Origin of the sequence: Halegenticoccus soli (genome assembly GCF_002844195.1) — an archaeon.
Taxonomy (GTDB): domain Archaea; phylum Halobacteriota; class Halobacteria; order Halobacteriales; family Haloferacaceae; genus Halegenticoccus; species Halegenticoccus soli.
The window spans coordinates 55620-110276 of the sequence record NZ_PEND01000008.1 but is presented as its reverse complement, the minus strand read 5'-3'; the positions used below and the strand labels follow the sequence as shown (position 1 = coordinate 110276).

Sequence of the window (54657 nt, the reverse complement as noted above, 5' to 3'; positions counted from 1 at the left end):
AAATCGAACTCGTTCCAGACGGCAACACCGGTGAGTCCAACAAGTCCAAGAGCTGCAACTCCTGCCACTGTCGCAGCCCCCACACCAGCCAGTGCTAATTTTGGAGTTCGATTATTCACCCGCGGGTATAATCCGACCAGACCAGCTGCAACCGATACGACGGCCAGAGCAATCAGCACAAGTCCCGACACCCACGACAAGTCAGTGAGCGGTTCGAGGCCGACTGGAACGACGAGGCTGGCGAGAATCAGCACACTAGTCACTAGAAATGCCGATGCATTCCGCTGTTCGAGTAGTGCCAACGCTTGATTGGTATAGTCGTCATCAAATCAACGGTACTGTCGAAAGAGCAAGCAGACTGTGCCGAATCTGCTGGGTGGATTTATCTTGACGGTTACTCGGGTGCTCTTCTCACCAGTTCAGCCGCGAGTTCTGTCGCTCCAGCGAGCGGCATAGCGACGGTGGTTGCCGGGACACGCTTCGCCCATCGTTCATACGCTGCGAAATTAGGAAATGCTTTGACGTATGGACAGATCGAGGCGTATCCTTGTTCCAGGGTTGGGCTATCGTCTGATGATGGTTCTACGGTTTTCTCGATACCGAACGAGAAAATAGCTTCTTCTGGTGCAACTGTAAGTTCACTGCTCCCGATTGCGTGGGCCTCGATAGTGTCTCCAGCTGGGCTTACAGTGTGAATATCGACCGGTTGATCCGATAGGGCTGCTAGTATCACCGCGTCGTAGAAGCACGCGAAATAGTATTGGTCACCGTCTACTATCCCCCAGTGTTCCGTCTGTTCGCTGGATAGACACAGTTCCTCGACACTAATTGATCCACCGACGTGTTGACGTACTTCACAGGCCCACTCGCCCAACGTTTCAATTGAATCCGATCCGAGGAACCGGCCGAGAGCCACTCGCATGCCCCGGGGAAGTTCCGTGTCGAGAACGGATTCTTCTCTAATCCACTGACCCGCAGACGTTTCGATTTCGGAAGCCAGTTCATCAACGTTACCACAACATGGACATGGCTCGTCTGTCATGGCTGGAGTCAGCACCCGGCCGTCAATTGATGTGCCCCCCCACTAGTTGGGAGCGTTTATCCATGGTCATGAGCGGCCAAAACACTCCGTCGGGACAGTAGAGACCGCCAGTATAAGGGGCCCCAGTGTGGTGGGGATCACGAATTCGGACGAATACGACAAGTTACGGATGGTATGTCCGAAATCACGCCCGATAAATTAAGTACGCGACTCCAGGCTGCCGACGAGATACTCTTCGTTCTCGATATTCGGAACGAGGACGAGTTCGAAGACTGGCACATTCCCGGAAGCGAAAATGTTCCCGTCTACGATGAACTGAAGGAGAACCCAGCGAACGCTGACCGTGCTCTGTCGGACGTGCCGGACGAGAACGAGATAGTCACAGTCTGCGCGGCTGGCGTCATCTCTCGAAAAGCGACGGAGCGTCTCCAGACGTTGGGCTACGATGCGAAAACGCTCGTTGACGGGATGAACGGATGGAGCCGTGTCCACCGGAGTGCCCCGATCAAGACAGGATTCCAGGGGACGCTCGTGCAAGTCACCCGTCCCGGGAAAGGATGTCTCTCCCACGTCCTCGTCTCGGATGGGGAAGCTGCTGTCTTCGACCCGTCACAGTATCTTTCCGAGTATGAGGAAATCATCGACGAGTACGACGCCGAACTCGTCGGCGTCTTCGATACACATGCCCACGCTGACCACGTGTCTGGGGCGGCGGAACTCGCCGACTGTCACGGCATTCCCTACCACCTTCATTCGAAGGATGCGCTCGCTATAGATGCAATACCTGTTGCGGATGGACAGACCATCTCTGTCGGTCGGCTCGACATCGAGGTCATCCACACCCCTGGTCACAGCGAAGGAAGCGTCTCGTTCGATATCGACGGTGCAGCGCTGCTCACGGGTGATACACTCTTCCACGAGAGCGTGGGACGGGTCGAACTCGGCGTCGAATCCGGAATCGAAGACACCGACGTCGAACAGAACGCGGAGACGCTCTACGAGAGCCTCCAGCGGTTGCTCGACCGGCCGGACGACACCGTTGTGCTGCCAGCACACGACCCTGGCTCACCAGAACCGCCAGTTACCGCGACGCTCGGTGAACTCAGAGAGCGGAACGCCGATCTGGGACGTGACCGCGAGGAATTCGTCCAGAAACTCGCGTCAGATCTCCCAGACCACCCGCCGAACTTCGAGCGCGTCAAGCGAGTAAACGTGGGGCAGGAATCCGTTCCCACCGACGAATTGGCTGACCTGGAATTAGGACCGAATAACTGCGCTGCTGAGTGACCTATGAGCGAACCCACGGACCTCAAACGAGGGATCCGCGAACACCTCGGGCAGTTCTCACTGCACGTCCTCTTAGTGTTCGCCACCGGGTTGACTATCGGGTCCGAACGCACCGTCGTCCCCGTTCTGGGAGAAGAAGTGCTCGGCGTCGAGTCGTTCCTCGTTATCGGGTCGTTCGTCGTCTCGTTCGGATTCGTCAAGTCGCTGCTCAACCTCTACGCCGGCAAGTGGGGCGAGGAGTACGGCCGCAAGCCAGTGCTCATCCTCGGGTGGGCAACCGCACTACCGCTTCCGATTATCCTCATCTTCGCTCCCAGTTGGGGATGGATCACTCTCGGGAACATTCTGCTGGGAATCAACCAAGCCTTGACCTGGAGTATGGCGATCAACGCCAAGATCGACCTCGCAGGCCCCGACCAGCGTGGGCTCGCAGTCGGCATCGACGAAGCATTCGGCTACACCGGCGTCGCCGTTGGCGCATGGGTTACGGGTCTCATCGCTGGCCAGACTCAGAGTTACCGGCCCGAACCGTTCTACTTCCTTGCAGCGGTCGTCCTGCTGGCGTTCCTCATCTCGATCTTCCTCATCAAGGAGACCGTCCAGTACGCCCAAGCCGAAAGCGATGGTGATCACTACGATGCCGATCTTCCCTTCACTGAGGTTCTGAAGCGAGCGACCTATGGCGACAGGACGCTGTTCGCCGCAGCGCAGGCCGGCCACGTCGAGAACTTCGTGGACACGTTATTCTGGATCGCAGTACCGTTGTACCTCACGAGCCAGGGACTCGACATCACAGCAGTCGGTATCGTCGTCGGCGTGCATACTGCGATGTACTTCCTCCAGATTGTGACCGGCGGCCTTGCTGATCAGATCGGTCGTCGTCCTCCAGTACTCGTGGGGATGTTCCTCGCGGGAGGCGGTGTGCTCGGAATGGTTTTCGTCGAAGGATACTTCTCGTGGACGATTGTAGCAGCCACTTCAGGGCTGGGCATGGCATTACTGTACCCGAACCTGATGACCGTTCCTAGCGATGCGGCGCATCCGACATGGCGGTCGGCAGGTATGGGCGTTTACCGGATGTGGCGTGACGCCGGCTACGCCGTCGGCGCAATCCTGATTGGGCTCACGATGGAGATCGTCCACACCGAGGCCGCCTTCTATCTCACATCAATCCTGATGTTCACTTCCGGTACAATCGTTTACGCATGGATGGAAGAGACGCATCCCGACTTCGGCACACACGAACCACCGGTCCCAACCCCAAAATCACCGACTCGGACAGTGCTCGAAGACTGACTCCACTCCGATTTCGAACACGCTTGTCGATACAAAACGTACGACAGTAGAAAAGCCATCCCCACACGATGGGGATAACAGTTCTCCTAATCCAGTTCGTCTCGGTCTCATATGGTGAACTCAAACAGGGAAACCAGATTCGCTGACCGAACTGACCTGCCGTCAGACCTGGCCGAAGCCTTCCGTCGCGCTGGCAGCCTCGACGAGCGACCTGAATCCCTCGAAGCGGGACACAGTGCCGTTACGGATCGGCTGAACGAGGCCGGAGTAACAATCACGCCCGAAGACATGTATCAGCCCGAGCCGACGCGACACGCGGTACACATCGATGGCACAGTCAAGTACGTCCCCTGCGTGATGGACGCGCTGATCGTGGCGTTGCTCCACGAAGACGACACAGTCGAAATCTACTCGGAATCTCCCGAAGCCGGTGTGACAATTCGCTTCCGCGTCACCGAAGACGGCGTCACCGTGGTCCCGACGAGTGCCGTCATTTCGTTCGGACTCGGTATCAAGGAATCGACGAACCCTGACTTTGATTCGGTCAAGGACACGCTCAATGCTCCAGATGCACCGATTCCAACCACTTGTGCGGTGACCAACGCCTTCCCGGACTCCGCGTCGTTCGAACGATGGGCGGCAGAAATTTCGGAGGCAGCCCTGGTGGAGCTTTCCGTCGAGAAGGCGTTCTCCCTTTCAAAGCAAGCAGCTCGTACCCACGTGGGAAAGTGAAGAGGTAGACTCTCCTTCACTGGGCCCTGCTTCGACAGCTAACTACTAGCCGAGTCGTCACTGTCGTACGGCAGCTTACGTAGTAACGGCATAACATTGGCCGGCGGTACCGGTGCAGTTACGCTATCTGTTTCCGTTGCCCACTGTTCGTAGGTCACCTCGCTCTCGAAGGCATTGGTGTACTGGCAGACTCCACTCTTGATTTCGGTCTTGTCGTCTTGCACGGACCACGCAGCGAGTGACCCCGCAGCCTCGATAGCGTCTGGATCCAGGTTCGCTCCGAAACAGACCAGCACCTCCTCGGGCGATACCGTTACGCCGTCGTCGTCCACCGCGAACGTCACAGGAGTCCCCGACACTGGATCAACTGACCGGACAGTCACCTCATCCTGTTCGACTATCACTGCCGCCTCCAGAGCGTCCAGAGCACAGTGCGTGTACCGGACGCAGCCGTTCACGTGGACTTCGTGGCAAGTCGGAGTCTCACTGTACAAATCATCAAGTCCTATCGTGAGGTCGTTTGCTTGGTACTGGTCGAGAACTACCGACCACCACTCCTCCAACGTCGTTGGGAGAGCGTCGATACCAGTCGCGGCAGCTGCATGCTTAGCGAAGTCAGTCGGGAGTTTCGTTCGTCTCGCAGAGTGCTCTGATTCGGAATCCATCGCACATCGGGATACAGTATTCCTTTCGAATTGTCTATCCCCCACCTTACTGGGGAGGTTTAACTTGAATTGGTTTAGTTGTCGGCAGAGACTGTATCACGGGTTGTCATCCTACTTCTCCCCTCGATCCGCTCGGACTGTGGACTGAGTATTCCCCGTAGGTCGGGGAGAATCGTTGTGGCACTTTCTGATTACCCTCGAATGAGGGCTATGATTCTGCCATTACTTCTGTTCTCGCAGGTCGATACACCCTCCCCATCCGTAGTCACCGCGTTCACTGTGCGCGTCCCAAAGCCACGAGTCGGTACAGTACGGTGTGAGGACGACTACGTACGCGGCGTCTTCATATTAGATGTAGATTCCCGAAATGTAGTCAGAGTCACGTTCGAGTCGGGAATACCATGGGAGGACCGACAGCGTCTGCGCTACCATCTCATACTCGTCGTCGGTCACGTCGACGTTCGCCGTGCCGTATTGCTGGGCCTGCTGAAGCCCAGTTTGTATTGGCTCGATGTCGCCGATCCGTTCGTCGGTCGCGTCGGTGACCTTAGCCTGAGGTGGCACCTCGGCGGACAGTACTTCCAACAATCCACCATTCACCCCCGGATTGCTGAGACAACCGGAGAGGGCAGAGAGGGATGCGCCTCCAGCGATAACGAGGAACCGTCGCCGATTCATATTGTTGTCTATTGCTAAACTGGTTACGTAGTTTCTTTGTACCGAACTTTCGGTAGGCCGTCTATTTCTACCACCGGCCAATAGCACACCTTACTCCACAAAAACTGATGCCGGAGAACTCGCTGCTCCGCTCCCTCAGTATCGGGCTCCATTACGTTCGGTCACATCTCCGGTACTACCGAAGGTCTATCTCCCAGTCACCTGAGAGGATTTATGGTGACGCCGCGGATCTCACAACGTTGAGTCAAAACAGACTGTGACTCTAGGCCGGGGTGTCCTTGATTACGAACACGTCTGAAACGTTCCACGCCCGGTAAAACAGCCGCTCGTAAGCGACTACTGGCTGCGATCCCACGTTCTCGGTGGCCCAGTGCCGGACGCGATCACCGGTCGCGGCGTCCAGCAGGTAAATTCCAGTGTTCGCCCCCGTGGCGAGCACCCGGTCACCGACTACGACCGGCGCGCTCTTACTGACGCCTGTCTCGTACGTCCACAGGCGCTCACCGGTCGTCGCGTCGAGCGCTATCGTCTGGGTGCCGTTGCCTGCTCCCACCACGATTCGGTCATTGGCGAGTGCCGGCGGCTGGAAGACGCCAGGTTCGACGCTCTCCTGCCACCGAACGTGCCCATCAGTCGCGGCGAGCGCCGTCACCGTCCCGGTCTTCGAAACCGCATACACTGTGTTCTCGGTGACGACAGGCGTGGTGTACACCTGTCCGGGTTCGGTGGTTCGCCACCAGCGGTCGCCATCAATCGTGAAGGCGGCGACTTCGCCGCTCCCGTTGCTTGCCGCACCGACGTAGACGCGATCATCCACGGCGACACCCTGGACAACGTGCTCAGTACTCGCGTGCCAGCGTTCGCTCCCGGTTTCAGCATCGAGCGCGGCCACGCCTCCCGTCGCAACGTAGAGTCGATCGTCAACGGCAACAGGCGAGGCAGACACGTCACCGGGTGCGCCACCCTCCGCTCGCCATACCACGGATCCGTCAGTTGGATCGAGTGCGAGCGTTTCATTGAGTGTCGTTACGTAGACAACCCCGCAGGCGAGGACGGGACTGGTAGCGACGCTATCTTCGGGATCGATCTCCCAGAGGCGCTCTTCCGTCTCGATGTCACGGGCCTCAATCCGGACGTCACCCGCGATGTAGGCGACCCCATCGCCGATAGCGGGCGGGGCCTCGGTACTCCCACCTCCGTTTCGGCTCGTGCCGGTCTGGGAGAATCGATGCGCATCAGCAGTTGCCGGCGGGAGCCCCCGAGACGGTACATAGCTCCTGTGAGCGGCGTCGTATCCGTACATCGGCCAGGATGACTCCGTCGGAGAACACTCAACCGGTGGGGACGATCTGCTCTGTGCGAAGACACCTGTACACCCAGAAAGCGTGATTGCTCCGCAGGCCGCGAGGAACGCACGGCGTGTCGGCGGGGATGACGTGTCGGAGGGCATTCTAGATAAATAGTCGTGGACGATTATGTATGGGTTTTGTGAACCTACTCAGTAGTCCGTTCACAGAAGCAACCGATACCTGCTTGCTCTGTGCCGAACTTTCGGTAGGCCGTCTATTTTTAGCACCGGCCAACCGCATACCTTACTCCACCAAGACCGATAATGGAGGAATCGTTGCTCCCCTCCCTCAGTATCGGGATCCATTCTGTTCGGTCATACCTCCGGTACCACCAAAGGTCCATCTCCCAGTTATCTGGGGAGGTTTATGGTGACGCCGAGTATCCCATAACGCTGAGTCGAAACGGACTCTGTTGAACCCTTCTGAAATCATAACAAACAGTGACACTAGCTGGCTATGACTTGCCTGAAGGAGCCCAGTTCTGATCCCCAGTGGGTCCTCCATCGGGACGAACGGTTTTGGGGTGATCCAGAAGCCTTGAACTCGACCGATGGGCCCGTAACGTAGACCGTCCTAAGTACGCGTGCTTCCCGTTCAACGGTGGTTTTCACGGCAGTATCGGCAGCATCTACCCTCTGCCAATAGTTGACGTTCGCGCTAGCCACGATGGTTGGCTGTGTCATCCGTGATATGACCACCGCCGGGGCCACTGACATTCATTTCGTCTTATTCAGCTTCGGCCCACTACAGTGATCACTGCGACAGTCTGCTGGCGATAGACTGCAATGCAATAATGGTTATCCTCAGTTTGGAGATGGCTGCTCTACACTGGATTAATGAGACGAATCACCCGGCTCGGCAGAGAATCAGCAGGCTTGAGCTGATTTGCTGTGTTCTTCGTCGTTCGGTTTATGATGGGAGGTGGAACGTACTTGATCTCTATTCGGTATCGAGGAATCGGGATAACAAGTTCCGTTCCGCACGTTGTAGATGCTCTGCGACCGTTGACGGATCGATGTCCAGTGTAGCAGCGACGTCTTCTGTTGACGTCTCTCGGGGGACTTCGTAAAATCCCATATTGTAGGCGGTTTGAATCACCTCCTGCTGTCTATCAGTGAGTCTGTCCAGCGGTCGCTCTGTCCCATTGTACGAGGTGATTCTCCGAAGACGAGGGGACATCCCCGATGACCGGTATTCGTCAAGTGTCCCGCTAATTGCATCGTGGGGACCGACAATAGAGAGGGTTGCTCCTTGATCCGTCATCTCTGGGTTACAGGTGCCGACTAAGTCGTCAGCATGATCCGAGATAGTCTCCGAAAGATTCGGTGCAGTGAATGAGAGGATGTACTGCTGTGAATCGTCCGACGATGTCACCCGTTCCCACCAGTTCACGTAGTCCATTGCTTGGAGTCGGTCCTCATCGAGCCTGGATTCGACTTCGATGCGGATGACTGCTCCCGTCGGTTGGCACTCAAGTTCTTCGAAGTCTCTGAGGCCGGCCGACCGGCAGAGGGCAACGAGATCCTGTATTCCCAACGCGGCGAGTTCATCGTCGCTCACGGACAAAACAGCCTCACGCATACTTGGCTGGTAGGGAGGCTTGCGAGTAAATCATTGTGCCCAGTGTATTGGGGGTGGACGGCTAGTCTAAATGGAAAATCCGAGGGTAATGAGCTACTCGGGCGACCACTTACAAGCGTTACCGTAGCTCAGTTCGTTCTCGTCGATATACGCCGACAGACAGGCGTAGTTACAGAAATATGTCGGCGAACCACAGTCAGCGGTACAGTCACGGACACAGATTGGATCGTGGTCGAAAACGCGGGAACTGCAATACGCACAAACTTCGTCGGCGTCAGGGGTCTCTACTCTCGTGGCCATACACACTATTCCTGGCTGATGAACGAAAACGTTGTCCTCCGTCTACTTCTGGGATGCACCAAGATAGAGTCTGTCTCTGTCTTCAACAACCCGATCCTATCAAGAAGATCCCAGCATAGGGAACACGCTATTTATCCCGTATTATCTCATAGGATGGCCTAGAGTTCTGAAGGAAACCTGGACCAGTTGGACGCCGTCTATTCAAGTAGTACGGCTAGTCCATCCACCAGGGCTTCTACATCTGCTCTAGCGAGTTCGACCTCGGTGTCTACCATGGATCCGTCCGATTCCATTACAACTGTTCCACCCTCTGACTCAACGCTCTTGGTTGTCTCACCGGCTTGTTGAACGTGCAGCCGGACATCCTCCGTGTCAACCTCCATGGACACTTGCCCGTCGACGAGGCGAGAGCGAACGCGTGTCGGTTCGACAGTCGTGACCGTTTTTCGCATCGTCGTCACCCCATACGGTCCAGTGCGTTACGCCGATCTTCGACAGGCGTCTGGTCGTATTTCATCGTCGTCTCTGGACTGTGGTGTCGGAGCTGGGTCTGTGCGGCCGCGAGGTCCTCCTCACGGGTCATATAGGTACCCGTCGAGTGCCTGATCGCGTACCAACTCATCTGCCGGTTCTCGGTCGAGATGTCTGCAAGCTCGCAGAGCCGGTGCAGGACGTATCGCAACGACGCAGTCTGGTACGGATTTGCCTGTCGCGTCAGCCACAGCCTGTCCGTGTCCTCGTACTTCTCGTAGGCCGCACGCTGATTCAACCAGCGTTCGAGGATGTCCACGGTCCGTTGCTGCATGCCGACGATCCAGTTCCCCACGTTCTTCGAACTCTGTTCCTTCGGGATGCGCAGCACCCCGTTTTCGAGATCGACTCAGCTTGTCACTGCACGCTCAACTTCAATTGGACGCAGGTCAGCGTCGAGACTCACCCACACGAGACTCGGGATCTTCCAGCCGTTCGCCTTCTCCCAGTCTTCCGGTGAGACCTTCGACTTCGGTTTCTCGAATCGCTGGGCCAGGTACGCCTTCCAGCGGTCTCGCTCCGATGGTGAGAGGTTCGCGTACGCAGGAACGGTCCCGTATTCGAGCGCTGCCTCTCGAATAGCGGTCCGTTCTTCGCGCGTCAGGTAGTCTCGCGGAGCGGTGGTCTTGTCGCGTGTGGCGAACGAGATCTGCGGCTTCCATTCGTCGAGTCCGTGCTGGTGTTCGCGCCACTTGAACAGCATTCGGGCCGCCTTCCGGCCGTTCGCTTTATGCGCGTTGCTCTTCTCCTGGCGGGCGAGGTGTTGCAGCCAGGCGTCCCCGTGCTCGTGCGATGTTGGCCGTATAGCCACCGTACTCCTCCCACACCCACCGGTAGAACGCGTCCATCCGATGGCTGCGGTTCTTGACCGTCATGTACGCGTATCCCTCTGCGCGCTCGGGTTCTTTGCCGAACGTGAGCAGCCACTCCAGGCACTGCTCGCGCTGGGAGCGGTAGTCGATGAGCTGGCGTTGATTGAGGACCGCTTCTGATGGTTCGGGGACGACCGAGATCCCTTCGAGGGGGTTCGTTGCCTCTTCGGCGTTTTTCATCGCCTGACCCCCGCTGGACGGCCCGGTTGCTTGCCCCGGGTGTTTCACGATCGCGAGACGGCGGTTGATTTTTCCGTTCGAGTCCACTTGCCGGCGTTTTTCGGCTAATCGCCAGATGGCGGCGACTTCGACCGGCCTTCTGAGTCGGATAGCCCGTGAACATTTGTTTATTGCATCTCCGTTTGCGGGCGATAACTACCAGCAGGAGAAGGGGTAGGAGTGCTCCGGCGGGGATTTGAACCCCGGTCATTGCCTCGAGAGGGCAATATGATTGGCCGGACTACACTACCGGAGCGGGCTTGCTGCACCCCAAGCTATCCCCGAACCACGTAAAACAGTTCCGTTTTGGATCGTGATCTGGGAGAAATTCGCACGCGGGCGGTCGAAAACCGCCGATCAGATCGACGGAGACGGAGCCGAAGACGCGGACGCCGCTCGTCGGTACCGACCTCCGTAAAATCGCGGCGGACGCGGCCTGCCCCTACGCAGGCCGAACGAGGGATCCCCCATGACCAGGATCCGTCGTCCCCGCCGTCACGTAGGCGCTCGTCCTACCTTACTATCCACCGCCTAAGGCGCGAAAACCGATTCGGAGGCGAAATTCGCGATCGACGCGTTACTGATCCTCCGGCTCGACGACCGTCGGTTCGCCGTCGGTCGAGTGGCGGATCTCGACCGCGTGGCGGGTGTGCCGCGCGTGCGTCCTGGCCCACCGGCGCGCGGCGTCTCCCGACAGTCGCTCTACCTCCTCGGGGCAGCGCAGACAGTCCGCCCGCCACGTCGTCACGTCGTCGGGATAGTGCCCCGTGTGGCGCTTGTGGTCGAGCGCGAACTGTTCGAGCGCCTGGTTTCCGACCCCCAGTTCGTCGAGTTCGTAGGAGACGTCCCACTCCCGCCCGCACGTCGTACACGAGACGATCGGCGTATCGTCGATCTCGCCGTTCGGGGGCGGAAACGGATCGGAATCGGTTTCGTCGTCGGGATGCTCGGACACGTGTTCCGATTGCAGGTCTACGCTTTTCAACGTGGCTCTGTCGCGCTCGAACGCGGCGCGGACGGGAAGGGAAGCGGTCCGTTCGCCGTCGAACGGTCGCTCCGCGTCGAAGACCTACTCGTCGTCGAACGGCGATCCGGCCGCCTCGGGTTCGTGTCCGCGCAGGCTGATCACGTTCTCGCGGCCGACGCGGAGCTTCGAGATGAGCCCCTCCTCCTCCATGTCGGAGAGGAGCATGCTCACCTTCGATTTGGACCACCCGGTCTCCTCGACGATCTTCACCTGCTTCATCCGGCCGCCCCGGTCGCGGAGCAGCGAGATCACCCGGTCCTCGTCGGAGAGCAGTTCCGTGTCGGGGACCGCCGGTTCGGTCGCCGACGGCGCGGAGCCGCCGTCGTCCGGCGGGTACCGCGGCTCGTCGCCGACCGCCGCCGCGCCGTCGCCCGAGTTCTTCCCGTACCAGAACGCCGCGGCGACGCCGCCGAGCACGATCACGAGGACGCCGACGAGCCACATCCCCGCGCCCGAATCGGACGGCTGCTCCTCCATGAGTCCGTCCGTCCGCGTCTCCGTCGCCGTCGGCTGCGCGCTCACCCCGGACTCGTTGGGGACGAACACGACGCGCGGGCGGTTGTCCGTGAACTCCATCTCGCCCTTCCACGTCACCGAGTCGCTGTCGCGGAGCGACGTGGTGTTCGACTGCGTCGCGTTGGGCTCGACCGATTCGAACACGAGCTCCGGTCCGGGTCGGACGACGAGCGACTGGCGCGGGCTGATGTACAGCCCGCCTTCGAACACGTCGCCCATGACGACGCTCTCGTTTTCGCGTTCGGCGAAGTTCGTCCACGTGAACGACATCTCGACGACGCCGATCTCGTTTCCGAGGCTGCTTTCGGTGTACGCCCGCCGGGAGAAGTTCGTCGCCTCCATCTCCCGTCCGGTCACGTTTCCGCCGTCGCGGACGAGCTTCTGCGCGTCGGTCCGGAAACCCGAGTACAGCTCGGTCTCCCCGTTGTTGAACTCCTCTGCGAACGCCTCGAAGTCCGCTCTGTCGCTTTCGTTGGAGAGCGTTCGTTCGTAGTGGAACGTCCACCTCGCAGACTGGTTCTCGTAGACGACGAGGACGACCCGATCACGATCGAACGACTCCTGCGCGTAGTTCGGATTCGCGTCCTGATGGACGTGACTATCGGCGGGCGCGCCGACCCCCGCGACGGCGGGCGAGACGGCGCACAGCGCCGTGAGGAGCAAAACCACAGCGAACGCGCCCGGTTTTTCCATCGACCTGATAAACTTCGGGCGGAGCAAAAGAGTTTTTGACACGGCTTCGGATGCGAACAGTCACCGAGTCGCACTCGGTGCGCCGGCGTGGACGGCGGTTCGGTCGGTCATACGACGCGCTTTCCGTCGCTGAAGACGTGGGCGGGATCGCGCCACGCCGCGGCGTCCTCGCTCGGGTCGGCTTCGAGCACGACGAGGTCGGCCCGGTACCCCTCCGCCACCCTTCCGACGTCGGTCAGCCCGAGCAGCGAGGCCGCGTTGACCGTCGCCGCTTCGAGCGCGGCCTTCGGCGTCAGCCCGTACTCGACGAGCAGTTCGAGCTCGCGCGGGATCTCGTCGAAGAAGTTGAACGGCGTTCCCGCGTCGGTTCCCATGGCGATTCGGACGCCCGCGTCCAGCGCGTGCTCGAAGGCGCGCTCGTAGTGTTCGATCGCCGCCTCCGTCTTCTCGACGGCTTCCGCGGGGATCCCCGCCTCGGTCCCGTGATCCGCGATCCCGCGGAGCGCGCTCGCGGTCGGCACCCAGTACGTGCCGCGGGCGGCCATCAGTTCGGCGGCCTCGCGGTCCATGTACGTCCCGTGCTCGACGCTCGTGATCCCCGCGCGGACGGCGTTCTTGATGCCGACGACCCCGTGGGCGTGGGCGGCGGTCGGGACGCCCTTCGCGTTCGCCGCCTCGACCAGCGCGTCGAGTTCGTCGGGCGTGAGCTCCGGCGCGCCGGTGAGCGCGCCCTCCGTGAGCACGCCGCCCGTCGCCATGCACTTGACGGCGTCCGCGCCGCGCTTCAACTGCTCGCGGGCGGCCTTGAGCACCTCGTCCGGTCCGTCGGCCTCGCGCCCCCACGGGTGGCCGTGACCGCCGGTCATGGTGATGTTCTGTCCGACGGCGAGCACTCGGGGACCCTCGATGACGCCCTCGGCAACCGCCCGGCGGGCGTCGAGCGCGAGCGAGTCGCGGGCGCCGAGGTCGCGCAGCGTCGTCACCCCGGCGCGGAGCGCCTTCCGGAGGTTCGCCGCCGCGCGGTACGCCGCGGTCGCCTCGCTCTCGCCGTGGACGGTGCCCGTGTCCGGTCGTCCGTCCATCATCAGGTGAACGTGCGTGTCGATCAGGCCGGGGGCGACGAACCGCCCGGAAACGTCGATCACCTCGCCGCCGTCGGCGTCGACGTCGCCGACCGCGACGATCTCGCCCCCCTCGACGGCCACGTCCGCCTCGCGGGTTCCGTCCGCGTCGACGACACGTCCGCCGCGTAATACGTTCATGCGGCTTGGTAGATGTGACCGCTCCTAAAGCCGAGGGTTCCGGCGAAGCGGACGGCGGCGGTCGGACGGACGCGCGGCGGTCGACGGCCGACCGCGCAATGACCGGACGACGCCTCCCCGTCTTCATCTCCGTCCGCTGACGCCTACGCGTCCCCGTCCGCCGGCACGGTGCCCAGGATCCGAACTTCGTCGCCGACGGACACCGACTTGCCCCACTCGGACGCGGGGACGACGGTGTTGACCATGAGCCGGAAGTAGTGATCGAACCAGTCGCCCCCGCTCCAGTCGGGGAGCGTCTCGCGGCGCTTCTCGGCGAACGTCCCCGCGAACCCCTCGTACTCCTCGCCCGTCTCGGGATCGCGCGTCGGGACGACGCAGCGCTGGCACGGGTTCACGCCCTCGAAGCGCACGCCGGAGCGACGACCGTCCGAACCGTCGGTTTCGCCGGCATCGGGTCGACTCGCCCCTCCTATCTCGCCGGCGACGGACCGGCTCGCCCCTCCTATCTCGAATGCGACGCGGCTCCCGCGGTCGGCGAACAGCCGATCCTCCCAGAAGGGCGGGACCCCGCCGATCTCGAGGTTCGCGCGGAGCCGCCGCCGCATGCTCTCCTCGTCGATCCCCGGGAACCACGAGGCCGCCTCGCGGATCGTCGCCGTGCTGATGACCGTCGGCCCCGACGCCTCCGCGTCGTCCGGGAAGCCGCCGGCCGGGTCGCGCCGCAGCTCGATCGGCTCCCCGAAGTACTCCGAGAGCCACTCCGTCAGCGCCCCGCGGTCGCCTCGGAGTGAAAACGTTCGCTCCCCGCGATCGGGCGCGCGGAGCGTCACGGTCCCGGCCGCCGGGTCGACCGCCGACCGGAGCCGATGGACGGCCCGGTTCCGCTTGCCGTTGACGTAGTTCCCTTCGGCGTCGAACAGCGCGTACTCCCGGTCGCCGGCGATCCCGCCGTTCTCGACGATCCGCGCCGACTCCACCTCGCGCGGATCCAGCGACTTCACCGGAAACGTGGTGACCCGCCGGAGCGTCGGCGTCGGATCGTCCGCGTCTGACACGGTTCGCTCCGTCGCTACTCCCCGCCCCGCTCGGCGTCGAACCCGGCGTCGTCGGAGGCGGCGTCGCGTTCCTCGGCGAGCAGTGGTTCGATCTCCTCCGTCGGGAGCGTCCGGTACCCCTCGTCGGCGGTGACGGTGATCACGCTCAGCCCCGCGGCGTCGAGCTCCTCCTCGTCGGCCGCGAGCGCCCGGATCGCGAGCCGGAGCCCCGAATCGAGGTCCATGTCGTCGACGTATTCGGCTTCGAGCAGCTCCTGGATCGACTCCCGGTCGGCACCGATGGCGACGGCCCTCCACTCCTGCGACGTCCCCGAGGGGTCCGTGGCGAACAGGTGCGCCCCAGCGTCGTCGACGCCGCCGAGCAGGAGCGACGCGCCGTACGGGCGCGTGCCGCCGGCCTGCGTGTTCTCCTGGATGTGGTCCGTGACGGCCGTCGTCAGCGTCTCGACGCCGATCGGTTCGCCGTAGCGCAGGCGGTTGATCTGCGACTGGCGGCGGGCGAAGTCGACGAGCTGGCGGGCGTCGGCGACGTGGCCCGCGCTGGCCGCGCCGACGTGGTCGTCGACCTTGTGGAGCTTCTCGACGCTCTCCGCCACCATCAGCGACGAGCCGACCCGGCGGCGGGCCGCGAGCACGACGCCCTCGGACGTTCTGATTCCGACGCCGGGAGCGCCGCGTTTCACGGCCTCGCGCGCGTACTCGACCTGATAGATCCGACCGTCGGGCGAGTAGAGCGAGGTCCCCCGGTCGTACGCCTGCTGATTCGGACGGTTCATCGACCGCTTCCCCCTTCGCCGGCGAACGGCGCGGCGACGCTGTCAGTCATCACCGGCCGGTACGACCCCGCGCCGGAAAAAGGCACCTCACCCAGCGAGCGGTTCGGGAAGCGGAAGGCGGAAACGGTCAGTCCCGCGTCCCCGCGACCTCCACGACCTCGGCGTCCGGGGCGTTCCGCTTCACGCTCTCGATGCCCTGTTTCGCCTTCTGGCGCGTCGCGTATCCCTCCCCGCCGTCCGCGATGATGTTGCCGTTGTCGTGGCGGAGCCGCCAGCGGTACTCGCCTCGCCCGTCCTCGTACACCTCGAACGTCGCCTTGCTCATAGTATATGAGTAGACAGTAACTGTAAAAACAGTGTTGGAAGCGTAACTAACCGAACCCCGGCGGGCTCGTCCGGCGTCCCGCCAGACAGCGTCATATAGCTGCGGCGCCCCTAGACTACCGTCATGAGTACGAAAGAGGAACTGCCCGAGAAAGAACTCACGGCGGACGAAGAGCACTTCCGCTCGGCCGACGCGCAGTCCCGGTTCGATTTCAAGAAGGAGCAGAAGGCCGCGTTCCAGGCCGAGAAGGGCCTCACCGAGGAGACGATCCGCGTCATCTCGGCGGACAAGGGCGAGCCGGAGTGGATGCTGAAGCGCCGCCTCCGCGCGCTGCGGATGTTCGACGCGATGCCCATGCCCTCCGGCTGGCCGGGGCAGCCTGACCTGTCGGAGGTCGACGTGAACGAGATCGTCCCGTACATCCGGCCCGACGTGGAGACCCGCGGCGGCGTCCGCGACTGGAACGAGCTCCCGGAGGAGATCCGCGACACGTTCGACAAGCTGGGGATTCCGGAGGCCGAGCGCAACGCCCTCTCGGGCGTCGGCGCCCAGTACGAGTCCGAGATCGTCTACCAGAACATGCAGGAACAGTGGGAAGAGCAGGGCGTGATCTTCTGCAACATGGACGAGGCCGTCCAGGAGCACCCCGACATCGTCAAGGAGTACTTCATGACGAAGTGCGTGCCGCCGTCGGACAACAAGTTCGCGGCGCTGCACGGCGCTATCTGGTCCGGCGGCTCCTTCGTCTACGTGCCGGAGGGGATCACCGTCGAGATGCCGGTGCAGGCGTACTTCCGGATGAATTCGGAGGGGATGGGCCAGTTCGAACACACGCTCATCGTCGCCGAGAAGGGCAGCGAAGTCCACTACATCGAGGGTTGCTCCGCGCCCAAGTACGGCGTGTTCAACCTGCACTCCGGTGCCGTCGAAGTGTTCGTGGGCGAGGACGCGCACGTGCAGTACTCGACGGTGCAGAACTGGTCGAAGAACACCTACAACCTCAACACCAAGCGCGCCATCGTCGAGAAGGGCGGCCGCATGGAGTGGATCTCCGGCTCCATGGGCTCGAAGTCCACTATGCTGTACCCCGCGACGATCCTGAACGGACGGGGCGCGAGCGACAACCACATCACCATCGCGTTCGCCACCGCGGATCAGAACATCGACACTGGCGCAAAGGTGTACCACAACGCCCCCGAAACCAAGTCCACGATCGTCTCGAAGTCGATCTCGAAGGACGGTGGCCGCACCAACTACCGCGGGCTGGTCCGCATCGCCCACGGCGCGAAGGACGCCGCCTGCTCCGTCGAGTGCGACGCGCTGATGTTCGACAACGAGAGCCAGAGCGACACGATGCCGCACATCGAGATCCACGAGAGCGACGTCGACGTCGCCCACGAGGCGACGGTGGGGAAGATCGGCGACGAGGACGTGTTCTACCTCCAGTCGCGCGGCCTCGGCGACGACGACGCAAAGCAGCTCATCGTCTCGGGGTTCATCGAACCGATCACGAACGAGCTGCCGATCGAGTACGCGGTCGAACTCAACCGCCTGGTCGAACTCGAAATGGAGGGCAGCCTCGGGTAAGCAGCCGGACGAACGATCCTCTTTCGCCTCCTCTTCCGTCTTTTCGGGCCGACGCCCCTATCCGCGCTCGATCCCTCCGTTCTCACGCGCAATGGTCAACGCCTTCTGGCTCGATCGGGATCTGCGGCGGGCGGCCGAGTGGCTGGTCGACCGGCACGTCCTGAGCAGCGTCTTCGAGGGGTCGATGGTGCTGACGACCGCCGCGCGGCTGAACGGGTATCCCGATCCGGAGGACGACCTGTACTTCACCCACGCGGGCCATCCGCTCACCCGGTGGGCCGCCGCCTCGCGCGAGAACTGGCGGCGCGTGTACGACTACGTCGACCGCGCCCACGACGAGTGGCGCTACCGCTGGGACCACGACGACGACCGGGTCCACGGTTCGTGGGCCACGGTGGGGACGCTGGACGACGACCTCCTCTCAGACCTCGCGTGGCCGGAGACGGGGCGGTCTGATCCCCCGCAGGTGACCGGCGGCTGGAAGGCCGACGACTACGTCGACGCCTACCGGCTCTACTACGCGAACGAGAAGCGCCACCTGTTCGGCTGGGCCAAGGACCGAACCGAGCCGCCGTGGATCGACGAGTACACGGTGCCGGAGGGACCCGACGCCCACCGGTTCTGAGAACCCGAGAGTCCCGCCGACTGACGACGGCGGCACAGCGCCCCGTCAGGCGACCTTCCGACGCCGGTACTCGACGAACGCCAGCTCCCCGCGCTCGTCGCGGCTCACCTCCTCCCACCCGCTTTCGTCCCACTCGGGGAACCGCGTGTCGCCCTCGAATTCTCGGTCGATCTCGGTGAGGACGAGGCGGTCGGCCCGCGGGAGGAACTGCTCGTACACGGTCGCCCCGCCGATCACGAAGACGGTGCCGTCCCCGCCGGCGGCTTCGCGGGCGGCGTCGACGGCTTCGTCGACCGACGCCGCGAGAACGGCCCCGTCCGGCAGCTCCGGGTCGCGCGTGCTCAGAACGACGTTCGTTCGATTGGGGAGCGGGCCGCCGAGCCGGGCCGCGATGCTCTCGTACGTCCGCCGGCCCGCGATCACCGGGTGGCCGGTCGTCGTCTCCTTGAAGTGCTCGAGGTCCTCGGGGTAGTGCCACGGCACGTCGCCGTCGGCCCCGATGACGCCGTTCGCCGCGACGGCGGCGATCAGCGCGATCTCGATCCCGGCGTCCGTCTCCGTCTCCATCTCGGTCTCCGTCTCCGTCTCCGTCTCCATCCCCGCTTCCGTTCTGTTCCCCCTTCGTCTCCGTTTCCTCCCGCCTGACTGCGTTACGGTGCGAGGCGGTTCTTCCGGTTCCGCATGTGCTCGTTGTAGTGGGCGAACGTGATCGGACACCACTCCTCGGCGAGGCCGAGGACGCTTTCGGTCAGCTCCCTGATCTCCCACTGCGCGTCCGCGGCCGCGCGCATGTCGGCCACGTGCATCAGCATCCGCACGTTCATCGACATCACGATGTTGACCTCGGTGCCGATCGGAAGGACGAACCGGGCGTCCTCCGGCGGCATCCCGAGATCCAGCAGTTCCTGGTAGTCGGCGACGGAGCGGCTCACGGACTCGCGGAACACCTCCTTCCGCCTCTCGACCGTCTCCTCGTCCACCGCTCCGGTCTTCTGGTTCCGGCCCACCCAGTTCGGATCCGACGCCGAGGGCGGCGTCACGACCATCTCGCCCGCCGCGACGTCGTCGGGGTCGACGTCGTCGAAGGAGACGTAGCGCATCGACTGCACGTCGAAGCTGACGTGGCGGTGGCGCGTGATCTGCGCCATGCAGGAGCGGCTGACGCCCTCGACGGCGAACGTCGCCTGCGGGTGCTCGAACGGGCCGAAGTGGCCGTGGTCGAGCAGGTGGCCGATGAGCGTCTCCATCTTCTCCTCGGTCGTCTCCCCGTCGACGGGCGCCATCGTCTCCTCGAACGATTGCTCGCCGACGAACCCCGCCGAGTAGTCGTTGCGGGCCCCCTTACAGATGAGCTCCTCCGGGTTCGGTGTGGCTTCGAGCAGGCGTACCTCCATACCTCCTCGGCGTGCGCCACGGGGGATAAATACGACCGGTTTCGCTCGAACCGTCAGAACCAATCCGTCGGGAGACGGACGAGAGGCATGATCCACAACGTCGCACAGGGCGTCCGCGCGTTCACGAGCAACGCCTTCCTCGTCGAGGGGGAGCGCACGGTTCTCGTCGACGCTGGCGCGAACTTCGACGTGGTCGCCCGCCTCCGCGAGCGCGTCGAGCGGGTCGACGCGGTCGTCCTGACGCACACGCACCCGGATCACGTCGGCAACGTGGACGCGGTCCGGGACGCCTTCGGCGTCGAAGTCTGGGGGTTCGATCTGGACCGTCCCGCCGTCGACCACGCGATCGGCGACGGGGAGACGGTTCAGCTGGGCGATCACAGCTACGTCGCGCTTCACACGCCCGGACACAAGGACGACCACCTCTGCTTTTACTCGGAGGACGCGGGCGTGCTCTTCGCGGGGGATCTGATCTTCCAGAACGGGAGCTTCGGTCGGACGGACCTCGAAGAGGGCGACCGGCCGACGCTGATCGAGAGCATCGACCGGGTGCTCGAAACCGTCGACGAGTCGCTCGGCGAGATGCACGTCGGCCACGGTCCGAGCGTCGTGACGAACCCCTACCACGACGTCGAACTGGCGAGCCGGGCCGCACGGATGGGCTGATCCCCGGTCAGCTGCGGGCCGCCGCCGCTTCCAGGAGCGCCCCGTACGCCGGTTCGTACGCCTCGGCGACCGCCGACGGATCGGACCGCTCCTCGCTCGTCAGCGCGGGCAGGGGGACCGTCTCGACGGGGTCGAGCAGTTCGACGACGGCCCCGACCCGCTCTTCGAGTTGCCCCTCCCGCGGGCTGCCGCGCACGACCGAGCGCGCGTCCAGGTACCGCCCGCCGTCGTACACGCGGGCTCGGCCCGGATCGACGACCGCGACGGCGTCAGCGTCGAGGTCCGACAGGGGAACCGCGATGTCGCCGTACGACTCGACGACCGCCGTCTCCGCCCGCCGCACCACCTCCGACAGCCGCCGGAGCGCCGGAAGGTGGTACTCGACCATCGCGTCGTTGAACGCTCCGACGTCGCCGACGCGGACTGCGCCGTCCAGCGGGAGCGCCTCGCGGACGCGGTCGGGGAGGCGGCCGTTCGCCTTCGCCTCGACGTTGACGGCGAACAGCGGGCCGCCCGGCGTCGTCACGCGGTCGACGAGGAACGTCCGGCCGCGCTCGCCGAGCAACCCCGACCGTCCGGGGGTCGGTCGCCACAGCCGGTGGATCGGGTTGAGCTCCTCCGGCGTCCAGTCGCCCGCGCTCGCCGCAGCGAGGCGCGCGGCGTCCTTGCCGTAGAGCCGTCCCTCCGCTGCCGCCGTCCGGTAGTCGTCGTGGTCGAACCAGTAGTCGTTGCCGGCGCGGGGTTTGAACCCGACCGGGGCCGCGCCCCGCCCGCGGAGGTGCGCGAGGAGCCCGACGGAGAAGGTCGTCTTCCCGGCGTCGACGCGGTCGGCTCCCGCGACGAGCAGCGTCATCGGTCGCCGTCCGTTTGCAGGCCGTAGTACCCGGGCTCGTCCTCGCTCGGCGGTTCGGCGACGACCATGTCGTCCGCGTTGCGCACGATCCAGGGGATGGCCCAGTCGAGCAGGATCTCTTCGGTCTCCACGTCGATCTCCGCGTCCGGATCGAGCCCCTGGAGCATGCGGGCGATCTCGTAGACCGTGTACATCAGGTCCGGATCGAGGAGCTCCTCCGCCGCGTAGAAGTCGCACGGATACAGGGCCGGAAACTCGTCTTTCGGTTTCGGCATACGCGGAGGTACGACCGGCCGGTCGTAAACACTGGCGGTCGAACGCGCTCTCCGTCCTCCGCCCGATCCTGTAACACGGTTGTCACACACGAAAATGGTTATCTGCCGCGGGAATCTGCCAAACGTATGAGCGACGCGACGGATCGACTCCTGGCCGTTCTCCGGGATTTCGGCGGCGACTCGCTGCGCGACGCGTGGCTGTTCGACCAGTGGACCCACGAGCGGCTGTACGTCCGACCGGACGTCGAGGCGGCGATCGCAGACCTCGACGTGGAGGCGTTCGTCGACAACGAGCGCTACGGATACGTGACACGCGACACCTACGAGTCGCTGTACTACGCCGAGTACGAGTACACGGTCAGGGGCTTCTCGGCGTTCGAACAGTTTCGCACCTTCCTCGCCGACACCGACGCCCGGATCGGCCTGTTCGCCGGGTTCGACCGGCGCGACGGGAGCTACGACTTCCCGGCGCTCGACGCCCGCATCCGGGAGATCGTCGGCGAGTACTCGATCGAGGAGTTCAGGCCCTCCGACGGCGTCGACAGCCTCAGCTCGTCCGCGTGACGGGACGGCGTCGCGCCCGCGCGTCGCTCGTCGATCACGCGCGTCGAAAAAATTCGGATCTGCCGACCGGTCCTACTCGAAGATCTCGACGGCCTGCTCGTAGCGGCGGCTCGGCTCCTCCCAGTCGACGACCTCGAAGAACGCGTCGATGAAGTCGCCGCGGGCCGGCCCGTAGTCGTAGTAGTAGGAGTGTTCCCACACGTCGAGCGCGAGGATCGGGTGGCTGCCCCAGAGCGCGCCCTGGTCGTGCTTGTCGACGACCAGGTTGCGCAGCTGATTCGAGAAGCTGTCGTACACGAGCAGCGCCCAGCCGCTGGCGTTCTTCGCGGCGGCCTCGAACTCGCCCTTCCAGGCGTCGTAGGAGCCGAAGTCCTCCTCGATCCGGTCGGCGAGCGCGCCCGTCGGCTCGTCGCCGCCCTCCGGGCCCATGTTCTGCCAGAACAGGTCGTGGAGAATGTGCCCGCAGCCGTTGTGGGTGACGTTCCGGATCGCGCTGCCGGACGACCCGAAGTCCCCGCTCTCGCGGTTCTCCGCGAGGGTCTCCTCGGCGCTGTTCCAGCCGTTCACATACCCCTGGTGGTGGGTGTCGTGGTGCCAGGTCAGCACCTGCTCGGAGATGCTCGGTTCGAGCGCGTCGTAGTCGTACGGAAGCGGCGGAAGTTCCTGACTCATGGGTGATTCCTCCGTCCGTTGTTTATTCAGGAACACTGTTAAACTTTGAGGAGTGGTACGATAGCACGCATCACGGTTCCGGGGGCGGCGGAACGAATCAGGGGAGGGCCGAAACGGGGAAAAGGTGAACGGGGCCGGCGGCGACGCCTACTGGATCGTCCGGCCCTTGCAGTCGTCGTAGCGCTGGGCGACGTCGTCCCAGTTGACGACGTCCCAGAAGTTGTCGACGTACTCGCCGCGGTTGTTCTCGTACTGGAGGTAATAGGCGTGCTCCCAGACGTCGAGAACTAAAAGCGGGGTCGTCCCCTGCGGCGTCTGGTTCTGGTGGTTCTCCGCGATGCCGACGATCATCTGGTCGCCGAGGTGGTCGTACAGCAGCATCCCCCAGCCGGAGCCCTCAACGCCCTTTGCGGCCTCGGAGAAGTGCCGCTTGAAGCCGTCGAACGAGCCGAACCGCTCCTCGATGGCGTCGGCGAGTTCGCCGCCGGGCTCGCCGCCGCCGTCGGGGCTCATGTTCCGCCAGAAGACGGTGTGGTTGACGTGCCCCGACAGGTTGAACGCGAGGTTGCGCTCGACGCCCTTGATGTCGCCGAAGTCGCCGCCCTCGCGCATGCTCTGCAGCTTTTCGAGCGCGCTGTTCGCGCCGTCGACGTACCCCTGGTGGTGCTTGTCGTGGTGCAGTTCCATGATCCGCGCGTCGATGGCCGGTTCGAGCGCGTCGTAGTCGTACGGAAGATCCGGAAGTTCGTAAGTCATCTTCGCCTCCGGTCGAAGCATCGACCGAGAGCGGATTAAATGTAAGCCAAGCTATCGTTACGTGGGAGTGTCGCTCCCCGTGACGTGCGGCCGGCGGCGCACCGGCCGCCGAGCGGTCACCGCCGGGCCACCGTACCGCGCTGTCGAGCGGTCACCGCCGGCCCACCGTGCCGCACTGTCGCGGGTCCGCTACGAACGGACGACCGTCCCCCGATCGTATTCGAGCGTCGTCGCCACCCGTTCGGCGATCGCCGCGCCGGCCTCGCGCTCGACGAGGTGGAGCGCGAGGTCGGGGCCGGAGGTGACCCCGCCGGCGGTGAGGAGGTCGCCGTCGTCGACCACGCGGGCGTCCACGACCTCCGCGCCGGATTCCCGGAGCGCTTCGATCGCGCTCGCGTGCGTCACGGCCGGGCGACCGTCCGTCAGCCCGGCGGTCGCCAGCAGCATCCCGCCGGTGCAGACGGACGCGACGGTCGCGCCGGCGGCGTGGTGGGCGGCCGCGGCCTCGGGGATCACCCCCTTTTCGGCCTCGCTCCACGCGCCGGCCTCGCTCCGGTCGTTCCAGCCGCCGCCGGGGACGACGACGACGTCGGGGCGGTCGGCGTCGTCCGGGTCGGGGAGCGCCCCGTCGGGTTCGACCCGGAGGCCGTGGCTGGCGACGACGACCTCCCGCCCGTCGAGGGTGACGAGCCGCGGCTCGATCCCCGCGCCGTACCCCGCGGCGGTCGCGAACACCTCGTACGGGCCGATCGCGTCGAGTTCGTCGAAGCCCTCGTAGAGGACGATGTCGATCCGGACCATGCGGTCCCTGCGAGAGGGGGCGAGAAAACGGTTTCCCAGGCGGCGAGACGCGCGTTCGAAGGCGGCTCGCGCCCGGGCTTTATAGACCCCGCCGGCGTGTTCCGACTCCGAACACGCTCGACAGACTTTAACCGGACGAGTCGAGTCGTCACCGTGTGAATGAGGTCCCGGATCCGGCGGACGTGTTCCGGCTTTTGGACGACGAGTACGCCCGGACGATCCTCGTCGAGACGAGCCGGGAACCGCTGTCCGCGAAGGACCTCAGCGAACGGTGCGACGCGTCGCTGCCGACGATCTACCGCCGAGTCGACGACCTCAGGACGCTGGACCTGCTGGTCGAACACACCAAGCTCGATCCCTCGGGCAACCACTACACGCTCTATGAGTCGACCGTCGAACACATCGACATCGAAATCCGAAACGGGGAGTTGGACGTGACCCTCACGCACCACGAAGACGTCGCCGACCGGTTCACCCGCGTCTGGGAGGACATCCGGAGGACCGACGGATGAGCGTCTGGATCATCGCCGGGAACCTGCTCGCCATCGCGCTCGGCTTCCTCATCGCCTACCAGGCGTTCCGGGGCTACCGGCGCAACCAGAGCACGCCGATGCTGTACCTCTCCGTCGGGTTCGCGCTCATCAGCGTCGGGGGCGTCCTGGACTGCTCGCTCTTCGACCTCGTCCACGGCGTGGTTCCGCTGCCCGGAATCGTCCGAACGGCGCTCGTCTTGGCGGGGATGGCGCTCATCTCGTACTCGCTGTACGTCTGACCGCCGCGCCGCCGTCTCGGCGGGAGAACGGATCGATCTCGATCTCACTCCCCGCCGCGCGCCCGCTCGAACGTCTCGATCGCCCGCTCGCGCCGCTCGCCGTGGTCGACGATCGGGGCCGGGTAGTCCGGCGCCGCCTCGTCGCGCTCTTCGTTCCCGAGTTCGTGCCACGAGTGGATCGTCCCGGCGTCGACGCCGGCCAGCTCCGGCACGTACTCGCGGACGTACTCGCCGTCGGGATCGTACCGCTCGCCCTGCGTCATCGGGTTGAAGATCCGGAAGTACGGCTGGGCGTCGGTGCCGGTCGAGGCCGCCCACTGCCAGCCGCCGTTGTCGTTCGCCGTGTCGTGGTCCGCGAGGTGCTCGCGGAAGTGGGCGTACCCCTCGCGCCAGTCGACGAGCAGGTCCTTCGTGAGGAAGGAGGCCACGATCATCCGGACCCGGTTGTGCATATACGCCTCCCGCCTGAGCTGGCGCATCCCGGCGTCGACGATGGGATACCCCGTCTCGCCCGCTTTCCACGCCAGAAGCTCCTCGTCGCGCCCGTCCCCCGACCGCCAGTCGATACCGTTCTCGTACGCCCTGTAGTTCTCCGCGACCACGTTCGGGTTGAAAAAGAGGACGTGCGCGTAGAACTCCCGCCACGCGAGCTGGGACCGGAACTCCTCGACCGAGTCGCGTGCGTCGTCCGCGGCGTCCGCGCTACCCGCGTCGCTCGCGGCGTCCGCCTTCGCCCCCTCCGTCGCCTCGTACACCTCGCGGATCCCGATCGTCCCCCACTTGAGGTCCGCCGAGAGCCGCGACGTGGCGTCCCGCGCCGGGTAGTCGCGGTCGGCCTCGTACCGGTAAATCGCGCCGTCGCAGAACGCATCGAGGCGGCCCCGGGCCGCGTCGGTACCGGCCGACCGGATCTGCGCGTCCGGCTCGTCGAACCCCAGATCGCCGATCGTCGGCAGCGCGTCGCCTTCGACCTCGGCGAGCCGATCGGCGTCGGGGGCGGCGTACGGCTCCGCCTTCTCGCGGTCGCGCCACTTCCGCCGGAAGTAGCTGAACACCGAGTACGGCTCGCCCTCGTTGGTGGTGATCGATCCCGGCTCGTGGTGGACCGCGTCGTGGTACGACTCGCGCGCGCGACGCCGACCCCGTCGAGCGCCTTCCGGACGGCCGCGTCGCGCTCGCGCCCCAGCCCCGAGTAGTCGCGGTTCCAGACGACGCGCTCGGCGTCGTACTCCTCGGCGAGGGCGGGAACGACGGATCGCGGGTCGCCGCGCGCGACGACGAGATCGCTCCCCCGGTCGCGGTACCACTCCCGGAGGGCCGAAAGGGCGTCGAGCATGTACCGGACGCGCGGCGGGGCGGCGAACGAGAGCACGTCCGGGTCGAAAACGAACGCGGGGACGACGCGGCCGAACTCGTCGACGGCGTCGGCGGCCTCGGCGAGCCCCCGGTTGTCCGCCGCCCGCAGATCGCGCCGGTGCCAGTGTATCTGCATGTCTCCCTGTGCGTTTCGCGCGCCGTTAAGCTACCGTCCCGTTCGGCCCCGCCGCCGCGATCGCCCTGGCTACAGCGGGCCGCCGCCGCTGGGAGTTCCGCTACGGGAGGTCGATCGCTCCGCGGCGTCCGTCGAGGATCGAGAACCGTTCCCCGCGGCGGAGTTCGAGCCAGCGAAGGAGGCGCTCGGCCCAGCCGAGCTTCTTCGCCTTGATCGGATCGACCGAGGGGTCGTCGAAGTCCCAGCCGACGAACGTCAGCGTCCCCGCGCCGAACTCGTCGGCGATGAACGCGGCCCGGTCGCCGTCGGTGAACCCGCCGTAGTTGACCACCGGACCGACCGGCGCGGCCTGCGTCGTCGCGAGGGTGTGCTCCGGGTCGAACGCCGGAATCCACTCGCGCACCGCCGCGAGATTGTCCCCGTGGGCGTGCGCCGCGACGGGGACCCCCTCGCGGGTCAGGTCGCGCGCGGTTTCGACGTTCTTGTCCAGGTCGGTGACCATCAGATCGACCGCGATCCCCGCGTCCCGAAGGAGGTCCGCCGCGGTCGAGGCGGCGAACACGTAGTCCGCCTCGGCGGCCCGCTCCGCCTCGTCGGCGAGCGAGGGACCCGCGCCCGCCACCGCCACCGCGGCGCCTTCGACGCCCGCGAACCGGCCGGTGTCGAACGGGCGCGCGAGGTCCGCGAGCGCGTCGCGCGACGCCTCGTCAGCTTCCCGACTAAATCCGAAATCCGACAGGATCGACTCGTAGGCCGGCTCCCACTCCGAGAACTTCACGGCGGTCGCTCCGCGGTCGTAGTACGGTATGGGCCGGAGTGGCACCAAGTACCCCTACCCGTGTGCCGTTCCGGCTTCCACGAGATCGGTTCCGGCCAATCCGTCATAAGTTTTCTCTTACTGACCGACATGAAGACTTATGTGTACGGCTGACCGATACTTTCGATCGCATCGTCGAGCGCGGGGGAGACCCCGAGCGCCGTCGACGCGAGGTCGGCCAGCGCCCGCGGGGTCCCGAAGAGGAGGACGCCCGTCCCGTCCGCGGCGTCGACGACCGTCGCTCCCGCGTCGGCGGCTCCCGCGCGGAGCGCCCCGCGCTCCTCGGCGTCGAGACCCGAGAGTTCGAACGCGCGGGTGACGCACTCCGCGGCCGCGGCCTCGTCCGCCCCGAGGCGTTCGAGGTGGCGCGCGCCCTCCCGGGGCGTCGTGACGTCCAGTTCCTCGACGCTCACGTCGCCCTCCTCGCGGACGCGCTCGCGGGCGAACGCCGCCCCGATCAGCGCGGCGTCGCGCGTCTCGGCCACGTCGTGCGTCCGGATCACGTGCGCGCCGCGTTCGACCGCCATCGAGGTCGCCGCGAGGCTCGCCGGCAGCGCCTCCTCGGTCGACCGGCCGGCGACGTCGCGGAGGAAGTTCTTCCGGTTGATCGAGACGAGGATCGGGCGACCCAGCCCGCGGAACTCCCGCAGGCGGCGGAACGTCTCGCGGTCGTCCTCCAGGGTCTTCGCCTCGCTCCAGCCGCCGAACGCCGGATCGACGATGGTCTTGTCGGTGAACCCGTTCATCTCGAGCGCCTCGTAGATGTCGTCAACGCTCTCGACCGCCCCCGGCCGCGCGAGGTCCGGCGGACTCGCCATTTTGACGACCGCCGCGTCGCGCTCCTCGCAGACGCGGGGCATCTCCGGGTCGGCGAAGCCGCAGATGTCGTTGACCATGTCGAAGCCCGCCGACAGCGCCGCGTCCGCGACCTCGTGGTAGCGCGTCTCGATGGAGAAGACGGCGTCGCCGCCGACGCTCTCCATCGTCTCGATCGCGAGGTCCAGTCGCTCCAGTTCCTCGTCCGCCGAGAGCACCTCGAACCGCTTGTTCGCCGATTCCAGCCCCACGTCGACGATGTCCGCGCCCTCGTCGACGAGGTCCGCGTCGACGTACTCGGCCGCCTCTCCCGGGTCGTCGAACACGCTCGGCTCGTACGGCGACTCGGCGCTCACGTTCAGCACGCCCATGATACGCGGCGGGTGATCGTCCCCGATTCCGAGGCCGGCCGCGTCCACGTTTCGCATACGCGGTGGGTGGGACCCGATCACTATAGGCGGTCCGATACGACGCGCGGCGCGCCGGCGTTCGGCCGATCCTGTCTCGCCCCGAAATCGGTCCGCTCTCCCCCCGCGGAGCACCGATCGCTGCGCCCGCGGATAAACTGAGCGACTGTCGCATACGTAACTGCACCATAAGATATTATAAAGTAATAAACTAAAAGAAACGGTCTGGGAGTTCGTAATGAGATTCGAACGTCGCACGTTCCTACGGCTCGCCGCGACCGCGTCGGTCGCGGGCAGCGCTTCGATCGAATACGGCAGCGTCCCCGCCGCGGCGGCGGCAGGTACCGACTGCGGAGCCGTCGACACCGTCCCCAAGATCGAGTTCTACTCGTCGGCCAGCCAGGTGGATCCGAACTACGGGGCGTTGACGGACGAGTCCGTCGTCGCCGTCTGGGCCGAACCGACGGCCACGAACGCCGACGACGACGGGAACGGCGACGCCTACGTCTACGACGACCTCACGCCCATTCCGCTGACGTCGGTCGACCGCGGCGTCTACGGCTTCGGCGCGATCCTGCTCCAGGACGACGACGTCGACTTCGACTACGGCAACGAGGAGTTCGTCCTGAACGCGTGGGACGCGGAACTCGGCGGTTCCGGCACCGTTCTCTGGGACGAGGGGCACGGTCAGTACTACACGCTCGACACGTGCTCGCAGTTCGAGAGCTACGCCGAGGATAACGGCTACGCCGTCGCGCCCACGACGTCCCTGGCGAGCGACCTCTCGAACGCCGACGCCGCGGTCATCACCTCGCCCGGCGAGGCGTTCAGTTCCGCCGAACTGGACGCGCTCGTCGACTTCGTGTCGAACGGCGGCGCACTGTTCCTCCACGACCAGTCGGATTACAGCGACTACGACGGGACCGGGTACCTCAACGACATCGCGGCGTCTCTCGACCTCGCCTACCGGTTCAACGACGACGACGTCAACGACGGCACCAACAACGTCGGCGGGGACGACTACGACGTCCTCACGAGCCAGTTCAACGCCAACGCGTTCGACCTGTTCGCGGACCGGAGCGGTATCGGACTCGACGCCGGCGTCCGCTACGAGGCGACCGTCGACAGCGTCACCGACGGTGACACGGTCGACGTCACGTTCGCCGACGGCACGTCCGCCGAAGTCCGCCTGCTCGGATTCGACTCGCCGGAAACGAAACGGAACGGCCGCTACGAGAAGGTCGAAGAGTGGGAGGGAATCGAAGACGACGGCTACCTGGCCGACTGGGGCGAAAGCGCCAAGGACTACGCGACGCAGGAACTCGACGGCGAGGCGGTCGAGATCGAGATCGACGCCGCGGAGGACGTCTGGGATCCGTTCGGACGCCTGCTGGCGTACGTCTACTACGATCAGGACGGCGACGGCAGCGTCGACACGCTGTTCAACGAGGAGATGGTCGCGAAGGGGTACGCCCGGGTGTACGGCTCCAACCTGACGAAACACGACGCGTTCTGGGAGGCCGAGGACGACGCGCGGGCGAACGGGCTCCGCGTCTGGCAGGAGAGCGACCCCGAGAACACCTCCGAAGTCCGCGACCGCGCGGTCGAGGCGGTGTTCGTCCCGAACGCGTCGAGCGTCCGCACCGGCGGCGGCGCCATCTCGCCCTCCCGCGTTCCGGTGTTCGCCGAGAGCACGGCCACGCAGGACCTCCGAGGCGGCGTGGCGTACGACGGCGACGTCCCGCTGGTCGGCGTCGATTCGAGCGCCCGCGTCGCCGTGATCGGCGGCCTGCCGATCGACGAGGAGTACCGCGGCGACGTCACCGACTACGAGCACGAAGTCTTCCTGACGAACCTCGTCGACTCTCTGTCGGACAGGACCGGCCAGATTCTCGTCGAAGGCGGCCACGGGCAGTTCAACGAGCGGCACTCGCTGTCGAACGAGGACGCCGTCGCCTACCAGCGCTACCTCGAAGGGCAGGGCATCGCGTTCGAGCAGGTCAACTCGCTCGACGGCGTCGGAGACAACGCGCTCTCGACGGCTCGGGCCCTCGTCGTCACCTCGCCGCGGTCGTGCTACTCGTCCGACGAAGTCGACGCGCTGAGGGCGTTCGTCGACGACGGCGGCGCGGTGATCATGATGGGAAGCGGCTACGGCAAGATTGCGCCGGACACCCGGAACAACTTCAACGACCTCGCCGCCGCGCTCGGAACGGACCTCCGCCTCAACGCGGATCACGTCTTCGACGACGATCACAACGTCAACGACGATCCCGCGCTGCTGTACACCGCGAACCTCAACACGTCCGACTTCTCGCTGTGGGACCCCTACAGCTGAGCGACGCGCTCCGGTCCGCGTCGAACGCTCGTCCGCCGCCGGATAGCCGCCGAGCGCGGCCGGGAGTCACGCTCTTTTTATCGGCAGACCCGTTAGTCCCGAGGTATGGCGAAGGTCAGCATCGGGCTTCGCGGGTGGCGGTTCGAGGAGTCCGAAATCTTCACCGACGAGGGCGAGTTCAAGCCCCTGGAGGAGATTCCGGCGGACCCGAAAGAGCGGCTCGTCCGGCTGAGCTACCTCATCGAAAAGCCCTGCGACGCCTGCTATCTGATCCACGGCGAGGAGGAGATAACGCGGTGCAACCAGGCGAGGATCGTCTACGGCGAACCGATGGACGAGGTGCTCCTCTGTGACCGACACGAGGCGGACTTTCTCTTCTGGTTCCGCGAGGTCGGCGGCCGCGACCTCGTCGGCGACGAGGACTTCCGCGACGCGTTCCACGAGTGGTTCGTCGGCGGCGGCCGGGCTCCGGAGGGGTACGCCGGGATCGAACACGTCGACACCGACCCCGACGACCTCCCGACCCCGCCCGACCCGCAGGAGATCCAGGATCGGCTGAACGAGCACTTCGAGGGCCGGCGGATCGACATCCGCGCCGGGACCGCCACCGGCTTCGGCGACGACGAGGACGGGAAGCTCGCCGCCGACAGCGTCGCGGACGGCGTCGAAGCGGCGAGAACGGACGCCGATACGAACGCCGACGAAGACGAAGAGAACGGTGAGGGGGACGACCCGGAGGACGACCTCTCGCTCGACGACGTGGACTTCGGCATCCGCTATCCGAAGAAATGAGCCGCCGCAAGCCGGTCGTGGTCGTCGTCGAGCCCGAGACGCCGGGGAACGTCGGCACCATCGCCCGGGCGATGAAGAACTTCGGCCTCTCCGAGCTCAAGCTCGTGAACCCTCCCGCGCTCCGCCCCGACGGCGAGGCGTACGGCTTCGCCGGGCACGCCCGCGAGGACGTCCTGCCGAACGCCGAGGAGGTCACCTTCGACGAGGTCGTCGAGAACTACCACACCGTGGGGTTCACCGCCATCACCAACGAGGACAGCCGCCGGCACGTCCGCTTTCCGTTCTCGACGCCGCGGGAGCTGAAAGAGCGTCTGCGGACCGTCGACGCCCCGACCGCGCTCGTCTTCGGCCGCGAGGGCCGCGGGCTGAACAACGACGAGCTCGAACGGCTCGACGAGGTGTGTTCGATCCCGGCGAGCGCCGAGTACCCGGTGCTCAACCTCGGGCAGGCGGCGACGGTCGCGCTGTACGAACTGCGCGACCTCACGGTCGAGGAGACCCAGCTCCCGGACGTGGAGCTCACGCGGGCCGAGGAGAGCGAGATCAAGCGCTTTTACGACTTCTTCGACGAGTTCCTCGACGCGTCGGGCTACAACGAGCGAAAGCGCGCGAAGACGAACCGCCTCGTCCGGCGGCTCGTCGGCCGCGCGCACCCGACCGACCGCGAGATCAACACGCTGCTCGGCGTGTTCCGCCGGGCGACCGACCAGCTCCGCGAGCGCCGAGCCGTCGTCGACGAGTCCGACCGCCGGGACGGCCGGCGGTGAGCGCGGCCCCCTCGGAGCCCTCACTTCCCCCCGTCGGAACCCCGTCGCGCGTACATCACGAGCGACACCATCGACAACGCGAGCTCACCGTCGTCGGTGAGCGTCTCAGCCCGACTCGTGACCAGGCCGCGATCGGGGCGCTCCGGCTCCTTGTCGAGGACCTCCGTCCGGACCGAGAGCACGTCGCCGGGGCGGACGGGCCGACGCCAGCGAAGCTCTTCGAGACCTTTCGCCCCCAGCGACGCCGCTTCGCCGAAGTGGTGATCGACGAGCACGCGCATGGTGATCGACGCCGTGTGCCAGCCGCTGGCGATGAGGCCGCCGTACATCGACTCCTCCGCGGCCCGCTCCGGATCGACGTGGAACCATTGCGGGTCGTAGCGCTCGGCGAATTCGACGATCTCCTCTCGGGTCACCTCGTACTCGCCGAATTCGGCGGTGTCGCCCACCGAGAGGTCCTCGTAGAAGATACGCGGCATCGGTGAGACGAATGCCGGGAGCGCGTAAGTAAATTCGGACCGCTCGTCGACCGCGCCTCCGTCGTCGAGCACGTCGGCGAGGGTTCATAAACGAAGAGGGGACCAGAACCCCCGTGACCTGACGCTCCGCCGCGGGACGGTTTCGCGGGTGTACGGCACCCCGTTCCGCGGACCCGAGTCGAAGCCGAGACGCTGCGATTCCCCGTGCCGTCTGTCAGCCTCCGAGAGAGCGACTACGATCGCTTCTGGATCTCCTCGCGCAGCACGTCGCTCACGACGCCGCCGTCGGCCTTGCCGCGCAGCGCGCCCATCGCCTCGCCCATGAGCGCCGAGAACGCGCCCATGCCCTGCTCTTCGACCTGCGCCTCGTTGCGCTCGACGACCTCGGCGACCGCCTCCCGAACCGCCTCGTCGTCGACGCCCGCCAGGCCAGCCTCCTCGACGGCCGCCTCCGCCGAGAGGCTCGGATTCTCCGCGAGCACCGCGAGCACCTCGCTCACGCCCTCCTTCGCGAGATCACCCTCCTCGACGAGCGACAGCACGTCGAGGAAGTGCTCGTCCGCGAGATTTTCGACCGGGACGTCGTCGCGGCGGAGCTCTGTCACGGTGCTCTCGAGGGTGCCGGCGGCGAGCGTCGCGTCGACGCCCCGGTCGACCGCCCGCTCGAAGACGAGCATCCGGCGGCCGAACGCGACCTGCTCGGCGAGGCCGGCGTCCAGACCGTACTCGTCCTGATAGCGCTCGACCTTCTCGGTGAGGAGCTCGGGCACTTCGATCTCGCTCGGATCGGGCTCGACCGGCGGTACGTCGGTTTCGGGGTACATCCGCGCCGCGCCGGGCAGCGGACGCAGGTAGCGCGTCGTGCCGTCCTCGTTCGCGCCGCGGGTCTCCTCGGGGACGCCCTCGATCGCGGCCCGCGCGCGCTCGGCGACCGCCTCGATCGCGAGATCCGCGGTCGTGGAGTCCGCGGCGACGATGGCGACGGCGTCGTCCTCGCCCGCGCCGACCGCCTCGCACAGCGCGTCGACCTCCTCGTCGGTGACGCCGTAGGCGGGGAGCTCGTCGGTGTGGAAGATGCCGCCGGCCCCGTGGCGCTTCGCGTGGTCGGAGAGTTCGGTTCCGAGGCGGCGGTCGGGCTGGATCTCCCGACCGACGAGCCCGTCGAAGCCGAAAAGCGGGACGGCGGCGACCTTTCCGCCGTCGAGAACGCTCGCGATGACGCCGCTTTCGGTGTCCTCGAAGACGCGCGTGACGTCCCGCGGTTCGCCCACGCTCGCGCCCCGGTCCCGGAGCTCGTCCCGGATGGCGAGCAGTTCGACCTGTCGTCCCACCTCCCCCCTGACGATGTCGTCGATGTCGTCGAGGCTCTGGACGCCCTTCATCTCGACGCGGGCGCCCTCGGCGATGGAGACGTTCACGTCCTGCCGGATGGTGCCGAGCCCGCGCTTCACCTTCCCGGTCGAGCGGAGGATCATCCCGATCGTCTCGGCTGCTTCGCGGGCCTGCTCGGGCGACCGGATGTCCGGCCCGGTGCCGATCTCGACGAGCGGAATGCCGAGGCGGTCGAGGCTGTATCGGACGCCGTGGTCGGTCTCGTCGACGCGCTGGGCGCTCTCCTCTTCGAGGAGGAGGTCCTCGACGCCGACCGGTCCCTCGCTCGTCTCGATCTCGCCGTCCTGTCCGACGAGCGTCGTCCGCTGGAACCCCGACGTGTTCGACCCGTCGACGACGATCTTCCGCATGACGTGCGCCTGATCGACGACGCCCATCTCGAGCATCGTCGCGATCTGCATCGCGACGTCGAGCGCCTCCGCGTCGAGCAGCCCCGGAGGCTCGTCGTCCTCCTCGACCAGGCAGGTCGTGTCGTACGCGAGGTACTCGAACTCGCGGTCGACGCGGCTCTCTTCGAGCGCAGCCTCGTCGATCTCGCCCAGTTCGCTCCTCGTCGGGTGGAGATAGCGGGTGAACCGCCGGACCGCCTCGTCGGGCTCGCGGCGCTCGGTGGGACACTCACAGAAGAGCTTCGTCTCGGTGTCGAGCTGCTGGTGAATTTCCAGCCCCGCGACGAGGCCGAGGTCCTCGTAGTCGTACTCGCTCATTAGCGGGGTGTGGGTCCGGGGGAGGTAAAAAGGATACAGTCTGCGCCGCGCGCGAGGGTCGTCGGACCACGTTGTTCGCTCGGGAGGGCCTGTCGTCCGACGGCGAAGAGGAGTAGCCGTGTCGCGGTCCGTCAGGCGCCGAGGAGCGCCGACGCGGTGCGGGGTGGTAGTTCAGCGGGTGCGACTCCGTCGGCGACGGATCCGCCGCAACCCTTCGCCGAGCCCTTCGGAGTCGCACCCGTCCGCGGGACATCGATAGTACCACCCGTCCCGAGTCGCGCGACCCTCCGGGAACTCGGACCCGCACTTTCGGCACACGAGCATGTCCCGTCCCCCGGTTTCCCGGTGAAGGTTCACCCCAGACATGACTAAAAACTCAGCGGCATTTACCTTGAAAATGTCGTTTCTACCCGAGTGCGGGTCTGAGAAAGGAAAACGCGCGCCGTCTACCGATTCGTCGCCTTCGGATCGCGCCGTCGGCCGGTCAGTCGTCGCCGAGGATTCCGCGGTGCGTCATCTTCGCGGGGTCGAGTACCTCGTCGGCCTCATCCTCGTTGAGGTACCCCTTCTCGATCACGACTTCGCGGACGGTCTTGTTCCGCTTGAGCGCCTCCTTTGCGACCTCGGCCGCCCTGTCGTAGCCGATGGTCGGATTGAGCGCCGTCGCCAGCGCCATGCTCCGTTCGACCTCCTCGGCGCAGTGCTCCGCGTTCGCTTCGAGCTTGGCGACGAACCGCTCGGCGAACACCTCCGACGCGTTCGAAAGCAGCTCCGCCGACTCGAGGAAGTTGTGCGCGAGCACCGGCTTGTAGAGGTTGAGGTCGAGCTGCCCCTCGGCCGCGCCCGCCGCGACGGCGGCGTCGTTGCCGACGACCTGCTTGTGGACCTGGTTGACCGCCTCGGCGACGACGGGGTTGATCTTCCCCGGCATGATCGAGGATCCGGGCTGGTTCTCGGGCTGTTCGATCTCGCCGAGCCCGTTTCGCGGTCCGGAAGCGAGCAGGCGCAGGTCGTTGGCGATCTTGTTGAGCGATCCCGCCACGGTGCGGAGCGCGCCGTGGGCTTCCGCCATGGCGTCGTGGGCGGCCTGCGCCTCGAAGTGGTTGTCGGCCTCGCGGAACTCGGTCCCCGTCTCCTCGGAGATGTAGTCGGCCGCCAGCTCCGGGAAGTCCGGGTGGGTGTTCAGCCCGGTGCCGACGGCGGTGCCCCCGAGCGCCAGCTCGCGCAGGTGGTCCTGGACGTCCTGTACGCGCTCTATCCCCTTTTCGATCTGCGTGCGGTAGCCGCCGAACTCCTGGCCGAGGCGGACGGGCGTCGCGTCCTGCAGGTGCGTCCGGCCGGTCTTGACCACGCCGTCGAACTCCGCTTCCTTGTCGGCGAGCGCCTCGCGGAGCGTCTCAAGCGCGGGCAGGAGATCCTTCTCGGCGGCCTCCAGCGCGGCGACGTGCATCGCCGTCGGGATCACGTCGTTCGACGACTGCCCGAAGTTGACCTCGTCGTTCGGGTGGACGACGCGGGAACCGATCTCCTCGCCCATGAGCTCGGCCGCCCGGTTGGCGATGACCTCGTTGGCGTTCATGTTCGAGGACGTGCCCGATCCGGTCTGGAACACGTCGACCGGGAACTGGTCGTCGTGCTCGCCGGCGATCACCTCGTCGGCCGCCTCGACGATCACCGCCGCCACGTCCTCGTCGATGAGCCCGAGGTCGCGGTTCGCCTGCGCGGCCGCCTTCTTCACGACGCCGAGCGCCCTGATGAACCGCCGGCCGAAGGTGATGCCGCTTATCGGGAAGTTCTCCACGGCGCGCTGGGTTTGCGCGCCCCAGTACGCGTCCGCCGGTACACGCATCTCGCCCAGGCTGTCCCGTTCCGTGCGGTAGTCCTCACCCATGCGTGCGTGCACGCGTAGCGCGGTGGTAAAACCCACCGATGCCGGACGGGACGCGGCTCGCCGAGTCGCTGTTCGCACTCCGGTCGCGAATACGCGTCTGTCCGGAGAGGTCCACCGTCGAGGTACAGTATTTATTCGGGGGTAATCCCTCCGTCGTTTAAAAATTCACTCAGATTAGTGAGAATGCGGGAAACACTTAACTTTCGAGGTGGCGGAGTCGGTCACGACCTTTGATGAGGGATCTGCTATGAGAGAACGCAAATCGAACGGTCTCCCGCGACGGTCGTATTTAAAGCTCGCAGGCGTCACGAGCGCCGGAATGGCCGGGCTCGCCGGCTGCACCGGCGGCGATCAGGGTGACGGGTCCGGCGGCGGTGGATCCGGCGGCGACGGATCGGGAACGCTCGAGATCGTCCACTGGTGGACCGCGGGCGGGGAGAAGCAGGCGCTGAACGCGCTCCTCGACGGGTTCAAAGAGAAGCACTCCGACGTACAGGTGAACAACAACCCGGCGCCCGGCGGCGCCGGAAGCGCGCTCGACGCCGTGGTGAAGAACCGCGTGCTCAACCAGAATCCGCCGAGCACGTTCCAGATATGGCCCGGCGACGCGCTCAAGCCCTACACCGACAGCGACGTGCTTCAGAACATCGGCGACAACGTCTGGACGGAGGAGATGCGGAACGCGTACCTCCCCGGACCGAAGAACGCGGCCAAACCCGCCGGGCAGTTCGTCGCCGTTCCGATCAACATCCACCGGCTCAACAACCTCTTTTACAACACGGCGGTCCTCGAACAGGCGGGCGTCGATCCGTCGAGTATCCGGAACCCGCAGGGGCTCGTCGACGCGCTCGATACGATCGCCCAGGAGACCGACGCGGTTCCGATGGCCCACTCGACCCAGGACTCGTGGCCGACGCTCCAGCTCTGGGAGACGGTGTTCATCGGGGAGCAAGGGCCGGACGCGTACGTGAAACTGACCGAGGAGGGTACCGACCCGGCGCAGTTCAGGGACGGCATCCGGAGCGCGCTCCGGCGGATCGACCAGTACCGTCAGCACTTCAATCAGGACGCGGGGTCCATCTCCTGGGACCAGGCGAACGGGAAGATCGTCGACGGTCAGGCGGCGATGATTCACCAGGGCGACTGGGCGGCCGGCCAGTACGTCTCGGCCGAGAACTTCAACTACGAGGGAGAGTGGAACATGGTCCCCTTCCCGGGCACGCAGGACACCTACTCCATCGTCATGGACTCGTTCGTGTTCCCGAAGAACAACCCCTCGCCCGACGCGACCCGGAAGTTCCTCAGCTACTGCGGGACGGTCGACGCGCAGAGGCGGTTCAACCCGGTGAAGGGGTCGATTCCGCCGCGAAAGGACGTCCCGACCGACCCGTTCGGACCGTTCCTCACCTCCCAGATGGAGGACTTCCAGAGCGCGAACGCGCAGCCGCCGACCATCGCGCACGGCTCCGCGGTGCCGCCGGAGGTGAAATCGAGCATGGAGGAGACGTTCGCCGCCTTCAACGGGAACTGGAACGTCGATCGGACGACGCAGGGCATCGTCGACGCCCTCAGGCAGTAGATGAGACGCAGCATTCGACGGCTCTTCGGCGGCGGCTCGGGGAATTCGGACGACGCCCGACCCGACGGGGGGACCGTCACGACCGGGCGGAAGTCGGCTCTCGCGCTCGACGGCGAGTTCGTCCAGTCGCTGCCGTTCTGGGTGCCGCCGGCGCTCCTCGTGGGCCTTTTCGTCTACGGGGCCATCGGCTGGAACGTCCTCATCTCGCTCACCGACTGGAGCGGCCTGGGCCAGCCAGATTACGGATCGCTCGACCTCTCGATGTACGCGCGGCTCGTGTCGGACCAGTCGTTCATCGCCGCCTTCCGAAACACGCTCGTGCTGCTAGTCGCGTTCACCCTCGCCTCGCTCCTCGTGGGGCTCGCGGTGGCGATACTCATCGACCGGGGCATCCGGTTCGAGAACGGGTTCCGGACCGTCTACCTGCTGCCGATGAGCCTCTCGTTCGTCGTGACGGCCATCTTCTGGTCGTGGATGTACAACCCGCAGGTCGGGGTGATAAACGAGTTCCTCCGCGCCGTCGGACTCGGCGCGCTCGCCCAGCAGTGGATCAGCGACCCCCGGTTCAAGCTCTGGGCGGTCATCTTCGCGCTGATGTGGCAGTTCAGCGGCTACTGCATGGTCGTCTACCTCGCCGGGCTGCGAGCCATCCCGACAGAGCAGTACGAGGCGGCGAAGGTCGACGGCGCGAGCACCGTCCGGATGTACCGGCGCGTCATCATCCCGCAGCTGCGGGCGTCGACGACGAGCGCCGCGGTGGTGCTCATGGTGTTCGCGCTGAAGGCGTTCGACTTCCTCTTCGTGCTGTTCGGGGACACCCCCGGTCCGGCGGCGGACATTCTCTCCGTGATGATGTTCCGCGAGGCGTTCTCGACGACCAACTGGGCGTACGGATCGGCGATCGCGACCGTGCTGTTCGCGCTCGCGCTGGGGGTCATCGCGCCGTACCTGTTCGTCCAGTACCGGCGGGGTGAGCTCTGATGGCCGCGACGGACGCGCCCGGCGCGCCCGCGTCGGGTTCCGACGGAGACCCGACCGACGACCGGAGCTTCGCCGATCGACTGCGCGCGACGGGGGCGCGGCGGATCGCGCTGTACGCCGCGCTCGTCGCGCTCGTCGCGTTCTACCTCTCGCCGCTGGAGAGCGGGCTGATGACGGCGTTCAAGACGCAGGACGCGTTCTTCCGGACCACTCCCTTCGCGCCGCCGCCGCCCGGCGGGTTCACCGTCGAGCCGTGGTTCGAGGCGTTCGACCGCCTCTCGACGGGACTGATAAACAGCGCCCTCCTCGCCGTTCCGGCGACGGTGCTGTCCGCGCTCCTCGGAAGCCTCGCCGCCTACGGCCTGACCAACGTCGACTGGCGCGGACAGATCGCCGTCCTCCTGCTCTTCGTCGCCGGCGTGTTCATCCCGTACCAGGCGGTGCTCGTGCCGCTGACGCGCTTCTGGACGATCGTCGACCTCCCGTCGCTCCTGTCGGCGTTCCCCCCGCTCGCGGCGAAGGCGGGGATAATCGAACTGATCGTCACGCACGTCGCCTACGGCATCCCGATCACGACGGTCCTGTTCCGGGCGTTCTACAGCACCCTGGACGACGAGATGCTCGAGGCGGCGCGGCTCGACGGCGCGAGCACGTTCCGCATCTACCGGCGGATCGTGCTCCCGCTGTCGGGACCGATCTTCGCGGTCACGCTCATCTACCAGTTCACGCAGATCTGGAACGACCTGCTGTTCGCGCTGGTGCTCATCTCCGACCCCAACGACCAGGTCGTCACCCTCGCGCTGAACACCCTGAAAGGGTCGATGGTACAGCAGTACAACCTCCAGATGGCCGGCGCGTTCGTCGCCGCGCTGCCGACCCTGCTCGTCTACGTTCTCTTCGGCGAGCAGTTCGCGGAAGGCGTCGCGGGGGAATCATAACCATGACAGGACTCACGCTCGACCGCGTCACGAAAGTGTTCGACGACGACGGCGGGGACGTCGTCGCCGTCGACGACGTCACGATAGACATCGAAGACGGGGAATTCCTCGTGCTCGTCGGCCCGTCGGGCTGCGGGAAGTCGACCACGCTCCGGATGATCGCCGGGCTCGAATCGGTCACCCGCGGGGAGATCCGGCTCGGGGACGAGGTCGTGAACCGCAAGCCGCCCAAGGACCGGGACATCGCGATGGTGTTCCAGTCGTACGCGCTGTACCCGCACATGACCGTCCGGGGGAACATGCGCTTCGGCCTGGAGGAGTCGACCGACATGTCCGACGACGAGATCGAGCGCAAGGTGACGGAAACCGCCGAGATGCTCGGCATCTCGGACCTCCTCGACCGGAAGCCGGGCGAACTCTCCGGCGGACAGCGACAGCGAGTGGCGCTCGGGCGCGCCATCGTCCGCGATCCCGAGGTGTTCCTGATGGACGAACCCCTCTCTAACCTCGACGCGAAGCTCCGCGCGGAGATGCGCACCGAGCTTCTGCGTCTCCAGGAGGACCTCGGGGTGACGACGGTGTACGTGACGCACGACCAGACCGAGGCGATGACGATGGGCGACCGCATCGCCATCCTCAACGGCGGGAAGCTGATGCAGGTGGCCACGCCGCTGGAGGCGTACCACCGGCCCGCGAACCGCTTCGTCGCGGGGTTCCTCGGCGAGCCCTCGATGAACTTCTTCGAGATGGAGGTTCGCGGGGATCGCCTCGTCGGCGCGTCGGAACGGACGGCGGAACCCTCGGGCGGGTCGTCCCCCGAGGACGGCGACGAGTTCGTCTACCCCGTCTCGGCCGAGACCCGGGAGGCGATCGGCGACGCGTCCGCGGTCACGCTCGGCGTCCGTCCGGAGGACGTGGAACTCGTCCGGACGGCCGACGGCCCCCACGACTTCGAAACCGTCGTCGACGTCGTCGAGCCGACGGGCAACGAGAACAACGTCTACCTCGCGTTCTCCTCGGAGAGCGAGCGCACGTTCGTCGCGACGATAAGCGGGATGCGGAGCGTCGAGGCCGGCCAGCCCGCGATCGCGCGGATCCCCGAGTCGGCGATCCACCTCTTCGACGCCGACACGGGCGAGGCGCTCCGGAACCGGTCGCTCGACGACCTAGAGGAGACGGAGCCGCGGGTCTGACGGGGACAGAGCCTCGCCTCCGAAGGAGACGCAACCGCGCGTCCCGAAGGAACGGAACTGTGCGTCCGACTGGGGCTACCACCCCTCTGCGGACCGAATCCCTTCGAGGCAGGCGCCGATCGGGTGGTATCCCGGCTCGACTGCGGGTCCCTCGTCCGTGTCGATTCGGTCGTTCCCCTCGGTGAGCTTCCCGTACCAGTTCGCGCGCGGGCGGTTCACCAGGTGCTCGTCGGCGTACGCCCAGAGGCGGTCGTACCAGTCCCGGTAGCGGTCCTCGCCGGTCCGCTCGCCGAGCACCGCGGCCGCGCCGATGGCCTCCGCCACCGGCCAGCCGTACTTGTCGGTCGCGAGCGGCTCCCCGTCCCGCCCGAAGGTGTAGTAGAAGCCGCCGCGCTCGTCGTCCCACCCGCGGTCGACCGCGGCGTCGAACAGCGCAGACGCCCGCCTGAGCAGCCAGTCGTCGTCGCGGTGCCGGGCGATCCCCCCGAGGAGCTTCGCCCACTCCGCGTGGTGACCGGGCTGGTACCCCCACGGCCGGAACTGGTGGTCGGGTTCGTCGCGGTTGTACGCGAAGTCGTGCTCCCAGTCATCGGTGTAGTGCTCCCAGATCAGGCCGTCGGTCTCCTCGGCCAGTTCGACGGTCAGGCGGCGCGCGATGGTGACCGCCCGGTCGAGGTACTCCTCGTCCCCCGTCGTCTCGTAGGCGGCGAGCATCGCCTCGCACGCGTGCATGTTCTCGTTCTGGCCGCGGTAGTCGGATTCGTCCTCCCAGCCGGGGCCGAACTCGCTCGCACAGAGGCCGTGCTGCGGCTCCCAGAACCGCCGCGTGACGAGGTCGGCCACCGCCTCGACGTCGCCTCCCGAACCGGGCACGCCGGCCGCCTCGGCGCGGGCGACGGCGAGCAGCACGAACGCGTGGCCGTAACACGACAGCGTCCGATCGACCGGCTCCCGCACGTCGAGCAGCCAGTGGTAGCCGCCGCTGTCGGGGTCCCGGTGGAACCCCTCGAGGAACGCGAGGCCGTGCTCGGCCGCGTCGACGCACCAGTTCTCCCCGTCCTCGTTTCCGTGGACGCCGCGTCCGTTCCTCCGTTCGTCCTCCTCCCCGCCTTCGCCTCCCTCGCCGATGCCGAGCGTCGCGGCGACGCTGAAGTTCGCGACGAACCGGCAGGTCGCCACGAGGTGCTTCGGATCCGGGTCGTACACGCGCCCGTCTACCTCGTCGAGCTGCGCGACGTACCCGCCGCGCTCGTCGATGCAGGTCGGATAGTAGAATTCCAGTACACCCTCGATTTCGTCGCGGAGCCGCGCGGGATCGCGGTACGTGTCCGAGTGCATGGCGGTCGTTCGCACAGCGCGGCGGCACAAAAGGGTGCGGTCGCCGACATCGGGCTGTTCGATCCCGACGATGCGGCCGAACTCGCGCTCGGGGAGGCGTGCTCCGCCGTCCGCGCCGTCACGCCGATCCGCCGCGCTCCTCGTACTCCTCCGGGGTGTACGTCTTGATCTCCATCGCGTGGATGTCGGTCGTCATGCGCTCGCCGAGCGCGTCGTACACCATCTGGTGCTGCTGAACGAGGGTCTTCCCCTCGAATGCGGGCGAGACGACCACCGCGGCGAAGTGCGCGTCCTCGTGGTTCTCGTCGTAGCTCCGCGGGCGCGTCACCGTCGCCTCTGCGTTCTCGATCTCCGATTCGATCATCGCCTCGATCTCCGAGAGGTCCATGCCGGAGTGGAAGCGACCGATCGGTAAAAACTCGGGCGGGTTCGGAGCGTCGGTCGGCGGCGCGCATCACGCGGGCGGTCGTCAGGTACTTCGTCCGGCCGTACCTCTCCGGCCGATCGCTGCACACGGGCCGCATGCTGTTCGCGTACCTCCTCGGCGCGGCGATCTTCGGCTGGTACGGGGTGTTTCTCGGCCCCCTCGTCCTCGTCGTTATCGTCGATTTTCTCCGACTGGTGTTCCCCCGGCTGCTCCGCGGCGACCTCGATCGGCCGAGGGACGACCCCGGGACGGCGTCGGCGTCGCCCCCGCGGCCGACGAACAGGAGCCCCGACCCGGGGTACGATCCGGACTCCGAGGGGTCGCCGGAGCCTACGTCTCCGGCGCGGGTACTCGGGTCGACCTCGGAACCGCCCACCCGCTCCGCCGTCGCCGCGCCGGGACGACGCGCCGTGCGACAGATTCTCTCCCGTTGAGAATCGGATTGCCGTATCGAATTAATCGAAACCGTGAAAACGAATTTAATAAATTATTTGATAGAATTTTATCTCCCTCGGAAGCCTACTGACGACCCGGTGAAATCCCAATGAGTACTGAAACCGAAAGCGGTGCCGAATCGATGGCGTCGATGAACGCGGTGAGCGAGAGCTGGCGAACCCTCATGATCGGCGGCGCGGTCATCGCCGCGCTCGGCGTCCTCGCCGTGATCTTCCCGTTCGTGACGGGTATCTCGCTCTCGCTCCTGCTGGGAGCGGTCCTGATCGTGGCCGGCGCGGTCCACGTCGCACACGCCTTCTCCGCGAAGGGGTGGAAGGGCGTCTCCCTCCAGGTGCTCCTCGCCATCGTCTACCTCGTGGCGGGGATCGGCCTCATGGCGAACCCCCTGCTCGGGCTGACGACCCTGACGATCCTGCTGATCGCGTACTTCGTGGCCGACGGGATCGTCGAGATCGTCATGGGTCTCCGGCTCCGACCGGAGGCGAACTGGGGCTGGCTCGTGGTCAGCGGCGCCCTCGCGTTCGTCGTCGCGGGGCTGCTCATCGCGAGCTTCCCGAGTTCGGCGCTGTGGGCCGTCGGGCTCCTCTTCGGGGTGAACCTGCTCATGAGCGGGCTCTCGATGATCATGGTCGCCATGAACGGCCGCAACGTGGCCCGCGAGGGCGTCTCACCCATGGCGGGCGCGCGCGGCGCCTGATCGCGTCCCGTTTTCGCTTTTCCGGTCGATCGATTCGTCCACCGGTACGTCGCCTAGGTCCACCGATCGAGTCCGGTCTGGACGAGCGACTCCTCGATGCGTTCGAACCCCCTGGCGACCTCGTCGGGGTCGACCTCCCAGGCGTCGACGACGTACTCGCGCGCCGCGGCGACGTCGGGATCGATGTCGGCGTCGTACTCGTACTCGTCCGTCACGGGCGGATCGAGAAACAGGTCGCGGATGCGGTCGGCGAACTCGACGTGGAGCCCCCGCGCGTCGAGCACCCCCCAGAGGTCGCCGTGCTCCTTCACGGCCGAGAGCGCGGTCTTCGGGCCGATCCCCTTGACGCCGGGGTTGAAGTCCGTGCCGCAGAGGATACCGACGTCGACGAGCTGCTCCCAGGTGATGCCGTGCGCTTCGAGCGTCGCGTCGAGGTCCATCAGCTCGGGGTCGCCCTTGCTCGTGAGCCCCCGGAGCGTCAGCGGCGCGCCGAACAGCAGCGTGTCGTAGTCCTCGCTGCCGACGTAGTCCGCGTCGCCCCGCCTGGCCATGTAGGCCGCCTGCGCCTCGCCCTCGGCGGGGGCCTCGATGTACGGCACGTCCAGCAGGTCGAGCAGCTCGCGGCTCGTCTCCTGGATGACCGTCGTGAGCCGCTGGGTCTGCGATTCGAGCCGCGCGGCCTCGATCTTGTCGCCGCGTTCGAGCGCCTCCTCCAGCTTCTCCTTCGCCTTGCGCTTCTGCTCGCGGCGGGACTCGATCTCGTCGTCCTTCAGTTCGGTGACGCCCCCGTCGAACACGAACACGGGCGTGATGTCGTGCTCGAAGAAACGCGGCAGCCCCTGGACCAGGCCGACGAGGTTCGCCACCTCCTCCCCGTCGGCGGTCGTGTACACCTCGTCGCGCGTCCACCGGACGGTCGTCGTCAGATACCGGTAGAGCCAGTTGTGCGCGTCGACGGCGACGACGCTCCCCCGAACGTCGTCGAGGGACACCGTCGACAGCGCCGCGAGTTCGCGCAGGTCTGCGTTTCCCATTGGGTCGTGCTTCGCGCGCGAACGCTTTCAAGCTCCCGAGTCCTGCCGGGGCCGCTCGTCGCCCTCCGCGTCGATCTCCGGGTTCCCGCTCCCGCCCTCCCCCTCGGCGGGCGGTTCGACGCGCGCCGGCGGTTCGGCGTCCTCCTTCGCGTCCAGGAACGCCCGCTCCTCGGCGCTGAGGTCGCGCTCCCGGAACACGTCGAAGCCGCACTGGTAGGTCGGCCGGTCGCGCTCGCCCGGCCGTTCGAGGACGAGCTCCGCGAGGCCGGTCTGCCGGCCGGTGTACGCGAAGCCGGCCTTGTACAGCGCCTGGTACGCGAAGGGGTTGTTCACGGCGATCCGGATCCGCCTGTACCCGCGATCCCGGGCGCGCTCGGCGACGAACGCCGCGAGCCTGGGGCCGAGGTCGGCCCCCCGGTGATCGGCGCGGACGGTGACGTAGCGGAGCCACAGCACGCCGGGGTCGGTCCGGTCCTCGTTGAACGCGACGGCGGCGAGCACGTCGTCGTCGAACTCGCTCGGGTCCGAAACGAACCCGGACCCGGCCGACTCGCCGTCGACCGACGCCTGCTCGTCGGTCTCGGCCGGTTCGCCGTCGTCCTCGGACGATCCGCCGCCGGGGGCACCGTCCGCGGTGCGGCGGACGACGGCCTTCCCGGTGTTCGACATCGCGAACTTGCCGGCGTAACTGAACGTTCGGTAGTCGAGCCGGAGCGTGGGTTCGTCCTCCTGCCAGCCGACCAGGGCGAACTCCATATCCCCGTTATGCGACGGAGCCGTAAGAGCCCAGGGCTTCGTCCCCGGCCGGGGTCTCGGCGAACCGACGAACCGGCGAATCGGCGGACACGCGCGGTCCGGAAGACCGCGTGGCGAACCGCGACCGATGAACCCCGCGGCCGATAAACCGCGACCGCGGCTTCGGACGCTCCGACCGCGGCCGCGGTCGTCGGACTCGCACTCCCGCCGTCGCCGCCGCGAAACCGGAACCCGACCAGTAATTACCCCCCCGACGAAACGTCGGATATGGCGAACCCAGTCGCGTCAGTGTTGGAACAGCGCGTCGACCGCGGGACGCTCCCGCTGGCCGTCGGCGACGTGCTCGTGATCGCGGCGCTTCTGACCTTCGGAACGATCAACCACAGCAGCGTCGACTTCGTCGTCGGAAACCCGCTCTACCTGCTCGGGGTGATCGCCCCGTTCCTCATCGGGTGGGTGCTCGTCGCGCCGCTCGTCGGAGCGTACTCGGCCGGGGCCGGCGAGTCGGCGAAGGCCTCCGTCCCCCTCGTGATCCGGTCGTGGGTCCCCGCCGACCTCGTCGGCGTCGGCCTCCGCGCGACGCCCCTCTTCGAGGGCGGGGCGGCGCTCACCTTCGTCGCCGTCACGCTCGTCGCCGGGATCGTCGGCCTCGGCGCCTGGCGGTACCTCGCCTTCGCCGTCCGCTGAACATCCTCTTCTTCTCACGACCGCGTCCGCGACAGGTACACGGCGATGAGCGCCGCCGCCGCCGCGAAGCCGGCGAGCGTCAGAAACAGCGCCGGCGGGTTGGCGTACGCGAGGATCGCTCCCGCGACGGCCCCGCCGAGCGCGCCCACGCCGAACACGCCCAGGTAGGTGTAGCCGTACGAGAGCCCGCGCGTGCCCGGCGGGGTGTACTCCGCGACGGTCGCCTGGTACATCGGCTGGACGAGAAAGAGGAAGAAGCCGAGGAGCGCCCCGACCGCGAGGAGCGGGGCGATCCCGAGGTTCGCCATCGGGAGGAAGACGAGCGCCAGGACGGCGAGACAGCCGAACGCGCCGGCGATGCCCCGCTCGACCGGGATGCGGTCGGTGAGCTTCCCGCCCACGTACTGCCCGACGACGCCGACCATCAGGAGGCCGGAGTAGAAGTACCGCTCCGGATTGAGCTGCCGGCCGCCGGAGGCCTCGGCACCGACCGCGTCGAGCGCCCCGCCCGGCAGGAGGGCGGCGAGGGGGATCGGATCGAACCCGGGGAGATCCGCCAGCAGATCCGGCATGAACGTCAGCACGCCGCGGTAAAAGAGCCCCGAGCACATCACGATCGCGAACACGGCGACGAAGCTCCCGGCGAACAGCGTCCGCGACTCCGAGAGGAACTCGGCGAGGGAGCTCACCCCGGTCGAGGCCTTCGAATCGCCGCCGGTTCCCGCTTCGCCCCCGTCGGCGGCGACCGCGGCGGTCTCGTTGAACTCGGCGCGGGAGGCGTAGGCCGCCGCCGCGAGCGCCGGGACGGCGAGCAGCCCGGCGACGGTCTCCCAGTCGAAAAAGAGGAGCAGAATCGCCGTCAAAAGCGGACCGAGGCCGATGCCGACGTTGCCCGCCATGCCGTGGTACGCAAAGCCCGTGCCGCGCTCCTCGACGCCCTTGCTGATGAGCGCCAGGCCCGCGGGGTGGTAGACGCTCGCCGCCGCGCCCCAGAGGAGCAGCGCGAGCGCGATCACGACGAGATTGGGCGCCAGACCGAGCAGGAGGAACGACCCCGCCATCCCGAGTAGACAGAGGGTGATGAGCCGCCGCGAGCCGACGCGGTCGACGAGGACGCCCCCGGGGAGCGCCCCGACGCCGAAGAGGCCGTAGCCCGCCGTGACGACGACGCCGAGCGTCGCCGTCGTCACGTCGAACTGCGCCACGCCGAGGTCGATGAGCTCGTACTGCGTGAGCCAGATGGTGACGAAGATCGGGATCGACAGCTCGTAGGTGTGCACCATGCCGTGGGCGAGCATCACGAGTCCGACGATGGCGCGATCGTTCCGGTTCACTCTCGGCAAGTCGGTGGACGCGGAGGTTTAAGCCTCCGGTCCGGGCAAGCCGATCGGCGTCCCGGCTCGGACCGGGTGATCTGCGACGGGCCGCGGCTCGACGGCGGGACGGCCGGTTCCGTCCGCGTCGGCGTCGCCGCGGCGCCGAGTGAGCGGATCGCCGGCACGGGTCTGGATATACAGGCACCGACGCTATGCGGAACCGTGCGGTAGATTCGCACCGAACCCATGTCCGCCGAGAGCGACCAGACCACCGACCACGAGACGATCCGGAACTGGGTCGAGGAACGAAACGGCCACCCCGCGCACGTCGAGGGAACCGGCGGCGACGACCCCGGACTGCTCCGAATCGACTTCGAGGACGCGGACGACGGGGACGAGTCGCTGGAGGAGATCTCCTGGGACGAGTTCTTCGAGGCGTTCGAGGAGAACGACCTGGCGTTCCTCTACCAGGAGGAGACGGACGAGGGCGAGGAGAGCCGGTTCTGCAAGCTCGTCGGCCGCGGGGACTGAGCCGACGGGGTGGTGAACCGATGAGCTTCGTCCGACGGACGACCGCGGGATCAGACGAGTCGCTGACCGCCGCCGTCGAGGAGATCCGGGAGAGCGCCCGCCCGCTCCGCGGCGGCGACGACCTCGACGCGATCGTCGACCGCCTCGGCGACGCCGAGTGCGTGCTCCTCGGGGAGGCGACGCACGGGACCTCGGAGTTCTACCGCCTCCGCGCCCGGCTGACCGCCCGGCTCGTCCGCGACCGCGGGTTCGACTTCGTCGCGGTCGAGGGCGACTGGACCGACTGCTACGACGTCAACCGGTACGTGAAGGGCGACCTTGACGCCGACGGCGCCAGGGAGGTTCTCGACGGGTTCGATCGCTGGCCGACGTGGATGTGGGCCAACTGGGAGGTCGCCGAGTTCGCCGACTGGCTCGCGGAGCGCAACCGCGGCCGGCCGGCCGACGACCGGGTCGGGTTCTACGGGCTCGACGTGTACGGCCTGTTCGAGTCGATGGAGGCCGTCGTCGACTACCTGGAAGACGTCGACCCCGAGGCGGCGGACAGAGCGCGGGATGCCTACCGGTGCTTCGAGCCGTACGGCGGGGACGCCCGGGAGTACGCCCGGTCGACGCGGCTCGTCCCCGAGGACTGCGAGGGCGACGTAGTCGACATCCTGACCGACCTCCGGCGGAAGGCCCGGGAGTACGAATCTGAGGGTCCCGACGGCGAGGAGTACTTCGCCGCCGAGCAGAACGCGGTCGTCGCGAAGAACGCCGAGGAGTACTACCGGACGCTGGCCCGCGGTGGGTCCTCGTCGTGGAACGTCCGCGACCGCCACATGGCCGAGACGCTCGACCGGCTGTTGGACCGCCACGGTCCCGACGGCAGGGCGATCGTGTGGGCGCACAACACCCACGTCGGCGACGCCCGGGCGACGACGATGGCCGATCGGGGCGAGGTGAACATCGGTCAGCTGGTCCGGGAGTCTCACGGCGCCGACAACGTCGCGCTCGTCGGCTTCGGCACGCACCGCGGGTCGGTCGTCGCGGGCGACCGCTGGGGCGCACAGATGGAGGAGATGTCCCTTCCCGAGGCGCGGAAGGGAAGTTACGAGGACGCGTTCCACCGCGCCGGCCGGGGCGACGTGTTCCTCCCGCTCGACGACCTGGGCGACGACAGCGCGCTCGCCGAGCGGCGCGGCCACCGGGCCGTGGGCGTCGTGTACGACCCCTCCCGCGAAGCCGGCAACTACGTCCCGACGGTGCTTCCGGACCGCTACGACGCGTTCGTCCACGTCGAGGAGTCGGAGGCGCTGCACCCGCTCCACCTCGAGCCGCACGGCGCGACCGAGCCGGAAACGTACCCGTGGGGCGTATGAGCGGGCCGACTTCCGGCCGGACGCCGGGTCGTCTGAACGACCGGCGGACCGACGGACCGGCCGGTTCGACGGCGGATCGAGAAGGTCCGGAACCGACCGACAGCGATCCGCTCGTGAGCGTCGTCCTCCCGACGTACGAGCGCGCGTCGGTTCTCGACGAAGCGATCGAGAGCGTGCTCGCCCAGTCCTACGAGCGCCTCGAACTGATCGTCGTCGACGGCGGGTCGACCGACGACACGCCGGCCGTCGTCCGGTCGTTCTCCGATCCGCGCCTCCGGTACGTCAGACGCGACCGCCCGCGGGGCGTCAGCGCCGCGCGCAACGACGGAATTCGGGAGTCCTCGGGGGAGCTCGTGGCGTTCGTCGACTCCGACGACCGCTGGCGCGAGGACAAGCTCCGGAGGCAGGTGACGGCGTATCGGCGCGCGACCGACGCCTGCGGCGTCGTCTACACCGGGATGGCGAAGGAGTACGGGGAGCCGCACAGCCGCGACGGGGCCTCCGGCGACGTGTACCGCGAGGTCCTGACCATGTCGGTCCCGACGTACACCTCCACGCTGCTCGTGGCGCGGACCGCGCTCGCCGATTGCGGCGGCTTCGACGAGCGGCTGCCCTGTTTCGAGGACTGGGAGCTCTGTCTCCGCCTCGCGCGGGCGTACGCGTTCGAGTACGTGGACGCCCCGCTCGTGATCAAGGGGACGTGCGGCGACAACGTCTCGGCCGATCCGGACGCGCTCGTCGCGGCGGTCGACCGGCTCGAACGCGAGTACGACCTCCCGCGCGGCACGCTGGCGCGCCTGCTCGGCGACGCCGGCGTGACGTACTGCGAGGCGGGCCGCCTCGACGAGAGCCGGCCGTACCTCCTCCGATCGCTCCGGTTGAACCCGGCCCAGCCGAACACGGCGGCGGCGCTCCTGTTCTCGCTCGCGAACTCGCCCGGACTGTTCGACGCGCTGATGGGGCGGCTCTACGCGGTAGAACGGCGGTTCGAAGGGGGGAGATTCGGGTGAGCGGAAGGGGAGGCGGCGACCCCCCGAACGTCCTGCTCCTCGTCCTCGACGCGACCCGCGCGGACTACCTGTCCCCGTACAACCCCGACGTGTCGAACACGCCCAATCTCGGGTCGTTCGCCGACGGCGCGACGGTGTTCCGGCGGGCGATCAGCCCCGCGCCGTGGACGCTGCCGAGCGTCACGAGCCTCCTCACCGGTCGGTACCCGCACGAACACGGGGCGACCTCCCGCGGGTTCGAACTGCGGGAGGGGCGGACGATAACGCGCGACCTCTCCGACGCCGGCTACCGGTGCGTCCACCTCTCGCCGAAGACGTGGATCGGGGAGTGGCTGCCGCAGGGCCGCGGTTTCGATCGGGTCGACGAGTTCACCGGTCCCCGACACCGGTACTTCGAGGGCGGCGAGGACGTCCGCCGGCTCTCCGCGGGGGTCGCCCGCGGTCCGGCGTGGTACGCCGCGGTCGCAAAGCGGGCGCTGGCGTCCGACGCGCCGCTCCGCAGCCTCGCGAACGCGGCCGCGTTCCGGCTCTCGGAGGCGACGGGCGACGCCTGGCTCGACGACGTCCGCGCGAGCGAGCGGGCCGCGGCGCTGGCCGACGAGCGGTTCGCCGAGTTCGCCGACGACGACCGCCCGTTCTTCCTGTACGCGCACCTGATGGATCCGCACCTCCCGTTTTACGTCCCGGAGGAGTTCGCCTCCGACATCCGGCCGCCCGGCTGCGACACCCTCGCCGAGGAGCGCGAGTACATGGCCTCGCTGATGGACGACATCTGGCGGATGCGCCTCGGCGACCGACGCCTGACGGGCGACGAGCGGCGGTACCTCCGGGCGCGGTACGCGGACGAGGTGGGCTACGCGGACTTCGTCGTCGGCCGCGTCCTCGACAGCCTCGAACGGCACGGCCACGCGGCGGACACGCTGGTGATCGTCGCGGCCGACCACGGCGAGCACCTGGGAGAGGACGCGGACGGACGCACGCTGCTCGATCACCAGACGTCCATCCGGCTCCCCCTCCTCCGCGTGCCGCTCCTCGTCCGCTACCCCGGCCGATTCGAGGCGGACGAGCGCGACGACCTCGTCGGGACGCACGCCGTGGCCGGGACGGTCCGCGCGCTCGCCGGTCTGCGGCACGACCCGTCGCGCTCGCTGCTCGACGGCGACGCCGACGGACGCCAGGGGGGCGACGAGGCGGTCGGCGGCGCGGCGGGCGACGGCGCGGCGACGCGAAACGGCGAGGGGGGACGCCCGATCGCCGTCGCCGAGTACGCCGGCGTCGTCGCCTCGCACCCGCCCGACGACGTCGCCGCGGACGAGCTGTTCGTCCCCCGGCGGGCGGCGATCACGGGCGAGTGGAAGCTCGACGAGGTCGGGGGGACGCGGCGGGCGGCCCGGATCGACTGGGGCTCGAACAGCGCCCGCGAGGTGCCGCCGGAGGCGGTCCCGGACGACGTGCTGGTCGCCCTCGACGCGGCGCTTGCGGACGCGGCGGACGCGACCGGAGCGGGAGGCGCGACGGAAACGGACGGGACGACGAAGGCGGAACGCGCGGGGAACGCGGCGGACGACGGGACCGACCCCGCCGGCTCGATCCCGGCCGACGTGAGAGAGAACCTCGACGACCTCGGGTACCTGTAGATGCGCGTCTGCGTCCTCTCCGACGGCTACCCGCCCTGGGAGCACGGGGGCGCACAGAAGATCGCCGCCCAGCTGGCCGACGGCTACGCCCGGCGCGGCCACGAGGTGTCGGTCGTCACGACGGTGACCGACCGGAAGGAGCGGGGGAGAATCAGGAGGGGCGGAATCGACGTCCACCGGATCTACGCGCCGCGGTACCCCGCGCTGCTGCCGTACCTCACGGTCTACAACCCGTTCACCGCTCGCGCGTGCGAGCGGGCGCTGGCGCTGATTGCGCCCGACGTCGTCCACGCGCACAACGTCCACTGGCTGTCGAACCGCAGCCTCCGGGCGGCCGCCGAGCGGGGCGTCCCGGTCGTCAAGACGTTCCACGACGCCGGCACCGTCTCGTACGGCGAGCTGACGTGTTTCGTCGAGTCGGACCCGCCGACCGGCAAGGAGCGGATTCCGGCGTCGGCCTACCGCGTCACCCCCCGGCGGCAGCTCCGCCGGCAGGGGCTCCGGTACTTCCCGCTCAGGAACCGCCTGAACCGCCGCCACCTCGACCGGCACGTCGACGTCGGCGTCGCGGTGAGCGACGAGCTCCGGCGGGCGCTGCGGGCGAACGGGGTCCCGTGCCACCGGACGGTACGCAACGGCGTCCCCGCGCCGGAACCCGACCCGTCGCGCGAGGCGGACGCGGCGGCGTTCAGAGAGGAGCACGACCTCGGCGACGCGCCGATCGTGCTGTTCGCCGGCCGGACCGGCTACAACAAGGGCGGCCGTCACCTCGCCGACGCGTTCGGCCGCCTCGCCCGGCGCGCCGATCGGTCGGTCAGACTCGTCGTCGCCGGCGACGACGAATACGTCCCTGAGATGCGCCGCGCCGCGGGACGGGCGGGAGGAGACATCGTCTCGACGGGGTGGCTCCCGCGGGCGCGGCTGGACGCGGCGTTCGAAGCCGCGACCGTCGTGGCGTCGCCCTCGGTTCACCTCGACCCCTTCCCGACGGTGAACCTGGAGGCGTTCGCCCGCGGCACGCCGGTCGTGACGACGTGGTTCGGCGGCGCGAAGGAGCTGGTCGACCACGGCGAGAACGGGTTCGTGGTGAACCCGCTGGACGTCGAATCGCTGACTGAGGCGCTTTCGACGCTCGTCGCTCGGCCGGCGCTCGCAGAGCGATTCGGGGAGCGCGGCCGGCGGAAAGTGACGGCGCGGTACACGGTCGACCGACAGGTGGACCGGTACCTCGACCTCCTGGAGTCGGTCGTCCGGGGGACGTAGCCGCCTCGAACCCGCGGGGAGTCGCCGGGGATCGATACCGGCCGTTCGGAATACTCTCGCAAATTGACTCGCTTCTACTTCTACTACCGTGACAGGTTCTACGGGGTAACTTTCGTCTCGGGCGGCGATAAACTACTTCCGCCCCGTCGACGGAACTACGTCCGAAGGCGCTGCTGCGGCGACGATCAACTATGACGAGAGTTACCACTCCCACCCTCGACGCGGGCGGTACCGTCGGACGGACGCTGCGGCCGAACGGTCGACGCCCGGGCGGGACGGCAGACAGGGCGGGGTGGTGGCGGTGAGCCGGATCGGCGTCTGGTTCGTCGGCGTTCGGGGGAACATCGCCACGACGGCGATGATCGGCGCGAAGGCGATCGCGAA

At 66.9% G+C, this 54657-nt stretch carries 58 protein-coding genes, 1 tRNA gene and 2 pseudogenes (2 of these 61 running past the window's edge); 26 read left to right on the top strand and 35 right to left on the bottom strand.

What is annotated here, in order from left to right:
- Together CNO20_RS22770 and merB (CNO20_RS19940) are read right to left on the bottom strand one after the other, a co-directional pair.
- Positions 1-302 carry the 5' portion of a hypothetical protein gene (locus CNO20_RS22770; RefSeq protein WP_143423303.1) on the bottom strand. Its footprint begins 310 nt before the window's first position, so only the first 302 of its 612 coding nucleotides appear in the window; it begins with the start codon at positions 300-302; its stop codon lies beyond the left edge, outside the window.
- A gap of 92 nt (positions 303-394) precedes the next feature.
- Entirely contained in the window at positions 395-1042 is a 648-nt protein-coding gene (gene merB, locus CNO20_RS19940; protein ID WP_101297967.1) for an organomercurial lyase, read from the bottom strand.
- 174 nt (positions 1043-1216) lie between these two features.
- Between merB (CNO20_RS19940) and CNO20_RS19935 the strand changes: the two genes are divergently transcribed.
- From CNO20_RS19935 to merB (CNO20_RS19925), 3 genes are all read left to right on the top strand, one after another.
- Positions 1217-2329 (top strand): MBL fold metallo-hydrolase, encoded by a 1113-nt coding sequence (locus CNO20_RS19935; protein WP_101297966.1) that lies wholly within the window; start codon positions 1217-1219, stop codon positions 2327-2329.
- Between the two features lie 3 nt (positions 2330-2332).
- The gene (locus CNO20_RS19930; protein WP_101297965.1) at positions 2333-3625 is read left to right on the top strand and encodes an MFS transporter; all 1293 of its coding nucleotides are present in this window, start codon (positions 2333-2335) and stop codon (positions 3623-3625) included.
- A 111-nt stretch (positions 3626-3736) separates the two neighbouring features.
- A complete protein-coding gene (merB, locus tag CNO20_RS19925) occupies positions 3737-4357 on the top strand; it encodes an organomercurial lyase (protein ID WP_101297964.1) in 621 nt (206 codons plus the stop codon).
- Positions 4358-4395: 38 nt separating this feature from the next.
- Here the strand turns inward: merB (CNO20_RS19925) and merB (CNO20_RS19920) are convergent, their stop codons facing one another.
- The 11 genes and pseudogenes from merB (CNO20_RS19920) to CNO20_RS19875 form a co-directional block, all read right to left on the bottom strand.
- Positions 4396-5022, bottom strand: a complete 627-nt coding sequence (merB, locus tag CNO20_RS19920) for an organomercurial lyase (protein ID WP_101297963.1) — start codon at positions 5020-5022, stop codon at positions 4396-4398.
- A gap of 348 nt (positions 5023-5370) precedes the next feature.
- Entirely contained in the window at positions 5371-5700 is a 330-nt protein-coding gene (locus tag CNO20_RS19915) for a hypothetical protein (protein WP_101297962.1), read from the bottom strand.
- Between the two features lie 262 nt (positions 5701-5962).
- Complete coding sequence (locus CNO20_RS19910) at positions 5963-7003, bottom strand: outer membrane protein assembly factor BamB family protein (RefSeq protein WP_158237456.1); 1041 nt, start codon at positions 7001-7003, stop codon at positions 5963-5965.
- 985 nt (positions 7004-7988) lie between these two features.
- Entirely contained in the window at positions 7989-8630 is a 642-nt protein-coding gene (locus CNO20_RS19905; protein WP_101297960.1) for a helix-turn-helix domain-containing protein, read from the bottom strand.
- Positions 8631-8723: 93 nt separating this feature from the next.
- The gene (locus tag CNO20_RS23975) at positions 8724-8930 is read right to left on the bottom strand and encodes a hypothetical protein (RefSeq protein WP_101297959.1); all 207 of its coding nucleotides are present in this window, start codon (positions 8928-8930) and stop codon (positions 8724-8726) included.
- 197 nt (positions 8931-9127) lie between these two features.
- The gene (locus CNO20_RS22765; RefSeq protein WP_143423302.1) at positions 9128-9313 is read right to left on the bottom strand and encodes a hypothetical protein; all 186 of its coding nucleotides are present in this window, start codon (positions 9311-9313) and stop codon (positions 9128-9130) included.
- 74 nt (positions 9314-9387) lie between these two features.
- Positions 9388-10513 (bottom strand): annotated as a pseudogene (locus CNO20_RS24450) (tyrosine-type recombinase/integrase).
- A 220-nt stretch (positions 10514-10733) separates the two neighbouring features.
- Positions 10734-10808 (bottom strand) — tRNA-Glu (locus tag CNO20_RS19890).
- Positions 10809-11129: 321 nt separating this feature from the next.
- Positions 11130-11507 carry a DUF8062 family protein gene (locus CNO20_RS19885; RefSeq protein WP_101297958.1) on the bottom strand — a complete coding sequence of 126 codons (378 nt, stop codon included), beginning with the start codon at positions 11505-11507 and terminating at the stop codon, positions 11130-11132.
- A 114-nt stretch (positions 11508-11621) separates the two neighbouring features.
- Positions 11622-12788 carry a helix-turn-helix transcriptional regulator gene (locus CNO20_RS19880; protein ID WP_101297957.1) on the bottom strand — a complete coding sequence of 389 codons (1167 nt, stop codon included), beginning with the start codon at positions 12786-12788 and terminating at the stop codon, positions 11622-11624.
- A gap of 107 nt (positions 12789-12895) precedes the next feature.
- A complete protein-coding gene (locus CNO20_RS19875) occupies positions 12896-14050 on the bottom strand; it encodes a metal-dependent hydrolase family protein (RefSeq protein WP_101297956.1) in 1155 nt (384 codons plus the stop codon).
- Positions 14051-14064: 14 nt separating this feature from the next.
- Between CNO20_RS19875 and CNO20_RS24185 the strand changes: the two genes are divergently transcribed.
- Entirely contained in the window at positions 14065-14190 is a 126-nt protein-coding gene (locus CNO20_RS24185) for a hypothetical protein (protein ID WP_269844164.1), read from the top strand.
- A gap of 3 nt (positions 14191-14193) precedes the next feature.
- Here the strand turns inward: CNO20_RS24185 and CNO20_RS19870 are convergent, their stop codons facing one another.
- The 3 genes from CNO20_RS19870 to CNO20_RS19860 form a co-directional block, all read right to left on the bottom strand.
- Entirely contained in the window at positions 14194-15105 is a 912-nt protein-coding gene (locus tag CNO20_RS19870; protein WP_101297955.1) for an MOSC domain-containing protein, read from the bottom strand.
- 14 nt (positions 15106-15119) lie between these two features.
- Positions 15120-15881, bottom strand: coding sequence for an archaeal proteasome endopeptidase complex subunit alpha (gene psmA / locus CNO20_RS19865; protein WP_101297954.1), 762 nt, complete (start codon positions 15879-15881; stop codon positions 15120-15122).
- Between the two features lie 127 nt (positions 15882-16008).
- Positions 16009-16206 (bottom strand): HVO_2922 family protein, encoded by a 198-nt coding sequence (locus CNO20_RS19860; protein WP_101297953.1) that lies wholly within the window; start codon positions 16204-16206, stop codon positions 16009-16011.
- Between the two features lie 123 nt (positions 16207-16329).
- Between CNO20_RS19860 and sufB the strand changes: the two genes are divergently transcribed.
- Both sufB and CNO20_RS19850 read left to right on the top strand, forming a co-directional pair.
- Complete coding sequence (gene sufB, locus CNO20_RS19855) at positions 16330-17793, top strand: Fe-S cluster assembly protein SufB (protein ID WP_101297952.1); 1464 nt, start codon at positions 16330-16332, stop codon at positions 17791-17793.
- 91 nt (positions 17794-17884) lie between these two features.
- Positions 17885-18418: a hypothetical protein gene (locus tag CNO20_RS19850; protein ID WP_101297951.1), complete on the top strand. Its 534-nt coding sequence runs from the start codon at positions 17885-17887 to the stop codon at positions 18416-18418.
- Positions 18419-18463: 45 nt separating this feature from the next.
- On the opposite strand, the gene CNO20_RS19845 is transcribed toward CNO20_RS19850, so the two are convergent.
- Together CNO20_RS19845 and thyX are read right to left on the bottom strand one after the other, a co-directional pair.
- Entirely contained in the window at positions 18464-19015 is a 552-nt protein-coding gene (locus tag CNO20_RS19845; protein WP_394337278.1) for a dihydrofolate reductase, read from the bottom strand.
- Positions 19016-19068: 53 nt separating this feature from the next.
- Positions 19069-19812: an FAD-dependent thymidylate synthase gene (gene thyX, locus CNO20_RS19835; RefSeq protein WP_101297948.1), complete on the bottom strand. Its 744-nt coding sequence runs from the start codon at positions 19810-19812 to the stop codon at positions 19069-19071.
- 87 nt (positions 19813-19899) lie between these two features.
- Here thyX and CNO20_RS19830 point away from each other — a divergent pair, with 87 nt between their 5' ends.
- Positions 19900-20478 carry an MBL fold metallo-hydrolase gene (locus CNO20_RS19830; RefSeq protein WP_101297947.1) on the top strand — a complete coding sequence of 193 codons (579 nt, stop codon included), beginning with the start codon at positions 19900-19902 and terminating at the stop codon, positions 20476-20478.
- Positions 20479-20485: 7 nt separating this feature from the next.
- Here the strand turns inward: CNO20_RS19830 and CNO20_RS19825 are convergent, their stop codons facing one another.
- The gene (locus CNO20_RS19825; protein WP_101297946.1) at positions 20486-21331 is read right to left on the bottom strand and encodes an ATPase; all 846 of its coding nucleotides are present in this window, start codon (positions 21329-21331) and stop codon (positions 20486-20488) included.
- A complete protein-coding gene (locus tag CNO20_RS19820; protein ID WP_101297945.1) occupies positions 21328-21606 on the bottom strand; it encodes a DUF5827 family protein in 279 nt (92 codons plus the stop codon). Before CNO20_RS19820 ends, CNO20_RS19825 begins: the two co-directional genes overlap by 4 nt.
- 126 nt (positions 21607-21732) lie before the next feature.
- Between CNO20_RS19820 and CNO20_RS19815 the strand changes: the two genes are divergently transcribed.
- On the top strand, positions 21733-22170 hold the full coding sequence (locus CNO20_RS19815; protein ID WP_101297944.1) for a DUF7522 family protein: 438 nt from the start codon (positions 21733-21735) through the stop codon (positions 22168-22170).
- A 72-nt stretch (positions 22171-22242) separates the two neighbouring features.
- Here the strand turns inward: CNO20_RS19815 and sod are convergent, their stop codons facing one another.
- From sod to CNO20_RS19800, 3 genes are all read right to left on the bottom strand, one after another.
- Positions 22243-22842, bottom strand: coding sequence for a superoxide dismutase (gene sod / locus CNO20_RS19810; RefSeq protein ID WP_101297943.1), 600 nt, complete (start codon positions 22840-22842; stop codon positions 22243-22245).
- Between the two features lie 147 nt (positions 22843-22989).
- Positions 22990-23619: a superoxide dismutase gene (locus CNO20_RS19805; protein ID WP_233204262.1), complete on the bottom strand. Its 630-nt coding sequence runs from the start codon at positions 23617-23619 to the stop codon at positions 22990-22992.
- Between the two features lie 168 nt (positions 23620-23787).
- Positions 23788-24399, bottom strand: a complete 612-nt coding sequence (locus tag CNO20_RS19800; RefSeq protein WP_101297942.1) for a DJ-1/PfpI family protein — start codon at positions 24397-24399, stop codon at positions 23788-23790.
- A 155-nt stretch (positions 24400-24554) separates the two neighbouring features.
- Between CNO20_RS19800 and CNO20_RS19795 the strand changes: the two genes are divergently transcribed.
- Together CNO20_RS19795 and CNO20_RS19790 are read left to right on the top strand one after the other, a co-directional pair.
- Positions 24555-24911 (top strand): winged helix-turn-helix domain-containing protein, encoded by a 357-nt coding sequence (locus CNO20_RS19795; protein ID WP_101297941.1) that lies wholly within the window; start codon positions 24555-24557, stop codon positions 24909-24911.
- The gene (locus CNO20_RS19790; RefSeq protein WP_101297940.1) at positions 24908-25171 is read left to right on the top strand and encodes a DUF7521 family protein; all 264 of its coding nucleotides are present in this window, start codon (positions 24908-24910) and stop codon (positions 25169-25171) included. Before CNO20_RS19795 ends, CNO20_RS19790 begins: the two co-directional genes overlap by 4 nt.
- Positions 25172-25215: 44 nt before the next feature.
- On the opposite strand, the pseudogene CNO20_RS19785 reads toward CNO20_RS19790, so the two are convergent.
- The 3 genes and pseudogenes from CNO20_RS19785 to CNO20_RS19775 form a co-directional block, all read right to left on the bottom strand.
- A pseudogene (locus CNO20_RS19785) lies at positions 25216-26663 on the bottom strand (cryptochrome/photolyase family protein).
- Positions 26664-26763: 100 nt separating this feature from the next.
- A complete protein-coding gene (locus CNO20_RS19780) occupies positions 26764-27441 on the bottom strand; it encodes a 6-hydroxymethylpterin diphosphokinase MptE-like protein (protein ID WP_101297939.1) in 678 nt (225 codons plus the stop codon).
- Positions 27442-27578: 137 nt separating this feature from the next.
- Positions 27579-28724 (bottom strand): dihydropteroate synthase, encoded by a 1146-nt coding sequence (locus CNO20_RS19775; RefSeq protein WP_101297938.1) that lies wholly within the window; start codon positions 28722-28724, stop codon positions 27579-27581.
- Positions 28725-28941: 217 nt separating this feature from the next.
- Between CNO20_RS19775 and CNO20_RS19770 the strand changes: the two genes are divergently transcribed.
- From CNO20_RS19770 to CNO20_RS19760, 3 genes are all read left to right on the top strand, one after another.
- The gene (locus CNO20_RS19770) at positions 28942-31041 is read left to right on the top strand and encodes a DUF4350 domain-containing protein (protein ID WP_101297937.1); all 2100 of its coding nucleotides are present in this window, start codon (positions 28942-28944) and stop codon (positions 31039-31041) included.
- Positions 31042-31146: 105 nt separating this feature from the next.
- On the top strand, positions 31147-31833 hold the full coding sequence (locus CNO20_RS19765; RefSeq protein ID WP_101297936.1) for a DUF8114 family protein: 687 nt from the start codon (positions 31147-31149) through the stop codon (positions 31831-31833).
- Entirely contained in the window at positions 31830-32600 is a 771-nt protein-coding gene (locus CNO20_RS19760; RefSeq protein ID WP_101297935.1) for an RNA methyltransferase, read from the top strand. The genes CNO20_RS19765 and CNO20_RS19760 overlap by 4 nt, the downstream gene beginning before the upstream one ends.
- Before the next feature lie 20 nt (positions 32601-32620).
- Here CNO20_RS19760 and CNO20_RS19755 read toward each other — a convergent pair whose 3' ends face one another.
- The 4 genes from CNO20_RS19755 to CNO20_RS19740 form a co-directional block, all read right to left on the bottom strand.
- A complete protein-coding gene (locus CNO20_RS19755) occupies positions 32621-33079 on the bottom strand; it encodes a MaoC family dehydratase (protein WP_101298007.1) in 459 nt (152 codons plus the stop codon).
- Between the two features lie 233 nt (positions 33080-33312).
- Positions 33313-35178, bottom strand: coding sequence for a Glu-tRNA(Gln) amidotransferase subunit GatE (gene gatE, locus CNO20_RS19750; protein WP_101297934.1), 1866 nt, complete (start codon positions 35176-35178; stop codon positions 33313-33315).
- Positions 35179-35349: 171 nt separating this feature from the next.
- On the bottom strand, positions 35350-35544 hold the full coding sequence (locus tag CNO20_RS24235; protein WP_101297933.1) for an HVO_2901 family zinc finger protein: 195 nt from the start codon (positions 35542-35544) through the stop codon (positions 35350-35352).
- 118 nt (positions 35545-35662) lie between these two features.
- Entirely contained in the window at positions 35663-37069 is a 1407-nt protein-coding gene (locus tag CNO20_RS19740) for a class II fumarate hydratase (RefSeq protein WP_101297932.1), read from the bottom strand.
- A gap of 319 nt (positions 37070-37388) precedes the next feature.
- Between CNO20_RS19740 and CNO20_RS23530 the strand changes: the two genes are divergently transcribed.
- The 4 genes from CNO20_RS23530 to CNO20_RS19725 are packed head-to-tail and all read left to right on the top strand — an operon-like array spanning position 37389 to position 41760.
- Entirely contained in the window at positions 37389-38648 is a 1260-nt protein-coding gene (locus CNO20_RS23530) for an ABC transporter substrate-binding protein (RefSeq protein WP_332889014.1), read from the top strand.
- Positions 38649-39629 carry a carbohydrate ABC transporter permease gene (locus CNO20_RS23525; RefSeq protein WP_199174937.1) on the top strand — a complete coding sequence of 327 codons (981 nt, stop codon included), beginning with the start codon at positions 38649-38651 and terminating at the stop codon, positions 39627-39629. It begins immediately after the preceding gene.
- Positions 39629-40567 (top strand): carbohydrate ABC transporter permease, encoded by a 939-nt coding sequence (locus CNO20_RS19730; protein WP_101297931.1) that lies wholly within the window; start codon positions 39629-39631, stop codon positions 40565-40567. Before CNO20_RS23525 ends, CNO20_RS19730 begins: the two co-directional genes overlap by 1 nt.
- Positions 40568-40569: 2 nt before the next feature.
- Positions 40570-41760 (top strand): ABC transporter ATP-binding protein, encoded by a 1191-nt coding sequence (locus CNO20_RS19725; RefSeq protein ID WP_101297930.1) that lies wholly within the window; start codon positions 40570-40572, stop codon positions 41758-41760.
- A gap of 75 nt (positions 41761-41835) precedes the next feature.
- Here CNO20_RS19725 and CNO20_RS19720 read toward each other — a convergent pair whose 3' ends face one another.
- Positions 41836-43098 carry an AGE family epimerase/isomerase gene (locus tag CNO20_RS19720; RefSeq protein WP_101297929.1) on the bottom strand — a complete coding sequence of 421 codons (1263 nt, stop codon included), beginning with the start codon at positions 43096-43098 and terminating at the stop codon, positions 41836-41838.
- 118 nt (positions 43099-43216) lie between these two features.
- Positions 43217-43486, bottom strand: a complete 270-nt coding sequence (locus tag CNO20_RS19715; RefSeq protein WP_101297928.1) for a BolA family protein — start codon at positions 43484-43486, stop codon at positions 43217-43219.
- Positions 43487-43620: 134 nt separating this feature from the next.
- On the opposite strand from CNO20_RS19715, the gene CNO20_RS19710 reads away from it, so the two are divergent.
- Both CNO20_RS19710 and CNO20_RS19705 read left to right on the top strand, forming a co-directional pair.
- The gene (locus tag CNO20_RS19710; RefSeq protein WP_101297927.1) at positions 43621-43959 is read left to right on the top strand and encodes a hypothetical protein; all 339 of its coding nucleotides are present in this window, start codon (positions 43621-43623) and stop codon (positions 43957-43959) included.
- A gap of 110 nt (positions 43960-44069) precedes the next feature.
- Entirely contained in the window at positions 44070-44678 is a 609-nt protein-coding gene (locus CNO20_RS19705) for an HdeD family acid-resistance protein (RefSeq protein ID WP_233204261.1), read from the top strand.
- A gap of 53 nt (positions 44679-44731) precedes the next feature.
- On the opposite strand, the gene fen is transcribed toward CNO20_RS19705, so the two are convergent.
- Both fen and CNO20_RS19695 read right to left on the bottom strand, forming a co-directional pair.
- Complete coding sequence (gene fen, locus CNO20_RS19700) at positions 44732-45712, bottom strand: flap endonuclease-1 (protein WP_101297926.1); 981 nt, start codon at positions 45710-45712, stop codon at positions 44732-44734.
- A gap of 27 nt (positions 45713-45739) precedes the next feature.
- Positions 45740-46468: a GNAT family N-acetyltransferase gene (locus CNO20_RS19695; protein ID WP_101297925.1), complete on the bottom strand. Its 729-nt coding sequence runs from the start codon at positions 46466-46468 to the stop codon at positions 45740-45742.
- Positions 46469-46735: 267 nt separating this feature from the next.
- Here CNO20_RS19695 and CNO20_RS19690 point away from each other — a divergent pair, with 267 nt between their 5' ends.
- A complete protein-coding gene (locus CNO20_RS19690; protein WP_101297924.1) occupies positions 46736-47155 on the top strand; it encodes a DUF3054 domain-containing protein in 420 nt (139 codons plus the stop codon).
- A gap of 14 nt (positions 47156-47169) precedes the next feature.
- Here CNO20_RS19690 and CNO20_RS19685 read toward each other — a convergent pair whose 3' ends face one another.
- A complete protein-coding gene (locus CNO20_RS19685) occupies positions 47170-48453 on the bottom strand; it encodes an MFS transporter (RefSeq protein WP_199174941.1) in 1284 nt (427 codons plus the stop codon).
- A 264-nt stretch (positions 48454-48717) separates the two neighbouring features.
- Here CNO20_RS19685 and CNO20_RS19680 point away from each other — a divergent pair, with 264 nt between their 5' ends.
- The 6 genes from CNO20_RS19680 to CNO20_RS19655 all read left to right on the top strand — a co-directional run.
- Positions 48718-49002 carry a bifunctional DNA primase/polymerase gene (locus CNO20_RS19680; protein WP_101297922.1) on the top strand — a complete coding sequence of 95 codons (285 nt, stop codon included), beginning with the start codon at positions 48718-48720 and terminating at the stop codon, positions 49000-49002.
- A gap of 20 nt (positions 49003-49022) precedes the next feature.
- Positions 49023-50363 (top strand): erythromycin esterase family protein, encoded by a 1341-nt coding sequence (locus CNO20_RS19675; RefSeq protein WP_101297921.1) that lies wholly within the window; start codon positions 49023-49025, stop codon positions 50361-50363.
- The gene (locus CNO20_RS19670) at positions 50360-51373 is read left to right on the top strand and encodes a glycosyltransferase family 2 protein (protein WP_101297920.1); all 1014 of its coding nucleotides are present in this window, start codon (positions 50360-50362) and stop codon (positions 51371-51373) included. The genes CNO20_RS19675 and CNO20_RS19670 overlap by 4 nt, the downstream gene beginning before the upstream one ends.
- On the top strand, positions 51370-53010 hold the full coding sequence (locus CNO20_RS19665; RefSeq protein WP_158237455.1) for a sulfatase-like hydrolase/transferase: 1641 nt from the start codon (positions 51370-51372) through the stop codon (positions 53008-53010). Before CNO20_RS19670 ends, CNO20_RS19665 begins: the two co-directional genes overlap by 4 nt.
- Positions 53011-54273 (top strand): glycosyltransferase family 4 protein, encoded by a 1263-nt coding sequence (locus CNO20_RS19660; RefSeq protein ID WP_101297918.1) that lies wholly within the window; start codon positions 53011-53013, stop codon positions 54271-54273.
- A gap of 292 nt (positions 54274-54565) precedes the next feature.
- Positions 54566-54657, top strand: the 5' portion of a protein-coding gene (locus tag CNO20_RS19655) for an inositol-3-phosphate synthase (RefSeq protein ID WP_394337277.1). Its footprint extends 1159 nt past the window's final position; only the first 92 of its 1251 coding nucleotides appear in the window; it begins with the start codon at positions 54566-54568; the stop codon falls past the right edge of the window.

Bases quoted from the DNA above. Each gene is read 5' to 3' on its own strand.
- merB (WP_101297967.1), bottom strand. From the start codon at position 1,042: ATGACAGACGAGCCATGTCCATGTTGTGGTAACGTTGATGAACTGGCT.
- CNO20_RS19935 (WP_101297966.1), top strand. From the start codon at position 1,217: ATGTCCGAAATCACGCCCGATAAATTAAGTACGCGACTCCAGGCTGCC.
- CNO20_RS19930 (WP_101297965.1), top strand. From the start codon at position 2,333: ATGAGCGAACCCACGGACCTCAAACGAGGGATCCGCGAACACCTCGGG.
- merB (WP_101297964.1), top strand. From the start codon at position 3,737: ATGGTGAACTCAAACAGGGAAACCAGATTCGCTGACCGAACTGACCTG.
- merB (WP_101297963.1), bottom strand. From the start codon at position 5,022: ATGGATTCCGAATCAGAGCACTCTGCGAGACGAACGAAACTCCCGACT.
- CNO20_RS19915 (WP_101297962.1), bottom strand. From the start codon at position 5,700: ATGAATCGGCGACGGTTCCTCGTTATCGCTGGAGGCGCATCCCTCTCT.
- CNO20_RS19910 (WP_158237456.1), bottom strand. From the start codon at position 7,003: ATGTACGGATACGACGCCGCTCACAGGAGCTATGTACCGTCTCGGGGG.
- CNO20_RS19905 (WP_101297960.1), bottom strand. From the start codon at position 8,630: ATGCGTGAGGCTGTTTTGTCCGTGAGCGACGATGAACTCGCCGCGTTG.
- CNO20_RS23975 (WP_101297959.1), bottom strand. From the start codon at position 8,930: ATGGCCACGAGAGTAGAGACCCCTGACGCCGACGAAGTTTGTGCGTAT.
- CNO20_RS22765 (WP_143423302.1), bottom strand. From the start codon at position 9,313: ATGGAGGTTGACACGGAGGATGTCCGGCTGCACGTTCAACAAGCCGGT.
- CNO20_RS19880 (WP_101297957.1), bottom strand. From the start codon at position 12,788: ATGGAAAAACCGGGCGCGTTCGCTGTGGTTTTGCTCCTCACGGCGCTG.
- CNO20_RS19875 (WP_101297956.1), bottom strand. From the start codon at position 14,050: ATGAACGTATTACGCGGCGGACGTGTCGTCGACGCGGACGGAACCCGC.
- psmA (WP_101297954.1), bottom strand. From the start codon at position 15,881: ATGAACCGTCCGAATCAGCAGGCGTACGACCGGGGGACCTCGCTCTAC.
- CNO20_RS19860 (WP_101297953.1), bottom strand. From the start codon at position 16,206: ATGAGCAAGGCGACGTTCGAGGTGTACGAGGACGGGCGAGGCGAGTAC.
- sufB (WP_101297952.1), top strand. From the start codon at position 16,330: ATGAGTACGAAAGAGGAACTGCCCGAGAAAGAACTCACGGCGGACGAA.
- CNO20_RS19850 (WP_101297951.1), top strand. From the start codon at position 17,885: ATGGTCAACGCCTTCTGGCTCGATCGGGATCTGCGGCGGGCGGCCGAG.
- CNO20_RS19845 (WP_394337278.1), bottom strand. From the start codon at position 19,015: ATGGAGACGGAGACGGAGACGGAGACCGAGATGGAGACGGAGACGGAC.
- thyX (WP_101297948.1), bottom strand. From the start codon at position 19,812: ATGGAGGTACGCCTGCTCGAAGCCACACCGAACCCGGAGGAGCTCATC.
- CNO20_RS19830 (WP_101297947.1), top strand. From the start codon at position 19,900: ATGATCCACAACGTCGCACAGGGCGTCCGCGCGTTCACGAGCAACGCC.
- CNO20_RS19825 (WP_101297946.1), bottom strand. From the start codon at position 21,331: ATGACGCTGCTCGTCGCGGGAGCCGACCGCGTCGACGCCGGGAAGACG.
- CNO20_RS19820 (WP_101297945.1), bottom strand. From the start codon at position 21,606: ATGCCGAAACCGAAAGACGAGTTTCCGGCCCTGTATCCGTGCGACTTC.
- CNO20_RS19815 (WP_101297944.1), top strand. From the start codon at position 21,733: ATGAGCGACGCGACGGATCGACTCCTGGCCGTTCTCCGGGATTTCGGC.
- sod (WP_101297943.1), bottom strand. From the start codon at position 22,842: ATGAGTCAGGAACTTCCGCCGCTTCCGTACGACTACGACGCGCTCGAA.
- CNO20_RS19805 (WP_233204262.1), bottom strand. From the start codon at position 23,619: ATGCTTCGACCGGAGGCGAAGATGACTTACGAACTTCCGGATCTTCCG.
- CNO20_RS19800 (WP_101297942.1), bottom strand. From the start codon at position 24,399: ATGGTCCGGATCGACATCGTCCTCTACGAGGGCTTCGACGAACTCGAC.
- CNO20_RS19790 (WP_101297940.1), top strand. From the start codon at position 24,908: ATGAGCGTCTGGATCATCGCCGGGAACCTGCTCGCCATCGCGCTCGGC.
- CNO20_RS19775 (WP_101297938.1), bottom strand. From the start codon at position 28,724: ATGCGAAACGTGGACGCGGCCGGCCTCGGAATCGGGGACGATCACCCG.
- CNO20_RS19770 (WP_101297937.1), top strand. From the start codon at position 28,942: ATGAGATTCGAACGTCGCACGTTCCTACGGCTCGCCGCGACCGCGTCG.
- CNO20_RS19765 (WP_101297936.1), top strand. From the start codon at position 31,147: ATGGCGAAGGTCAGCATCGGGCTTCGCGGGTGGCGGTTCGAGGAGTCC.
- CNO20_RS19760 (WP_101297935.1), top strand. From the start codon at position 31,830: ATGAGCCGCCGCAAGCCGGTCGTGGTCGTCGTCGAGCCCGAGACGCCG.
- CNO20_RS19755 (WP_101298007.1), bottom strand. From the start codon at position 33,079: ATGCCGCGTATCTTCTACGAGGACCTCTCGGTGGGCGACACCGCCGAA.
- gatE (WP_101297934.1), bottom strand. From the start codon at position 35,178: ATGAGCGAGTACGACTACGAGGACCTCGGCCTCGTCGCGGGGCTGGAA.
- CNO20_RS24235 (WP_101297933.1), bottom strand. From the start codon at position 35,544: ATGTCTGGGGTGAACCTTCACCGGGAAACCGGGGGACGGGACATGCTC.
- CNO20_RS19740 (WP_101297932.1), bottom strand. From the start codon at position 37,069: ATGGGTGAGGACTACCGCACGGAACGGGACAGCCTGGGCGAGATGCGT.
- CNO20_RS23530 (WP_332889014.1), top strand. From the start codon at position 37,389: ATGGCCGGGCTCGCCGGCTGCACCGGCGGCGATCAGGGTGACGGGTCC.
- CNO20_RS23525 (WP_199174937.1), top strand. From the start codon at position 38,649: ATGAGACGCAGCATTCGACGGCTCTTCGGCGGCGGCTCGGGGAATTCG.
- CNO20_RS19730 (WP_101297931.1), top strand. From the start codon at position 39,629: ATGGCCGCGACGGACGCGCCCGGCGCGCCCGCGTCGGGTTCCGACGGA.
- CNO20_RS19725 (WP_101297930.1), top strand. From the start codon at position 40,570: ATGACAGGACTCACGCTCGACCGCGTCACGAAAGTGTTCGACGACGAC.
- CNO20_RS19720 (WP_101297929.1), bottom strand. From the start codon at position 43,098: ATGCACTCGGACACGTACCGCGATCCCGCGCGGCTCCGCGACGAAATC.
- CNO20_RS19715 (WP_101297928.1), bottom strand. From the start codon at position 43,486: ATGGACCTCTCGGAGATCGAGGCGATGATCGAATCGGAGATCGAGAAC.
- CNO20_RS19710 (WP_101297927.1), top strand. From the start codon at position 43,621: ATGCTGTTCGCGTACCTCCTCGGCGCGGCGATCTTCGGCTGGTACGGG.
- CNO20_RS19705 (WP_233204261.1), top strand. From the start codon at position 44,070: ATGAGTACTGAAACCGAAAGCGGTGCCGAATCGATGGCGTCGATGAAC.
- fen (WP_101297926.1), bottom strand. From the start codon at position 45,712: ATGGGAAACGCAGACCTGCGCGAACTCGCGGCGCTGTCGACGGTGTCC.
- CNO20_RS19695 (WP_101297925.1), bottom strand. From the start codon at position 46,468: ATGGAGTTCGCCCTGGTCGGCTGGCAGGAGGACGAACCCACGCTCCGG.
- CNO20_RS19690 (WP_101297924.1), top strand. From the start codon at position 46,736: ATGGCGAACCCAGTCGCGTCAGTGTTGGAACAGCGCGTCGACCGCGGG.
- CNO20_RS19685 (WP_199174941.1), bottom strand. From the start codon at position 48,453: ATGCTCGCCCACGGCATGGTGCACACCTACGAGCTGTCGATCCCGATC.
- CNO20_RS19680 (WP_101297922.1), top strand. From the start codon at position 48,718: ATGTCCGCCGAGAGCGACCAGACCACCGACCACGAGACGATCCGGAAC.
- CNO20_RS19675 (WP_101297921.1), top strand. From the start codon at position 49,023: ATGAGCTTCGTCCGACGGACGACCGCGGGATCAGACGAGTCGCTGACC.
- CNO20_RS19670 (WP_101297920.1), top strand. From the start codon at position 50,360: ATGAGCGGGCCGACTTCCGGCCGGACGCCGGGTCGTCTGAACGACCGG.
- CNO20_RS19660 (WP_101297918.1), top strand. From the start codon at position 53,011: ATGCGCGTCTGCGTCCTCTCCGACGGCTACCCGCCCTGGGAGCACGGG.